The 50,739-nt window shown below is 37.7% G+C and carries 39 protein-coding genes; 18 read left to right on the forward strand and 21 right to left on the reverse strand.

All coding sequences use genetic code 11. From position 1 onward, the window contains the following. The coding region (locus MR062_RS17090; RefSeq protein WP_242206540.1) for a T9SS type A sorting domain-containing protein at positions 1-1,280 on the forward strand (1,280 nt) is incomplete at its 5' end. 283 nt (positions 1,281-1,563) lie between these two features. Here MR062_RS17090 and MR062_RS17095 read toward each other — a convergent pair. Together MR062_RS17095 and MR062_RS17100 are read right to left on the reverse strand one after the other, a co-directional pair. Beyond that, entirely contained in the window at positions 1,564-2,949 is a 1,386-nt protein-coding gene (locus tag MR062_RS17095; protein WP_242206541.1) for a T9SS type A sorting domain-containing protein, read from the reverse strand. Between the two features lie 183 nt (positions 2,950-3,132). Next, the gene (locus tag MR062_RS17100) at positions 3,133-5,568 is read right to left on the reverse strand and encodes an FG-GAP-like repeat-containing protein (protein WP_242206543.1); all 2,436 of its coding nucleotides are present in this window, start codon (positions 5,566-5,568) and stop codon (positions 3,133-3,135) included. A gap of 505 nt (positions 5,569-6,073) precedes the next feature. Here MR062_RS17100 and MR062_RS17105 point away from each other — a divergent pair. Next, a complete protein-coding gene (locus MR062_RS17105; protein ID WP_242206559.1) occupies positions 6,074-8,314 on the forward strand; it encodes a MopE-related protein in 2,241 nt (746 codons plus the stop codon). A 269-nt stretch (positions 8,315-8,583) separates the two neighbouring features. Beyond that, positions 8,584-14,817: a MopE-related protein gene (locus tag MR062_RS17110; protein ID WP_242206561.1), complete on the forward strand. Its 6,234-nt coding sequence runs from the start codon at positions 8,584-8,586 to the stop codon at positions 14,815-14,817. An 81-nt stretch (positions 14,818-14,898) separates the two neighbouring features. On the opposite strand, the gene MR062_RS17115 is transcribed toward MR062_RS17110, so the two are convergent. From MR062_RS17115 to MR062_RS17130, 4 genes are all read right to left on the reverse strand, one after another. Continuing rightward, complete coding sequence (locus tag MR062_RS17115; RefSeq protein WP_242206564.1) at positions 14,899-16,113, reverse strand: T9SS type A sorting domain-containing protein; 1,215 nt, start codon at positions 16,111-16,113, stop codon at positions 14,899-14,901. A gap of 350 nt (positions 16,114-16,463) precedes the next feature. After that, positions 16,464-17,336, reverse strand: a complete 873-nt coding sequence (locus MR062_RS17120) for a nucleoside phosphorylase (RefSeq protein WP_242206565.1) — start codon at positions 17,334-17,336, stop codon at positions 16,464-16,466. Between the two features lie 157 nt (positions 17,337-17,493). Beyond that, on the reverse strand, positions 17,494-17,823 hold the full coding sequence (locus tag MR062_RS17125) for a translation initiation factor (protein WP_242206568.1): 330 nt from the start codon (positions 17,821-17,823) through the stop codon (positions 17,494-17,496). Between the two features lie 6 nt (positions 17,824-17,829). Further along, positions 17,830-18,780, reverse strand: a complete 951-nt coding sequence (locus MR062_RS17130; protein WP_242206573.1) for an isopenicillin N synthase family dioxygenase — start codon at positions 18,778-18,780, stop codon at positions 17,830-17,832. A gap of 303 nt (positions 18,781-19,083) precedes the next feature. Here MR062_RS17130 and MR062_RS17135 point away from each other — a divergent pair, with 303 nt between their 5' ends. Continuing rightward, the gene (locus MR062_RS17135; protein WP_394800551.1) at positions 19,084-21,063 is read left to right on the forward strand and encodes an alpha-ketoacid dehydrogenase subunit alpha/beta; all 1,980 of its coding nucleotides are present in this window, start codon (positions 19,084-19,086) and stop codon (positions 21,061-21,063) included. A 4-nt stretch (positions 21,064-21,067) separates the two neighbouring features. Then, positions 21,068-21,940, forward strand: a complete 873-nt coding sequence (locus tag MR062_RS17140) for a sterol desaturase family protein (RefSeq protein ID WP_242206576.1) — start codon at positions 21,068-21,070, stop codon at positions 21,938-21,940. On the opposite strand, the gene MR062_RS17145 is transcribed toward MR062_RS17140, so the two are convergent. Then, positions 21,937-23,229 carry a dipeptidase gene (locus MR062_RS17145; RefSeq protein WP_242206578.1) on the reverse strand — a complete coding sequence of 431 codons (1,293 nt, stop codon included), beginning with the start codon at positions 23,227-23,229 and terminating at the stop codon, positions 21,937-21,939. The genes MR062_RS17140 and MR062_RS17145 overlap by 4 nt on opposite strands. A 66-nt stretch (positions 23,230-23,295) precedes the next feature. Here MR062_RS17145 and MR062_RS17150 point away from each other — a divergent pair, with 66 nt between their 5' ends. Continuing rightward, positions 23,296-23,703, forward strand: a complete 408-nt coding sequence (locus tag MR062_RS17150; protein WP_242206579.1) for a 3D domain-containing protein — start codon at positions 23,296-23,298, stop codon at positions 23,701-23,703. 11 nt (positions 23,704-23,714) lie between these two features. Here the strand turns inward: MR062_RS17150 and MR062_RS17155 are convergent, their stop codons facing one another. Both MR062_RS17155 and MR062_RS17655 read right to left on the reverse strand, forming a co-directional pair. Beyond that, the gene (locus MR062_RS17155) at positions 23,715-24,272 is read right to left on the reverse strand and encodes an ExbD/TolR family protein (protein WP_242206581.1); all 558 of its coding nucleotides are present in this window, start codon (positions 24,270-24,272) and stop codon (positions 23,715-23,717) included. A gap of 81 nt (positions 24,273-24,353) precedes the next feature. Next, on the reverse strand, positions 24,354-24,485 hold the full coding sequence (locus MR062_RS17655) for a hypothetical protein (RefSeq protein ID WP_262916865.1): 132 nt from the start codon (positions 24,483-24,485) through the stop codon (positions 24,354-24,356). A 928-nt stretch (positions 24,486-25,413) separates the two neighbouring features. Between MR062_RS17655 and MR062_RS17160 the strand changes: the two genes are divergently transcribed. After that, on the forward strand, positions 25,414-26,109 hold the full coding sequence (locus MR062_RS17160) for a hypothetical protein (RefSeq protein ID WP_242206583.1): 696 nt from the start codon (positions 25,414-25,416) through the stop codon (positions 26,107-26,109). 63 nt (positions 26,110-26,172) lie between these two features. Here the strand turns inward: MR062_RS17160 and mgrA are convergent, their stop codons facing one another. Then, positions 26,173-27,162 (reverse strand): L-glyceraldehyde 3-phosphate reductase, encoded by a 990-nt coding sequence (gene mgrA, locus MR062_RS17165; protein WP_242206586.1) that lies wholly within the window; start codon positions 27,160-27,162, stop codon positions 26,173-26,175. Positions 27,163-27,500: 338 nt separating this feature from the next. Here mgrA and MR062_RS17175 point away from each other — a divergent pair, with 338 nt between their 5' ends. Further along, positions 27,501-27,887 carry a nucleoside triphosphate pyrophosphohydrolase family protein gene (locus MR062_RS17175; protein WP_242206590.1) on the forward strand — a complete coding sequence of 129 codons (387 nt, stop codon included), beginning with the start codon at positions 27,501-27,503 and terminating at the stop codon, positions 27,885-27,887. 141 nt (positions 27,888-28,028) lie between these two features. Here the strand turns inward: MR062_RS17175 and MR062_RS17180 are convergent, their stop codons facing one another. Next, positions 28,029-29,096 carry a branched-chain amino acid aminotransferase gene (locus tag MR062_RS17180; protein WP_242206591.1) on the reverse strand — a complete coding sequence of 356 codons (1,068 nt, stop codon included), beginning with the start codon at positions 29,094-29,096 and terminating at the stop codon, positions 28,029-28,031. Between the two features lie 92 nt (positions 29,097-29,188). On the opposite strand from MR062_RS17180, the gene MR062_RS17185 reads away from it, so the two are divergent. The 3 genes from MR062_RS17185 to MR062_RS17195 all read left to right on the forward strand — a co-directional run bounded on the left by MR062_RS17185 (position 29,189) and on the right by MR062_RS17195 (position 32,202). Beyond that, positions 29,189-29,689, forward strand: a complete 501-nt coding sequence (locus MR062_RS17185; protein WP_242206593.1) for a DUF4920 domain-containing protein — start codon at positions 29,189-29,191, stop codon at positions 29,687-29,689. A 135-nt stretch (positions 29,690-29,824) separates the two neighbouring features. Continuing rightward, positions 29,825-30,508 (forward strand): tRNA (5-methylaminomethyl-2-thiouridine)(34)-methyltransferase MnmD, encoded by a 684-nt coding sequence (gene mnmD, locus MR062_RS17190; RefSeq protein WP_242206595.1) that lies wholly within the window; start codon positions 29,825-29,827, stop codon positions 30,506-30,508. Between the two features lie 761 nt (positions 30,509-31,269). Next, positions 31,270-32,202, forward strand: coding sequence for a TIGR01777 family oxidoreductase (locus MR062_RS17195; protein WP_242206597.1), 933 nt, complete (start codon positions 31,270-31,272; stop codon positions 32,200-32,202). A gap of 79 nt (positions 32,203-32,281) precedes the next feature. Here the strand turns inward: MR062_RS17195 and MR062_RS17200 are convergent, their stop codons facing one another. Continuing rightward, the gene (locus tag MR062_RS17200; protein ID WP_242206599.1) at positions 32,282-33,454 is read right to left on the reverse strand and encodes an LETM1-related biofilm-associated protein; all 1,173 of its coding nucleotides are present in this window, start codon (positions 33,452-33,454) and stop codon (positions 32,282-32,284) included. Between the two features lie 147 nt (positions 33,455-33,601). Between MR062_RS17200 and MR062_RS17660 the strand changes: the two genes are divergently transcribed. From MR062_RS17660 to MR062_RS17220, 4 genes are all read left to right on the forward strand, one after another. Further along, positions 33,602-34,258, forward strand: a complete 657-nt coding sequence (locus MR062_RS17660) for a DUF4331 domain-containing protein (protein ID WP_262916866.1) — start codon at positions 33,602-33,604, stop codon at positions 34,256-34,258. Between the two features lie 23 nt (positions 34,259-34,281). Beyond that, positions 34,282-34,842: a DUF4331 domain-containing protein gene (locus MR062_RS17665; protein WP_262916867.1), complete on the forward strand. Its 561-nt coding sequence runs from the start codon at positions 34,282-34,284 to the stop codon at positions 34,840-34,842. A gap of 191 nt (positions 34,843-35,033) precedes the next feature. Further along, on the forward strand, positions 35,034-36,323 hold the full coding sequence (locus MR062_RS17215; protein WP_242206602.1) for a tetratricopeptide repeat protein: 1,290 nt from the start codon (positions 35,034-35,036) through the stop codon (positions 36,321-36,323). Positions 36,324-36,339: 16 nt separating this feature from the next. Beyond that, positions 36,340-38,574 carry a TonB-dependent receptor gene (locus tag MR062_RS17220; RefSeq protein ID WP_242206604.1) on the forward strand — a complete coding sequence of 745 codons (2,235 nt, stop codon included), beginning with the start codon at positions 36,340-36,342 and terminating at the stop codon, positions 38,572-38,574. Positions 38,575-38,736: 162 nt separating this feature from the next. Here MR062_RS17220 and MR062_RS17225 read toward each other — a convergent pair whose 3' ends face one another. From MR062_RS17225 to MR062_RS17235, 3 genes are all read right to left on the reverse strand, one after another. Then, complete coding sequence (locus MR062_RS17225; protein ID WP_242206606.1) at positions 38,737-40,161, reverse strand: amidohydrolase family protein; 1,425 nt, start codon at positions 40,159-40,161, stop codon at positions 38,737-38,739. Between the two features lie 205 nt (positions 40,162-40,366). Further along, entirely contained in the window at positions 40,367-41,164 is a 798-nt protein-coding gene (locus MR062_RS17230; protein ID WP_242206608.1) for an anti-sigma factor, read from the reverse strand. Next, the gene (locus MR062_RS17235; protein ID WP_242206610.1) at positions 41,165-41,695 is read right to left on the reverse strand and encodes an RNA polymerase sigma factor; all 531 of its coding nucleotides are present in this window, start codon (positions 41,693-41,695) and stop codon (positions 41,165-41,167) included. Between the two features lie 264 nt (positions 41,696-41,959). Here MR062_RS17235 and MR062_RS17240 point away from each other — a divergent pair, with 264 nt between their 5' ends. After that, positions 41,960-42,922 carry a D-2-hydroxyacid dehydrogenase gene (locus MR062_RS17240; protein WP_242206612.1) on the forward strand — a complete coding sequence of 321 codons (963 nt, stop codon included), beginning with the start codon at positions 41,960-41,962 and terminating at the stop codon, positions 42,920-42,922. A gap of 148 nt (positions 42,923-43,070) precedes the next feature. Here the strand turns inward: MR062_RS17240 and MR062_RS17245 are convergent, their stop codons facing one another. The 5 genes from MR062_RS17245 to MR062_RS17265 form a co-directional block, all read right to left on the reverse strand. Beyond that, on the reverse strand, positions 43,071-43,763 hold the full coding sequence (locus MR062_RS17245) for a lycopene cyclase domain-containing protein (protein WP_242206614.1): 693 nt from the start codon (positions 43,761-43,763) through the stop codon (positions 43,071-43,073). Then, a complete protein-coding gene (locus MR062_RS17250) occupies positions 43,764-44,216 on the reverse strand; it encodes a sterol desaturase family protein (RefSeq protein ID WP_242206616.1) in 453 nt (150 codons plus the stop codon). A 9-nt stretch (positions 44,217-44,225) separates the two neighbouring features. Beyond that, a complete protein-coding gene (locus MR062_RS17255) occupies positions 44,226-45,065 on the reverse strand; it encodes a phytoene/squalene synthase family protein (protein ID WP_242206618.1) in 840 nt (279 codons plus the stop codon). 127 nt (positions 45,066-45,192) lie between these two features. Next, complete coding sequence (locus tag MR062_RS17260; protein ID WP_242206620.1) at positions 45,193-46,656, reverse strand: phytoene desaturase family protein; 1,464 nt, start codon at positions 46,654-46,656, stop codon at positions 45,193-45,195. Positions 46,657-46,703: 47 nt separating this feature from the next. Further along, entirely contained in the window at positions 46,704-47,603 is a 900-nt protein-coding gene (locus MR062_RS17265; protein ID WP_242206622.1) for a MerR family transcriptional regulator, read from the reverse strand. A 264-nt stretch (positions 47,604-47,867) separates the two neighbouring features. Here MR062_RS17265 and MR062_RS17270 point away from each other — a divergent pair, with 264 nt between their 5' ends. Continuing rightward, complete coding sequence (locus tag MR062_RS17270) at positions 47,868-50,132, forward strand: tetratricopeptide repeat protein (RefSeq protein WP_242206624.1); 2,265 nt, start codon at positions 47,868-47,870, stop codon at positions 50,130-50,132. A gap of 96 nt (positions 50,133-50,228) precedes the next feature. After that, positions 50,229-50,435: a GDCCVxC domain-containing (seleno)protein gene (locus MR062_RS17275; RefSeq protein ID WP_242206626.1), complete on the forward strand. Its 207-nt coding sequence runs from the start codon at positions 50,229-50,231 to the stop codon at positions 50,433-50,435. 149 nt (positions 50,436-50,584) lie between these two features. On the opposite strand, the gene MR062_RS17780 is transcribed toward MR062_RS17275, so the two are convergent. Beyond that, positions 50,585-50,739: GIY-YIG nuclease family protein (locus MR062_RS17780; protein WP_394800552.1), on the reverse strand; the 155-nt coding region annotated here is incomplete at its 5' end.

Here is a 50,739-nt window from a genome sequence, read left to right on the forward strand (position 1 = left end):
CACCATACGAGGTGAACTTCGACGGCGGTGGTTTTGCAGCACAGACCTCACCAGCGGTATACAATAACCTAATGGCCGGTACCTATAACTGGACGGTACGTGATGCCAATAATTGTGAGATGTCAGGATCAGAGACGGTAGGTGAACCATCATTGTTAACCTGTGAAGCTTCAACAGGAGAGCTAATGTGTGAAGGATTACCAATTTCCTTAACAGTAGTGCCTGCAGGAGGAACACCACCTTATAGCATTAAATGGACCAGTACAGGTTCGGCGACCTATGACGATGATACAGCGACAAGTACCATGGCTCATGGTGCGGTAATTGGGGAAGTATTCACTGCTACTGTAACCGATGCCAATGATTGCGAAACAACCTGTATGGTAACAGCTAACTTATATAATTGTGTACCAGAATGTGAAACAGCATTTGGTGTAGATACATATATTGAAAACGATTTGGTTTATGTAAATGATGGCCCAGAAGGCGTAAGCAGTTGTTTCCGTAACGATGGCTTTAAACGTTGGGGTTGGGTGAATAAAATCACCGAATTTGGAGAGCATGAATTCGATTTATATGCAGGAGCAGGACGTTGTGATATAAGTAAGGGAGCCTATGCAGGTACAGTTACATTAAATTATGAAAATAATGGCATGGTAACGGTGACCTATGAAATGGCACAAGGTTATGTGTTGTCTGAAGCCCATGTATATGTTGGTTGTGATCCATATCCAAAAACCAATAATGGGGAATATACAGTAGCTCCGGGACAATATAGCTTTAATGCAGGGGATTTAGGTTATGTACAAACAACCTTTAGCACACCTCCAATTTCGGCTTCTGGTGATTTCTATTTCATTGCACATGCTGTAGTTTGTGCAACAGATATTCCACCGGGACTTTATCTTCCTGCGTCACCAATGGAAGGCGGAGAATTTGCACCACCTAGTGAATCATTTGTATATCCAGATTGTGAAGTCGATACTGGTGGATGGGGCAAAATTGAAGATAAAAAAGTTAGCTTTACAGCTTATCCAGTACCATTCGAAAATGAAGTTAATATAGGTTATAAGTTTGAATATGATACTGATGTGACAATTAATGTGTATGATATAAAAGGCGCATTAATTAGACAAGCTGAAAACACTAGCTATATTAAAGGTACTTACGATAGTACAAAAATAGATTTATCTTATACAGATGATCAAATGTACTTTGTACGAGTGACTACCAAAGAAGGTACATTAGTTAAGAAAATTGTATCTTCAACGGAACAGTAAAGTAATAACCTAACTTAAAATAATTTTATAAAGCAAAAGGGAGCAACTTAATAGTTGCTCCCTTTTTATTATTATTTAGCGCGAATAATGATTAAGAGTCCTTTAATGTCTCTTCGAGTGAAAATCTGGAAGAATTTAGTATCGAGAAGTACTTTTAGTGGGGAATTTATTTGCCTGCCTGTCGGCAAACAGGTTTTCGATACATACCGACAGTAAACGTCGGCACACTCAAACTGACATAAATTCCTTATCCATTATTCTCGTTATGTCGTAATGTAATGGTTTAAAGTTTAACAAACTTTAGTGATGTTTTACTGTTTTCAAAATGGATCACATAAATACCGGTATTTAGAAAAGAAACATCTAAAGCACTGTTGCTACTGTTAATCAATTGAGAGCTTAGAACTTTTTTGCCTATTAAATTATAAACAGAGACTTTATATTCTTTATTTTGAATGTTTTTAAAGTTCAACACATTTGAAGTAGGATTTGGATATATGCTTACGCTGTTTATTTCAAGGTCATTAACACTTAAGGAAGGTGCATAGGTATTGTTTTCAAACCAATTTAAATGGTTCTCAGTTCCAGAAATACTGGCCATATCTAAATCACCATCGTTATCGAAATCATTAACGGTGAAGGCCGTGATATCATTTTGTGTATTGTCTACAACCGTCTCACTAGAAGGGTTGGAGTTTTTGTACCATGTGGTTTCGTCGGTTGTAGCTGTACTTGAATAGCCCACTACCACATCATTTTGTGAATCGTCATCAAAATCGGATACCATGACGGCCGTTGGATAGATGTTAGACGTAGAAAATACGGTTTCGGTAAAGGAGCCATTGGACTCTTTCTTGTACCAGGCCGTGGTTGTATATAAATCGGATTTTATAATGTCCAAATCTCCAGCATTGTCAACATCAGCAAACGAAATATCATTAATATAATAATTCCCATTGGCAATAATGTTAGGGTCAATTGTAAATGTAGGGGAGCTGGTTTGTGACAAATTGTTGTTATAGATCCTGGCAGCATGGAGCTTCCCGTATGCAATAACGATATCCAAGTCACCATCATGGTCGTAATCGGCCAGATCAAAGTCTCGTGGCCCAGATAGGGCTGTATCACTTATCGTGTTAGCACTTCCAAAATTACCGGATCCATCGTTTGAATACCAAGCCACTAGGTCTGAAGCATAGGCTGAGACTACAACATCAATAGTATTGTTGCCATCAATATCGCCTACTTTTACAGAAAAGGCTTCTAACAATCCACTTGCAATCAATTTTTCGCCACTAAAATTACCATTACCGTCGTTTTTAAACCAAACCGCTTTTCCAAAGGAATTAGAAGTGGCAATAACATCATTCTTAGAGTCGTTGTCTACATCTGCAATGGTAATACCAGTTACTTTAGTTAGATTGGAAGCAATAAGTGTTTGGGAAGAGAAAGTCCCATTTTTATTGTTCTTGTACCATTCAACAGTATTACCACTATAGGTTCCAATAACAATATCCGCATATCCATCATTGTTAAGGTCACCAGAATCAATTACCCTGGGGTATGCTCCTGTGTTTGTACTAATGTTTTGCTTGGCTCCAAAAGGCGATTGGCTAAAAATAAAGCAGGTAAATAAAAGGCTGGTTAGACTAAGTATCAATTTCTTCATAACATGCATCATTAAGTTCATTGTAAATTTAATATAAAAAAGTCGTTTTATCTGATTTTTAAGCCTTTAGTCGATGAAAAACATAATATTTTATGATATTCGAAGGAAAAAATATACATTTTTTAATTGTTTCAGACTCAATTAGGCCTATATTGGCAAATTAAAATTAATTTATAGCTTAACTTATTTGATTACAATACGTTGCGTTTTTAATGCCTGTCCACTGTTATCAACTAGTTGTAATACATAGAAGCCTTTGGCAATTCCATCAAGATTGATGCTAGCTGTATTTGAGGTGGATAAATTCAAATGACTTTTATAAACCAATTGACCTGTGAGGCTATAAAGTAAAGCTTCTGCATTTGTATTGAACCTGGTATTCACATTAATATACAAGTATTGGGATACCGGATTAGGATAAATTTTAAATGCTTCATTAGAAGTTCCGTTAATATTTTCTTCCGGAGCTATTGCTACTTTTTGATTTGATCCGCTTTTAGATGAAGGGGTAGATGTAGTACAATAGGTTACAGCACTCAGATCAATAGCCATCTTGGCACTGGTATTTCCGTTTAAGCCATCGTAGAGTTTTACAGTAACGCTTAAAGTCCCATCTGGTAGGTTAATAGAAACGGAATTAACACTGGAACCACTATAAGAGCCATATAAAATTGTACTTCCAGAAGTGTTAACATAGTTTACATCTACTTTTTCGATGTACTTACCACTAGGTTTACCTTTTAGTTTATCTCCAATATTACTTATTTCAAAAGAAATATTTTGACTATTGCTGGGCAAATTCAAAGTAGTGTTGGAAGCCCCAGTTCCAGAATGGGAAAGCGGATTAGTATTAAAACTCAGTATTTGTCCCTCGCATGGGGTTTCACATCCGTCGGGAATGCCATTACCATTAGTATCAATGGTATCATCAAATCCTGGGCATTGATCATTGTCATCACAAACACCATCACCATCACTATCTGGACAAGCTATGGTATTTGAACAAAATGTTATAGTCCCTAAATTAACACTTAACGTTGTATTTGAATTACCATCATAACCATCAAATAAACTAACACTTACAGATGCTACCGATCCAGTAATATTAATGTTGACAGCATTCAAACTAGCACCACTGTATGTCCCTTCAGTTATAGTAGCACCTGAACCATCAACATAAGTAACAGTTATTTTTTCTATATATTTAGTACTTTCTTTTCCTTTAGTTTTTTCGTCAAGCCCACTTATGGAAAAAGAGACATCTTGGCTGTTTAAAGGAAACGTTTTATTAATATTTTTTGATCCTGAACCAGAATGGGTTAAAGTACTGGTCATGAAATTTGTGGTCTGTACGGTGCAGGGTTCGGTAGTGTCTTCACACCCATCAGGAATACCATTACCATTAAGATCAATATTGTCATCAAACCCAGGACATATATCATCAGGGTCACATACACCATCGCCATCAGAATCAGCTAAACATCCAACGGCACCATCAGCTAGGTTTTCAAACCAATTCAAATGGTTTTCACCAGAAGCAATACTGGCCATATCCAAATCACCGTCATTGTCAAAGTCATTAACGGTAAAAGCAGAGATGTCATTTTGTGTATTATCTACAACGGTCTCTCCAGAGGGGGTGGCGTTTTTGTACCATGTGATTTCGTCACTGGTGGATGTACTGGAATAGCCCACCACAACATCATTTTGGGAATCGCCATTAAAATCGGAAACCATAACGGCTGTGGGATAGGTATTCGACGTAGAGAATATGGTTTCGGTAAAGGTGCCATCAGATTCTTTTTTATACCATGCTGTAGATGTATATAAATCGGTCTTTATAACATCCAAATACCCACTGTTATCAACATTACCAAACGAAATATCATTGATATAATAATTTCCGATAGCTATATAATTCGTTTCACCAGTGAAGGTTGGGGAGCTGGTTTGTGACAAATTGTTGTTATAGATTCTGGCGGCATGCAGCTTTCCGTATGCAATAACAATATCCAGATCGCCATCATGGTCGTAATCGGCCAGGTCAAAATCCCGTGGCCCAGATAGGGCTATATTACTTATCGTGTTGGCACTTCCAAAACTACCCGATCCATTGTTTGAATACCAAGCTACAAGGTCTGAGGCATAGGCTGAGACCACAACATCTATGGTATTGTTACCATCAATATCTCCCGCTTTTACAGAAAAAGCTTCCAATAATCCACTAGCAATCAATTTTTCTCCACTAAAATTGCCATTACCGTCGTTTTTAAACCAAACCGCTTTTCCAAAGGAATTAGAAGTGGCAATAACATCATTGAAGGAATCGTTGTCTAAGTCTGCAATGGTAATTCCTGTTACTTTTGTTAGATTGGAAGCAATAAGTGTTTGGGCAGAAAAAGTCCCATTTTTATTGTTCTTGTACCATTCAACAGTATTACCCGTGTAGGTGCCTATAACAATATCCGCATATCCGTCATTGTTAAGGTCTCCAGATTCAATTACCCTAGGGTAAGCTCCTGTGTTTGTGGTAATGTTTTGTTTGGGCCCAAAAGGCGATTGTCCATAGGTTAAACAAGACAATAGAATTCCTGTGGCTACTAGTAATAATTTTTTCATGACTATTTTAGGTTAAGCTTGGGAAGATAAATGTATCAAAAAATACACTTAAACGTATTTTTGAGTCTTTTAATCGACTAAATACAGTTTATTTTATGAAATCTATAAGAATAAACCTATGGTAATTTGATAATTGCTATTAATCAGTCCCCAATAATTTTTCATTAAATACGTTGAAATCAGCTGTTTAGATGTCAACTTAAAAAACATATTTCGCGCAAAAGTAAATTTTATTTTGAGCTTTGGATGTTAAAAACTCAAAACTTATTAACATTTAGAGTGTTGATAATCAATTTTTTATGTTAAAATTGTGTTTTGTAAGTAAACAAATAATTGGGGTGTAATGGTTTTATCACTTTCTCTGATAAAACTTGTGACAAATTAAAAATAGCTTTTCAATTTAGTTTACAGCAGGTTATCAAGTTTTTTTGCCTTATATCTACAATACCAGAGTTTCAGGTAATTATGTAATATATTTAGTAGTAATAACTTAACCCTCATTAAAATGAAAAATATCTACTGTTTTATTTTACTGTTATTCCTTGTAAATAGTTTATCGTCACAAAATTGTAATAGTATTATATTACATGAAACCTATATGGCAGGGAATTCTGGTTATGAGGAGGAAATAACAAATACAATAGTCCCTGGAGAGTACATTACAATTACAGATATATTTACCAATAATTATACATTTACCTCTTATTTGGGGAGCACCCATGACTATATTACCATTAGAAAGACCTCAGACGATACTATTATTGCAGAAGGGACATCGCCTTTAAACTATACTTTTCAAGCAGGGGACATTCCAGATAATAGTATTAAATTAATTATTCATTTGGATAGTACCTGTGACGATACCGATAATGGTAACCATACCATTACGTTATTGAACGAAACGAACTTACCAACCTGTTTTGTACCCGAAAATTTAAAGGTGACTTATTTGTCCAATCAACGATTGGATTTTACATGGGATGCTCCAAGTACAGGATCGGCTCCAGTAGGCTATGAATGGGAAATAGGGTTGCCAAGTTTTGTGCCCGGAACGAATGCAGAGGAAGTAAAAGGGACGACAACTGGGACTAGTGCAAGCTCTGGGGATGTTTTAGATCCAAATACAGATTATGAGGTCGCTATACGTTCGGATTGTGGATCGGGAGATTATAGCATTTGGTATATAACGCCATCTTTAAAAACATTGCCAGAAGATGCCAATCCACCACAGAACGATCTCTGTAGTGGTGCGACCATTCTAATTCAGGAAACGGGCATAGCAGATACTTCTTTGGCAACGGTAGTTAACGGATCGGTATATGGCGGAGCAGAAACCAATTTTTCTGGAGAAAACTGTGATGGCAATACTGTGGATAACGCCAGGGATGATGTGTGGTATAGTTTTATTGCCCAAACCAGTGATATAAATATCGAATTAATACCGGACTTTAATGGGATTTTAACCTTGTTTTCTGGTGATTGTAATACCTTGGTAGATATTGCCTGTAGTGATGCTAATGGGGGATTGGTGCCTAGGGACGAATCTATTTACTATAGCAACCTAACTGTTGGGGATACCTATTACTTTAGGATCTATTACCAAGGGTTTTCTACTCCTAATCCTAATTTTGAATTCAAGTTATGGTCTTCACAATCTATAACCGATGAAGATGGAGATGGCTATGCAACAAACGGAGGGGACTGTGATGATTCAAATGCTAATTTAAACCCAGAGACAGTATGGTATTTGGATGCCGATAGCGACAATTATGCTATATCTACAGTAGTTCAGTGCAATAGTCCGGGTATCGGATATACTACAGATGTTTTACCGGTAACCGATTGTAATGATAACGAACCAGATTCATATCCAGGGAATACAGAAATATGTGATGGTATTGATAACGATTGTGATGGATTGATGGATGATGATGACGATAGCATAACGGGGCTGAACACTTATTATCGTGATAACGATTTGGATGGGTTTGGAGATGCAAGCAATGCTATTCAAGCATGCTCGGCACCTATGGGATATGTAGTAGATGGTACCGATTGCAATGACGACGAATCAGACTCGTACCCAGGGAATACAGAAATATGTGATGGTATTGATAATGATTGTGATGGGTTGGTCGATGATGATGACAATGGTATAACAGGGCAGAACACTTATTATCGTGATAACGATTCCGATAGTTTTGGAGATGCGAATAATGCTGTTCAAGCATGTTCGCAACCAACTGGTTATGTCTCGAATGATACCGATTGTAATGATATGGAGCCTAATAGCTTTCCTGGAGCCACGGAAATTTGTGATGGAATGGATAACGACTGTGATGGAGAAGTGGACGAAGGATTTACCGATTCCGACAATGATGGTGTGGCAGATTGTGTCGACAATTGTCCAAACCATAGCAATCCAGGGCAAGAAGATGCGGATGATAATGGTATAGGGGATGCCTGTGAAGGCTTATCGGTGGAAGATTTATACTTAAAAGATGTGCGGGTTGAACCAAACCCTTTCGATTCCAATATAAGGGTGCATTTGCCACAGAATTATGAAAATATAAAAATTGGGATAGCACTCTTCGATTTAAATGGCAGGGTGATTTACAGCGATTATCAAACCAGTCAAAACGCTACCCTTGCCATTGATTCGCTTTCGCAACTACAAAACGGGATTTATTTACTAAAAATTTACAACCATATAGGGGTTGTTGTGAAGCAGGTGATTAAGCTATAAAAGGTTAGATTTTTAATGATAAATTATAAAATGCATTTCCATACTATTTATATGATTTTCAAAACAATAAAATAATAAGTATCTAGTTTTTTATTTCTTTTTGTCGATGTTTTATGCGCTTTGTCTGTTTTATATGATGTTGTAATAAATAATAAATAAATTTAAGATAGCCTCTCGTCATTTATGGAATTAGCCTAACCTTGTTGAATTTTCAATACTATAGCTCTCCCGAGAAATAGCAATAGTTTTATGAATTCAAAAAGGATGGCATGAATAAAATTGCATTCATTGGTCTTGTATTAGTTTCGCTATGGTCCCATGCTCAAAATTGTGATAGTAATACCAATATAGGTAGCTTTGAAGCTCAGAACACGGGAGATACAGAGCAAATAACCAGTACCATATACGCAGGGGAATATATAACAGTAACCAACATACTTCCAGCAGAGTATACCTTTACCTCCAATTACCTTGGTAGTACTGACTATATAACCATAAGGAATGATGATGGAAGCACGGTTTTGGTAGAAGGAGATTCCCCATTAAACTATACCTTCCAATCAAGCGATATCCCAACGGGTGAAATTCGGGTGATAATACATTTGAGCAATAGTTGTGATAGCGACAGTAATACCCATACGGTTAATTTACTGAAAGTGCCTACCTGTTATAAGCCTGAAAATCCAAAGGTAGATTATTTATCGAATAAACAATTGGACTTTCATTGGGATGCTCCAAGCTCGGGTCCCATACCTTTAGATTATGATTGGGAAATTGGCCTTTCGGGATTTACTCCTGGCACAGGTAACCATATTGTAAATGGTTCAACGGGAGGCGCAACAACTGCGTCATCTGGAGAAAATGCGCTTACGACTAGTACAGCTTATCAAGTTGCGATTCGTTCCAATTGCGGGTCTGGTGATTACAGTGTTTGGTTAGTAACAGGAACCATTACAACCCTATCAAGCGATCCTCCTACTAACGATTATTGCAGTGGGGCTATATCGGTCATCCAAGAAACAGGTAAGGCAGATGCAGCTTCAGCCACTGGAATTGTTGGATCTGTTTTAGGAGGAGCGGGAACCAACCAGGATGCCGAAATCTGTGATACCAATAGTGCCAATGCACGAGACGATGTATGGTATTCATTTTTGGCCCAAGCCACAGAGGTAACAATTACTTTAGAGCCCATGTTCAATGGTCGCTTGAGCCTGTTCTCTGGCGATTGCAATGCATTAACCCTACTGGATTGCAGCGATGCCAATGGCGGGCTTGCACCAACTACAGAAGAAATGACCTATAGTGGTTTTGTAATAGGAACTACCTATTATTTTAGGGTGTACTCACAGGGGTTTTCAGCTTCCAATCCAAATTTTACATTGAAACTGTGGTCAACAGCCGTAACTACAGATGGCGATATGGACGGTTATAGTGACGAAGTAGATTGTGATGATACCGAGTCTATGGTATATCCGGGAGCCCCCGAACTCTGCGATGGGCTGGATAACGACTGTGATGGGGTAGTGCCAAGTGATGAAATCGATAATGATGGGGATAGTTATTCAGAATGTGAAGGAGACTGTGACGACACAGACGACACTGTCTATCCCAATGCGCCCGAACTGTGTGACAATAAGGATAACGATTGTGCCAATGGCGTGGACGATGGCCTGGTGTTCGAGGACTATTATACCGATGCCGACGGCGATGGTTATGGGGACGCTACGGATGCACCGGAGAGTTCATGTAGTGTCGTTTCTGGAAAGGTGACCAATAATTTGGACTGTGATGATGGTAATGCCAATATTAACCCCGGGGCCACGGAAGTAGCGGGCAATGATATAGACGAGGATTGCGACGGCAGTTACCTTCGTTACGTTGATGCCGATGGTGATGGCTATGGCTCCACCACAACGGTCTCTTCCTCTATGGCCACACCCGATACGGGAGAATCCAATGACGGCACGGACTGTGATGACACCAACGTAAACATTAATCCAGGAGCCACGGAAGTAGCGGGGAACGATATAGACGAGGACTGCGACGGCAGTTACTTAAGGTACGTTGATAACGATGGCGATGGCTATGGCTCCACCACGACGGTCTCTTCCTCTACGGCCACACCAGATACGGGAGAATCCAATATCAGTTCGGACTGCGATGACGGAAATGCCAATATTAACCCCGGAGCCAAGGAAGTAGCGGGCAACGATATAGACGAGGATTGCGACGGCAGTTACCTCAGGTACGTTGATGCCGACGGCGATGGCTATGGCTCCACCACAACGGTCTCTTCCTCTACGGCCACGCCAGATACGGGAGAATCCAATGACAGCACAGACTGCGATGACACTAACTTAAACATTAATCCAGGAGCCACGGAAGTAGCGGGCAATGATATAGACGAGGATTGCGACGGCAGTTACTTAAGGTACGTTGATAACGATGGAGATGGCTATGGCTCCACCACAACGGTCTCTTCCTCTACGGACACACCAGATACGGGAGAATCCAATGAAAGCACAGACTGCGATGACACTAACGTAAACATTAATCCAGGAGCCACGGAAGTAGCGGGGAACGATATAGACGAGGACTGCGATGGCAGTTACTTAAGGTACGTTGATAACGATGGAGATGGCTATGGCTCCACCACAACGGTCTCTTCCTCTACGGACACACCAGATACGGGAGAATCCAATGAAAGCACAGACTGCGATGACACTAACGTAAACATTAATCCAGGAGCCACGGAAGTAGCGGGGAACGATATAGACGAGGACTGCGATGGCAGTTACTTAAGGTACGTTGATAACGATGGAGATGGCTATGGCTCCACCACAACGGTCTCTTCCTCTACGGACACACCAGATACGGGAGAATCCAATGACAATACGGACTGTGATGACGGAAATGCCAATATCAATCCAGGGGCCACGGAAGTAGCGGGCAACGATATTGACGAGGACTGCGACGGCAGTTACCTCAGGTACGTTGATGCCGATGGCGATGGCTATGGCTCCACCACAACGGTCTCTTCCTCTACGGCCACACCAGATACGGGAGAATCCAATGACAGCACGGACTGTGATGACACCAACGTAAACATCAACCCAGGAGCCACGGAAGTAGCGGGGAACGATATAGACGAGGACTGCGATGGCAGTTACCTCAGGTACGTTGATACCGACGGCGATGGCTATGGCTCCACCACAACGGTCTCTTCCTCTACGGCCACACCAGATACGGGAGAATCCAATGACAGTTCGGACTGCGATGACGGAAATGCCAATATTAACCCCGGGGCCATGGAAGTAGCGGGCAACGATATAGACGAGGATTGCGACGGCAGTTACCTCAGGTACGTTGATGCCGATGGTGATGGCTATGGCTCCACCACAACGGTCTCTTCCTCTACCGCCACACCAAATACGGGAGAGTCCAATGACAGTACGGACTGTGATGACACTAATGTAAACATCAACCCAGGAGCCACGGAAGTAGCGGGCAATGATATAGACGAGGACTGCGACGGCAGTTACCTCAGGTACGTTGATAACGATGGAGATGGCTATGGCTCCACCACAACGGTCTCTTCCAATACGGCCACACCAGATACGGGAGAATCCAATGACAGCACGGACTGTGATGACACTAACGTAAACATCAACCCAGGAGCCACGGAAGTAGCGGGGAACGATATAGACGAGGACTGCGATGGCAGTTACCTCAGGTACGTTGATAACGATGGAGATGGCTATGGCTCCACCACAACGGTCTCTTCCTCTACGGCCACACCAGATACGGGAGAATCTAATGACAGCACAGACTGTGATGACACCAACGTAAACATCAACCCGGGAGCCACGGAAGTAGCGGGCAATGATATAGACGAGGACTGCGATGGTAGTTACTTAAGGTATGTTGATAACGATGGCGATGGCTATGGCTCAACCACGACGGTCTCTTCCTCTACGGCCACACCCGATACGGGAGAATCCAATATCAGTTCGGACTGCGATGACGGAAACGCCAATATTAACCCCGGGGCCACGGAAGTAGCGGGCAACGATATAGACGAGGACTGCGACGGCAGTTACCTCAGGTACGTTGATGCCGACGGCGATGGCTATGGCAGCACCACAACGGTTTCTTCCTCTGCGGCCACGCCCAGTGCGGGAGAGTCCAATGACAATACGGACTGTGACGATATGGATGCAGATGTGAACCCAGGGCAGGTCGAGATATTGGACAACGGGAAGGACGACGATTGCAACCTGGCCACCTTGGATAGTTCTGCTGATATTGATGATGATGGCGATGGCTTTACGGAGAACGAAGGTGACTGCGACGATACCAAAGCGGCGATCTATCCTAATGCCCCCGAACTCTGCGATGGACTGGATAACGACTGTGATGGGGTAGTGCCAAGTGGTGAGATCGATAATGATGGAGATAATTATTCAGAATGTGAAGGGGACTGTGACGATACGGACGACACCGTCTATCCCAATGCGCCCGAACTATGTGACAACAAGGACAACGACTGTGCCAACGGCGTGGACGATGGCCTGGTGTTCGAGGACTATTATGCCGATGCCGACGGCGATGGTTACGGGGACGCTACGGATGCACCGGAGAGTTCCTGTAGTGCCGTTTCGGGTAAGGTGACCAATAATTTGGACTGTGATGATACTAATGTAAATATCAACCCGGGGGCCACGGAAGTAGCGGGGAACGATATAGACGAGGATTGCGATGGTAATTACCTCAGGTACGTTGATGCCGATGCCGATGGCTATGGCTCCACCACGACGGTCTTTTCCAATATGGCCACGCCTGATACCGGAGAGTCCAATGACAATACGGACTGTGACGATATGGATGCAGATGTGAACCCAGGGCAGGTTGAGATATTGGACAACGGTAAGGACGACGATTGCAACCTGGCCACCTTGGATAGCTCTGCTGATATTGATGATGATGGCGATGGCTTTACGGAAAACGAAGGTGACTGTGATGATACCAAATCGGCGATCTATCCTAATGCCCCCGAACTCTGCGATGGACTGGATAACGACTGTGATGGGGTAGTGCCAAGTGGTGAGATCGATAATGATGGAGATAATTATTCAGAATGTGAAGGGGACTGTGACGACACAGACGATACCGTCTATCCCAATGCGCCCGAACTATGTGACAACAAGGACAACGACTGTGCCAATGGCGTGGACGATGGCCTGGTGTTCGAGGACTATTATACCGATGCCGACGGCGATGGTTACGGGGACGCTACGGATGCACCGGAGAGTTCATGTAGTGCTGTTTCGGGTAAGGTGACCAATAAACTGGATTGCGATGACACCAACGTAAACATCAACCCAGGGGCCATGGAAATAGCGGGCAATGATATAGACGAGGACTGCGACGGCAGTTACTTAAGGTACGTTGATGCCGACGGTGATGGCTATGGCTCAACCACGACGGTCTCTTCCACTACGACCACGCCCGATACGGGAGAGTCCAATGACAATACGGACTGTGACGATATGGATGCTGATGTGAACCCAGGGCAGGTCGAGATATTGGACAACGGGAAGGACGACGATTGCAACCTGGCCACCTTAGACAGTTCAGCGGATATAGACGATGATGGCGATGGCTTTACGGAAAACGAAGGAGACTGCGACGATACCAAATCGGCGATCTATCCTAATGCCCCCGAACTCTGTGATGGACTGGATAACGACTGTGATGGGGTAGTGCCAAGTGGTGAGATCGATAATGATGGAGATAATTATTCAGAATGTGAAGGGGACTGTGACGACACGGACGACACCGTCTATCCCAATGCGCCCGAACTGTGTGATAACAAGGACAACGACTGTACCAACGGCGTGGACGATGGTCTGGTGTTCGAGGACTATTATACCGATGCCGACGGCGATGGTTACGGGGACGCTACGGATATACCGGAGAGTTCCTGTGGGGCGGTTTCCAGTAAGGTGACCAATAATTTGGACTGCGATGATAGTGATATAATGATAAACCCAGATGCCTCGGAACTATGTAATGGAATAGATGATAATTGTGATGGTGAGACCGATGAGGGTTTTGTTGATACCGATGGGGATGGAGTAGCCGATTGTATTGATAATTGTCCCACTGTAAATAATACCAACCAAGCTGATGCCGATAATGATGGTGTCGGTGATGCTTGTGAAGGGTTAAGGGTTGATGATCTAACCCTAAAAGATATTTGGGTGAAACCCAATCCGTTTAATGCCACTATTGAAATTCAGTTACCTTCTAGTTTTAATGATGAATTATTTGCCATTACTTTATTCGATCTTAGGGGAAGGCTTATAGTCGATCAAGAAAAAATATGTGTTAAGGGGAGTATAGCGCTTAATGGTTTGGAAGCTTTTGAACAAGGCGTATACCTACTAAAGATAAGAGCAATGGATAATAAACACTATTTTAAGCGCATGGTTAAATATTAACACTCATGCTTAATAGTATGAAAAAGGCTTCTAATTAATTTTTAGAAGTCTTTTTGTATTAAGTTGGTCGTTAGCATTTGGTTATTTTACGATCAGTTTTTTAGTTGATTCGTTAGTACCATCATGCACTTTTAAAAAGTACATGCCAGTGTTTAAATTGGAGATATCCAATTGGACACTTTGATTGCGTAATGTTTTGGAAACATACTTAATAAGTTTACCTTGAATGTCATAGATATTTACAGCTATGTTATTGTTAGATATTTTGTTGAACTTTAGATTGACAATATCTTTAGCTGGGTTGGGATACATGGCAAAGTCATTAAGAATCTTATCATTTACTCCCAGTGTTGCCGTTTTTGTGGCGCAAATGTAAAAGGTTTCGTTTTGTCCTATTTGCTCTGGAAATACGCGAACATATAATGTTACCCCTTGTTGTGTTAGAAGGTTAATTTTAGAAAACAAGTCAGTACCACTATCTTTATCACATTCAATCTCTGTTAATGCACCACATGTACCCGAATAAATGGAGATGGCAGTATCAAAAACATTAGATCCATTATCTTCAGATGTTTCAATGGTTATGTCATAGGGTTGATCATTGTCTACTTGTATTTCAAACCATACATCACCTCCTTCATTTGATGTATTTTGACAGTTTATTGGATCAGAAGAGGGTGTTGCTTGGTTAAATGTTTTTAAAACAGGGGAAGAGCAATCATTTGTTAAAGGTAATATTTCAGCAGAAGAACAATCATCATTAGTAGCGACTAAAGGATGGTCTACTTCAAATAAACACATGTTAAAATCACCATACTCAGCAGAAGATTCATACCAAAATCTAACATAAATCAATGTGCCAGCTGATTCTGTTACTGTAATTTGAGGAAAAAAATCGCTAGAAGCTTTATCGGGGTTTCCGTCGTTATCACATCCAATGGAAACTAGACTATTACAAGCGTCGGAACTATTGGTTACAGCAAAAATTTCTAGCGCAGGATCATAGTAAGCCGATGAACTAGTGCTTGAAGTAACAATTTTTACAGCTTGACCATTAGCGGGCATTTGAAATTTGTACCAACGATCTTTGATAGAGCTATTGACTGCACAGTCAGGATCAGCAAATACGTTTTCATCATTCTCTGTACCATCATAAGTGTAAATGTTGTTAGAGCAGTTAACGCCTATATTACTCGTTAGATCAATAGCGCTACTACAATCATCGTTAGCTGCTTGTGAAATAGCTTGATAACATGAAAATGTAAACAGTAAAACAATTAAAGTAATTTTTTTCATAAAGATTAAGTTTAAGAGATATTTAAATTTATAGAAAAAATAAATCTAGGCGCAGAATTTTAGTTTAACCGTACAATTAATTGGTTTAAAAGAACTTGGGAAACAGACACTTGTGAAAATGGTTGTTCAAAAATTAATAACTAGGGTTTTAAATTATAGAAAAATGAAAGTAGGGTTAGCTACAAAAGAGGTTCTAGTCTGTAGCTCCTCCCTATCTAAGCGCACTCTAATTGCACTCTAATTGCACTCAAGCCCTATTAAGCCCTGTCCAAGAGTAAATATTTTGGAATATTAAAATAAAAACGAGGTCACCTACAGCTTATTCGGCGACCCGTTTTTCAGTTATTAAATCATGCTTCTGTAAGCTTATCCAAAGTATATAAAATAAGGTTTTCAATAGTTTGCCCGGGGTTTTTACTAAACGAACCATGCGATCTATTGGATATGATGGCATTTAGGGATAGGGCATGGTGTCCCATTAACTTAGCCAAACCATAAATAGCACTGGTTTCCATTTCCAGATTGGTAGCACGAACGTCCTGATAATTAAAAGTCTCGATTTTAGAATTTAATTCATTGTCTTGCAATGCCAGCCTTAGCACTCTGCCTTGAGGGCCATAAAAGCCACTGGCTGTAACCGTCATACCATGGTAAATGTGATGGTTTGAAAAATGCTTTTCCAGTACAGGACTACATGTAATAATTAAGGGTTTGCTCTTAAAACTTGGCCATTTGGTATGTTCAATAAAAGCTTGCTCTATATCTGGGCTAGTGATGTTGTCCAGTTGGTAATTGTGTAGCATTCCGTTTAAATCAAGCCCATGGGTGCTAAGTACAAAGGCATCTAACGGAATATCATTTTGGAGCGTGCCAGAGGTTCCTATCCTAATGAAATTAAGAGAGGTAAGATTACTTTTTGGTGTTCTAGTCTCAAAATCGATATTAGCTAGGGCATCAAGTTCGTTTAGAACAATATCGATATTGTCCGGACCTATTCCAGTAGAGACTACCGATAAGCGTTTACCTTTATAAAACCCCGTATGTGTTTTAAACTCCCTCTTTTGGGTGGTAAATTCAATAGAATCGAAATGTTTACTAACTTTTTCCACACGATCTTGATCACCAACCAAAATGATGGTTTCGGCAATATGTTCTGGCTTTAAATTAAGATGATATATACTACCATCTGGGTTTAGGATAAGTTCGGAGTTTTTAATGGACATGGATTGGGTTTCTAAGTTATTAGGTTATTGGGTTATTAGTTTTTGGAACAGCTTAGCTATGTTTTTTTCATTCTTAATCAAGCTTTTCTACAGCATCTATAATCTAAACTGCTCACTGCTTTTTGAACACTGAATACTGAACACTGAATACTAAAAATCACCCACCAACACGCTTTACCTTAAAGCCTTTGTCTTTTAGTATTTGCATAATCTTATCGCGGTAATCACCTTGAATAATAATTTTGTCATCTTTAAAACTACCACCAACACTCAACTTGGTTTTAATGTCCTTGGCCAACATTTTAAAATCTTCGGTAGCTCCTGTGTAACCTTCAAGAATGGTTATGGGCTTGCCTTTTCGTTTTTCATATTTACAAATAATGGGGTCGTCTTGTAGCCACAAGCCATCATCTTCATGAGTTTCGTTTGGGGTTTCTTCTGAAACGTGATCTGGAAATAAGTTTTTTAGCTGATCTTGTAAATCCATTTCAAACTATTTTTTTATTAAGCCAAGTTCTATTAGGCGTTCATTTAAAAATTCACCTGCAGTAATATCGTCAAAAGCCTTGGGATGATCCGCATCTATACAACTATCCAAAACATTCAGTTTCATATCGCTTATAGGATGCATAAAGAACGGAATGGAGTATCGTGATGTACTCCACAGTTCCCTGGGAGGGTTCACCACGCGGTGTATGGTAGATTTTAATTTGTTATTGGTATGCCTGGATAACATATCACCAACATTAATCATAAGTTCATCGGGTTGTGCTATGGCATCTATCCATTCTCCTTTATGGTTTTGAACCTGAAGTCCACGGCCTTGAGCGCCCATTAACAAGGTAATTAAATTGATGTCGCCATGTGCCGCGGCACGAACCGCTTCCTTAGGTTCTTGGGTTATAGGCGGGTAGTGGATAGGTCTTAAAATGGAGTTGCCATTATAAATGTATGAATCAAAATAGGTTTCTTCTAAGTCTAGATATAAAGCTAAGGCCCGTAAAACATATCTCGCTGTTTTCTCCAACATTTTATAAGCTTCCTTACCTATGGTATTAAACGCAGGTAATTCCTCAACAAACACATTGTCTGGGTATTCTTTTTCCAGAGTAGGGTTGTTTTCAACATACTGTCCGAAATGCCAGAATTCCTTTAGGTCACCTTCTTTTTTACCTTTAGCGCTTTCCTTTCCAAAAGAGACATAGCCCCGTTGGCCTCCAATATCAGGAATCTCATATTTTTGTTTAACTTCTAGGGGAAGATTAAAAAAGTTTTTGACTTCCTGGTATAAGTTATTGACTAATTTATGATCTAAAAAATGGCCTTTTAGGGCTACAAAACCAATCTCTTGGTATGCTTTGCCAATGGCGTCTACAAATTGTTCCTTCCTTTCGGGGTCACCAGAAGTAAAATCGTTTAAATTAACACTAGGGATAGTATTCATAAGAGCTTTGATTATAATGTAGTTTTACAAAAGTACAAAATCGTAGGAATAGTTATTGGGTTATTGGGTAATAGTTATTAGGGGATATGCATTGTGACTGAATACTGCGACTGCTACTGTTGACTTTAGCTTCTGTTTCTGTCACCTGTTATCCAACTTCTATTTTCTCATAAATGCACAAAGTTCCCGAGCTATATTTATTTGACTTATTATTGCGAAAGCTGCTGCAAACAGAATACTAAATTTACACTATATTTGATATATTCGAAAACTAAGCATATGCATACATCGAAGACTTCGGCAATGATCAAATACGATATTAAGAATCTAAATACTGAAGACCTAATTCTTATTTATAAGAATATTTTAAAGCCTAGGTTGGTAGAGGAGAAGATGCTTGTTTTGTTACGTCAGGGAAAAATAAGTAAATGGTTTGCTGGTATAGGACAAGAAGCCATTGCCGTAGGGGTTACAATGGCACTTCATCAAGAAGAATATATACTGCCCATGCATCGCAACCTAGGGGTGTTTACAACAAGAGATATTCCGCTTCATCGATTGTTTTCCCAATGGCAAGGAAAAGCCAATGGTTTTACCAATGGTAGGGACCGTTCTTTTCATTTTGGTACCCAGGATTATAGAATAGTGGGGATGATTTCGCATTTGGGGCCACAATTGGGAGTGGCCAATGGCATTGCTCTGGCTTCAAAAATAAAAGATAAAAAGCAGGCTACAGCTGTATTTACAGGAGAAGGAGGTACTAGCGAAGGCGATTTCCATGAGGCGTTAAATGTGGCTTCGGTATGGCAACTGCCAGTTCTTTTTTGTGTTGAGAATAATGGCTACGGCTTATCAACACCAACAAACGAACAATACCGTTGTGAGCATATCGCCGATAGGGCTGCAGGTTATGGCATGGAATCCCATATTATAGATGGCAATAATATTATTGAAGTTTTTACAAAGGTTTCAGAATTGGCCAAAAGCATACGTAAAAACCCACGTCCCATACTACTGGAATTTAAAACGTTTAGGATGCGTGGACACGAAGAAGCAAGTGGAACAGCGTATGTACCGCAAGAACTTATGGATGCTTGGGCAGCTAAAGATCCGGTATTGAATTTTCAATCCTTTTTGAGGGACGAAGGTATGTTAACAGAAGCAAATGACGTTTTGATAAAAGAAGCGCTACATAGTGAAATTAATGACCATTTAGATATTGCTTTTAGTGAAGCTCCTATTCAACCAGATTTATCAAAGGAATTGGATGATGTTTATAAATCCTTTGAATACAAACCTGTTATAGCGGGTCAGGATTCTAGTGAAGTTCGATTTGTAGATGCTATTTCACAAGGGCTGAAACAGAGTATGGAACAACATCCTGAATTGGTAATTATGGGCCAGGATATTGCAGAGTATGGAGGGGTGTTTAAAATAACCAAAGGGTTTTTAGAGCAATTTGGTAAAGACCGTGTGCGCAATACGCCTATTTGCGAATCGACCATTGTTGAAGCTGGTATGGGCTTGTCTATTGCAGGAATGAAAAGTGTTGTGGAAATGCAATTTTCCGATTTTGTGTCATCGGGCTTTAACCCAGTGGTTAATTATTTGGCTAAGTCACATTACCGTTGGGGGCAACATGCCGATGTGGTGATAAGGATGCCCTGTGGAGGCGGAGTAGCAGCAGGACCGTTCCATTCGCAAACCAATGAGGCCTGGTTTACAAAAACACCTGGATTAAAAGTAGTGTATCCCGCTTTTCCTTACGATGCCAAAGGGCTTTTGGCAAGGGCCATTAACGATCCCAATCCAGTATTGTTTTTTGAACATAAGGGGCTTTACAGGACTATAAGGCAAGAAGTACCAATAGATTATTATACATTGCCTTTTGGAAAGGCATCCGTTTTACGGGAAGGTAATCAGGTGAGTATTATTGCTTATGGGGCTACTGTACATTGGGCATTGGACACATTGGATAGGAACCCAGATATTTCTGCCGATGTGATTGATTTAAGGACTTTACAGCCATTAGATACTGAAGCTATTTTTGAATCGGTTAAGAAAACGGGCAAGGCCATTGTTGTACAGGAAGATACTATGTTTGGAGGTATAGCCAGTGATATTTCTGCAATGCTAATGGAAACGTGTTTTGAGTATCTTGATGCCCCTGTGAAGCGAGTAGCCAGCTTAGAGACCCCAATACCGTTTGCCAGCCAATTGGAGGCACAGTTTTTACCCAAACAACGGTTTGAGGAAGCATTGAAATTATTGTTAGCGTATTGAGGTAATGGAATTTTTAGACCTGTTTTTTAAAGCTATTAAGGGCACGATAGATTGGACTTGGCGTTCTATTGTTTTCGATGTGCCTTGGTATACCAATTACTTTTGGGGCTTAATAGTTATTTCTATAGGTGTCTGGTTGTTGGAAATAGCTTTTCCTTGGCGTAAGGAGCAATCTATTTTTAGAAAGGATTTTTGGTTGGATGCCTTCTATATGTTTTTCAATTTTTTCATCTTTGCTATCGCGATTAGTGGGTTTTATAAGGTTTTGGAAGCGCTCTTCTTGAAGCTTGGCCTTACTATGAAGTCCGTTTCGCTTGTCGATATATCTAATCTGCCACAATGGGGCCAATTGCTTATTTTCTTTGTGTTATCAGATTTTGTGCAGTGGTTCACCCATGTGCTATTGCATCGCTTTAGGGTGCTGTGGCGCTTTCATAAAGTCCATCACTCGGTGAAGGAAATGGGATTTGCGGCACACTTGCGTTACCATTGGATGGAAAATATTCTATATAAGCCATTAAAGGTATTTGCAGTGATGCTATTAGGAGGTTTTGAACCCGAACAAGCATTTATAGTGCATTTTGTAGCCATAGCTATTGGTCATTTAAACCATGCCAACATCAAGTTGACTTATGGGCCGTTAAAATATATTTTTAATAACCCCGTGATGCATTTGTACCATCATGCCTATGCGCTTCCTAAAAATAGAGCATATGGTGTAAATTTTGGGATAAGCCTAAGCCTTTGGGATTATATCTTTAAAACCAATTATATTCCAGAGGATAGTGGTACCATAACTTTAGGCTACGATGGCGACCAAAATATGCCCAAAAGCTTTTTTAAGCAAGTGATTTACGGATTTAGAAAAAGGGATTAGTTTAAGGTTTTGGCAATGGCTTGAACAGCATCTAAAACCCGAAGTAAATTCCCGCCCCAAAGCATTGCAATTTCATCTTCGGAATAACCACGCTTTACCAATTCCAGGGTAACATTAAAGGTTTCTGAAGCATCCTGCCAACCTTCAATACCACCACCGCCATCAAAATCACTACTAATACCAACATGTTCAATACCTATTTTTTTAACCAAATAATCAATATGGTTAACGAGATCCGTTACATCTACAGCAGGAGGAACATGATCCATTTTATTTAGTTTTTTTCTGCGTATGGAAGTCATCACATCATAGTGTTTGTAATAAACTTCTTTTTCGGTATTGGGCAAATTTTTAATAGCGTCCAGATCAATCCATTCAACACCTAATGAATCCATAATTTGTTTACCAATTTTAGTTTCGATTTCAGAACGGGCTTTTATCTTTTCTGAATTTAAATAGGCGGCAAAGGCCACTGTTTGTACCACACCTCCATTTTTCTTGAGCCATTCCAATTGTTCATCGTCCAAATTTCTGCTATGGTCACATAATGCCCTTGCCGATGAATGTGAAGCAATAATAGGCGCTTTGCTCAATTCAATCATTTGTCTCATGGCTTCTTTTGAAGGGTGTGATACATCAATCATCATCCCCAATCGGTTCATCTCCTTGATCACCTCTTTACCCAAATCGCTTAACCCGTTATGTAACCAAACGCCATCTTTTTCACCTGTATTACTATCGGATAATTGGCTATGGCCATTATGTGCCAATGACATATAGCGCGCTCCAAGGTTATAGAAATTCTCTACATTACTTATGTCGTTGCCAATGGGGTATCCATTTTCAACGCCTATCATGGCTACTTTTTTGCCAGATTTAGCAATACGCTTTACATCTTCCGATGAGGTTGCCAGTGCTATTTGATCTGGAGCAATGTCTTCAACCAGTTTATGGATTGCATTAAATTTCGCCATGGCATTTTTATATGCTTTTTGATAACCGTTTTCAGTTAGGGAATCCTGTCCAGTATATACAATAAGCCAGGCAACGTCCAATCCGCCAGCCTTCATTTTAGGCAATGTTATCTGCGAATTTAAATTTTGTGTATAGTTAATGGAATCTGTGAAATTTTTCACCTCAATATCGCAATGTGTATCTATGGTAATTACATGCTCGTGTATTAATTTGGCTTGTTCCATAAGGTTTTGTGGGGCTTTAATGGTTTTAGAGTCATTTTTACAAGATAATACTAGGATTAATAAGGCTGAAAAATAATATTTGAAAGTCATGCGTTAAGTGGTTGGTTTATAATGGTTAAAATACGAAAAATAACTTTTTATAATTATATTTATAATATGGTTAGGTTTTTAATCATATTGACGACTTTTTCCCAGTTTTTTTTAGGCTGTAATAAAATTGAAGACCCTTACGCCAATTACGATTGGCAGACTATTGAAGTTACAGCTACGGCTTATAATTCTTTAAGATATCAAACAGACGGGGATCCCCATATTACTGCTTTTGGGGATAGCTTAGTTCCTGGATTACGCTATGTAGCAGTATCGAGGGATTTGTTAAAGAAAGGCCTTAAGCATAATACGCCAGTTAAAATTGAAGGCTTGGACAGTATTTATATTGTAAAGGACAAAATGCATTACCGTTGGAAAAACCGCATAGATATCTATATGGGGCTTAATGTTAAAAAAGCTAAAGCTTGGGGCAAAAAAAAGGTGACTATTGCTTATGGTATTCCCAAAGAATAATGTTTGGTATTTTACTTTGTCGCTGCTTCAGAAAGTTTAAAGGGGTAAGCTTCTCTTACAGTTTTTAACTCTTCTTTCGATAAATTATCTATTGGCTTTTTGAGCACTGTTTCGCAATAGGTTTTTCTAAGTTCAAAATAGGCTAGGGTCAATTGGTCTTGAACTTTAATGTAATGACTGTAGCTGGTTTGTTTAGCGTTTTGTAGCGAAATAATAGCTTTGTTTGGGTTGTCGGATGCGTCCAAAGATTTTGTGCCATTACAGTAGGTGCAACTTCCATCGCCATTATTATCTAAAAAGGCCTTTGTAATTTCCTTGAGTTCATTAATGGAAATGATCTCGCCTTCTACCATTATGTCATCTTTATTATTAAGGGCTATGCGTAAAACATTACGTTCATTGATTTTATCATTGCATTCTTGTCCATCAGGGCAGGGGCTTGGCAACTTTCTATTGATGCCTTGGTCTTTGGGGATTGTAGCGGTTACCAAGAAGAAGATAAGTAATAAAAAGGCGATGTCGGCCATGGAGCCCGTATTAACTTCGGGCATTTGTCTGGAGTGTCTCATGGGTTTGTTTTTATGATTTATTTAACAAATCTCAAAAACAATACCATAATTGAGTCAACATCAAAGGGTTATGGCTTGTCTTTAATGGGCATAGCGTTTGCAGCCTCTCCAAATGCCATCTTGATGATATTGCGTTAATAATTTTCTGGTGTGCAATAAACACTCATGTACTAATTGGTTCCTGTGCCTGGAAATTTTTATAATTGCTTTCATAACTATTGTTTTTTTTTGATTGATGAAATTTGTGATTAAAAAGACGTTACTTATTTGTAACGTCTTTTGCTGTTCCAATTATAACTTTTAGAATTGGGTAATTTGCTTGTTAACTGATTTGTGTTTAAAGTTCTCATTGTTTTTCGTTTTTTAATTGATTTATACTAGATAGACGACAAGAAATACATTTTGTTACAGTACTATGTATAACAAAGTACATAATTAACATTTTTTAACGTTTTCGGTTTTATACAAGAAAAACTTCCTTCTTGTTTTTTTGGGGTATCTGTTGTTTGATAAAGAAAACCCTTCCAACTTTAAACTCAAATAAGAGTTTAAAGCCACCTTCCCTTTTAACTACCGTGTGTACACAAATATTGAAGAGCTAAAAAACGGGCTCCAAATAAAAACTAGCCACGAATAACACATATTATCACGAATAAATAGGTGCTTATGTTTGCGCAAAGAATCGGTTACGGGCCATCCCACGAATTGATTTCCGCCTTTGGCGGAAATACCAAAGCCTGAAAGGCTTAAAATTAGTGTGATGTCTAGTTTCTATTACACAATGATAGTTCTTTATAAATGACACATTCGTGTATTCGTGGCATTATGAGATGTGTGCACAGGTAGTTTATGAAGGAGGAGTGGCTTCGGATTCTGGTGCAGAGCTAAGCTGATCTAAGCTAAGTTGGAGCTTGGAAACCGAAAACGATGTGGTATTAATAATGAATATGATGTTTTTATCATGCATTGGGCGTTTTGGATTTCTTTAACCTTTTCTAACGGTTTCTAACAGTCTTTTAATTATAAATAATGTTGCTTTAGGAATAGTTTTTGTTAAGAAATAGTCAAAATCATGACTTGTATTAAGGATTTTATAGATAAAGAAATATCTTTGACACGAATTAGCTACTTTATATAAAGGTTGAATAGAACAATTTTGGATAGGATGAAACGGTATGCTTTTACTTTGTTTTTAACGTGTTTTACACTGTCGGTCTTTGCTCAGATTGATAGTGAAAAGAAACTTAAAATTGTCCCTGCAGAAGAAAGTAAAAAAGATTCGGCATCAACACTATTGCTAAGCCCCTCTAAGCCTTTAAGCAATCCAAATAATTTAAATATCCCTAATACTGCGCCTCTATTAGAGTTTCCAAAAAAGGAGTTTTCCATGTTTCCTCAAGAACAATTTGGAAATCCAGGGGAGTTGTACCAGAAGCGTATTAGTGAAAACATAGACGATTTAAAGTTAACCAAGGAAGAGATTGAGCAAAGGAATGGTAGTACCACCGATGTGTATTTAGGGGACATAAGATCTAATGGAGAGTTTGTGAATGTCGTATACCGAGACCATGGGTATGTTGATGGCGATGTTATCCAAGTGCTGATTAATGATGATATTGTTCATGCCAGGGTGTATTTAACAGGCGGTTTTAAAGGCTTTAAACTAAATCTGTTAAAAGGGTTTAATAAAATTGATTTTTTAGCATTAAATCAAGGCGAGTCTGGTCCAAATACTGCAGAATTTAAGGTTATAGATGATAAAGGCAATATTGTTTCACATAAACAGTGGAACCTAGCTACTGGGGTGAAAGCGACTGTTATTGTGGTTAAGGAATAAGCCCAAAGACTTCGATGTAAATAAACATCTAATTTAAACCGTTTAAAATTATTGCTAATTACTTTAGCCCAATATAGCATCAATCTGATTGAGTTCTTCTGTGCTAAACTCCAAATTATCCAAGGCTTTTACATTTTCTTTTAATTGGTTCACAGAACTGGCCCCAATAAGTACAGAGGCCATTTGTGGATGCCTCAATATCCAAGCAATAGCCATTTGCGATAATTTCTGACCGCGGTTTTGGGCAATGGTGTTCAGTTGTTTAACTTTTTCAATATTGCTATTTACGGTTTCTTCGTTTAAGAATATAGAACTGCCACCGGCACGGGAATCTTTTGGAATGCCGTTTAAATATTTATCGGTAAGCATACCTTGGGCCAAGGGTGAAAAGGCAATGCCGCCAACGCCATTTGCTTCCAAGGTGTCTAAAAGATCATCTTCCACCCAACGATCAAGCATGGAATAGCGCACTTGGTTAAGAATAAAAGGCACATTTAATTGCTTTAAAATGCTTGCTGCCTTTTGGGTGTCTTCAGCATTATAATTGGAAATGCCGGCATACAAGGCTTTACCCTGTCTTACAATATCGGCCAATGCGCCCATGGTTTCCTCTAAAGGGGTATTAGGATCAGGTCTATGGTGGTAAAACACATCCACATAATCCAATCCCATACGTTTTAAACTTTGGTCTAAACTGGCAATTAAATATTTTCTTGAGCCCCATTCCCCATAGGGACCATCCCACATTAAATACCCCGCTTTAGATGCAATAAAGAGCTCATCACGATAAGATTTAAAATCGGCTTGGAGAATCTTTCCAAAATTTGTTTCTGCCGATCCTGGAGGTGGACCATAGTTATTGGCTAAATCAAGATGGGTAATACCTAAGTCGAAAGCACAACGCAAAACATCCCGAGCATTATCAAAACTATCATTAAATCCAAAGTTATGCCATAGGCCTAACGAAATTGCAGGGAGCAGTACGCCGCTTTTTCCTGTTCTGTTATAAGTCATGGTTTCATAGCGGTTACTAGCGGCTTGGTATACTTTCATTATATTTTAAGGGTATTATTATGCTTTTAAAAAGAATTTAATGGCAACTATAAATAGAATAAAGGCAATAAAGGCAATAAGAATCCAAATACTGCCTGCATAAAAACGCTTGTGAAGTTTCATGTCTTTTCGATAGGTGAAAACAATTATTATTACAAAAGCAATAAAAAATAAAACTCCAAAAATGATTTGACCTTTACTGAACATATAGTTACTTTTATGCAAATTTAATGAATATATGCAACAGAGATAATATAAATAATCATTAACTACATTACAGCGTGATTATTAAAATTATCGAAAGTGACATACGACCATTTATAAGCAATACTATACAAATGAAGAATAAAATAGAAGCTGTAAAAGCATTTCATACGGCCTTTAAAATAGGACATCGCGAAAGTCCAAAAGCAGATTTAGGTACAGAAAAGAATAAATTGCGTTTTAATTTAATGCGTGAAGAGAATGAAGAATATTTAGAGGCGGCCAATAATAATGACTTAGTTGAGGTTGCCGATGCCTTGGGCGATATGCTGTACATACTATGTGGTACCATTATAGAACACGGTATGCAATATAAAATTGAAGAAGTGTTTGAAGAGATTCAACGTAGTAATATGAGTAAATTGGGTGAAGATGGGCAGCCAATTTATAGGGAAGATGGCAAGGTTTTAAAAGGCCCAAACTATTTTAAGCCCGATATTCGGTCTATTTTAGATAAATAAAAAAGAGGTTGTCTAAAAGGGAAACTAAATGTCACATTGAGCGCAGTCGAAATGTATTAATTACTGATATCCAATAATAGGTTTCGACTGCGCTCAACCTGACAAAAAGTTACGAAGCCCGTTTAGACAACCTCTTTTTTGTTAATCAACCTTATAACGCCATCCAAAGGGATCTTCGGCCTTATTGGTTTGTATATCTGTAATACGCTTTTTTAAATGGTTGGCAAAGGGGGCGTCCAATTCAGGTAAATCATAATCGGTACCGTTGTAACCAAACCCAGAAATAGGAGAAACCACGGCAGCGGTTCCAGCGCCAAACATTTCTTTTAAAGTACCATTTTTGGCCGCTTCAACAACTTCGTGAACCGACAGTTTTCTAACCTCTACATCTATACCTTCAGCTTGGGCCAATTCAATAATACTTTTTCGGGTAATACCGTCTAAAATACGATCGCTCGTAGGTGCAGTAATTAAAGTATCGTTAATACGAACAAAAATATTCATAGCTCCAGCTTCTTCAATAAACTCATGCGTATTATCATCGGTCCAAATTACTTGTTGGTAACCTTTTTCAATAGCCAATTGCGTAGGGTAGAATTGCCCTGCGTAGTTACCACCAGCTTTGGCAAAACCAACACCGCCATTAGCAGAACGCGAGTATTTTTGTTCAATCAATACTTTTACTTTACCAGAAAAATAAGATCCCGATGGTGCCGTGGCTATAATGAATTTATACTCATTGGCAGGCGACGCATGAAACCCATTACCAGAAGCAAATACAAAAGGTCTTATATAAAGCGAGCTTCCTTCATTTTCTGGAATCCAATCGCTGTCTACCTTAAGCAAAGTTTTTAGCCCCTCCATAAAATAGGCTTCAGGCAATTCTGGAATAGCCAATCGTTTGGAAGAAATATTCAATCGGTTAAAATTGTCTAACGGACGGAATAACCAGACCTTACCTTCAGAATCTTTATAAGCTTTCATACCTTCAAAAACCGACTGACCATAATGGAAAATCTTAGCCGAAGGATCCAGCGAAATATTTTGGTAAGGCACAACTTTTGGAGCTTCCCATTTGCCATCTTTATAATCGCATACCAACATGTGGTCCGAAAAGACACTTCCAAACTTCAAATTATCAAAATCTACCTCATTAATCTTGGAGGCTTTTGTTTTTATAACCTCTATAGCGTTAGTTGTAGTATTCATAGTCTAGGTATTTACGAAACAAATTTAAGTAAAAACGTTTTTAAAAAAGAGGTATATTTACACAAATCGTTTAAAATTAAAGTTTTTGTATCATGAGGTTGTTAATACTGGTGTTTATTGGTGTTCTATTGTTAAATTCTTGTAAAAAAAAGGTCGAAAACCAAACAAATCATGACAAAATAGCAACTACTGAATACACTTCTTTTGGAAAAACTATCATACCAGATGATGCTATTGAAGTAAAATCTATGGTTTCCCATTACAATACAATGGCTGTAGGCGATAGTATTAATACTAAAATGAAGGCAACTGTAACCGAAGTATGCCAGGCCAAAGGGTGTTGGATGAAGTTGCAATTGGATAACAATAGTGACGTTATGGTGAAGTTTAAGGATTATGGTTTTTTTGTGCCCAAAGACATTAAAGACAAAACAGTAATTGTTAATGGTTTGGCATATGTAGCCGAGCAATCTGTAGAAGACCAACGCCATTATGCTGAAGATGCAGGAAAAACAGCAACCGAGATAGCAACTATTACAAAACCTAAAAGAACATTTGCTTTTGAAGCAGATGGTGTTCTTATAAAACAATAATTTGAAATGCCCATATACAAAATTTACAATCTACGGAAAATGATAATAGTGGCATTGCATTCCTGTGCTGAGAGAGGTCTAAGTATGGCCAATGAAAACCCGCCTGCCAAGCGGGCGGGCAGTAAATATTAACAGATGAAACGGGAAATTATTATTACGTCCGATGGCTCTACAACCATTCACTTACCTGAATGGAATGAGCAATACCACTCCAAACATGGGGCTATTCAAGAAGCATATCATGTGTTCATCAAGCATGGTTTACATCATTATTACCATTTAAATTTTAATAGGGAAGAAGCTATTTCAATTTTGGAGATAGGTTTTGGTACAGGTTTAAATACCTTAATAACCTTATTGGAAGCCGGAAAGCTAAATACTAAAGTTGACTATACAGGTGTGGAAGCTTATCCTGTTGCAATAGAAGAGGCCTTAAAGCTGAATTATACGGAAATGTTGGAGGATCATGTAGATTTGGATGTTTTTAAAACCCTGCATAGTGTTTCTTGGGAAGCACAACACGACATTACGCCTGCTTTTTCATTAATAAAACAGAATAAGTTTTTTAAGGATATAGATGCAAAAGCACAATTCAACATTATTTATTTTGATGCCTTTGGATCAAGGGTACAGCCCGATTTATGGACAGAAGCTATTTTCCAAATCATGTATGATGCGTTAAAGCCTAGTGGTGTTTTGGTAACCTATTCAGCAAAAGGCAGTGTGCGTAGAGCCATGCAAAGTGTTGGCTTTGCTGTTGAAAAATTACCTGGCCCACCGGGTAAAAGGGAAATGTTACGCGCTTATAAAGAAGCGTGACATTCAGCGTTTTTTGATAAAATTATACTTAAGAGCTAAATGTTACGCGCTTATAAAGAAGCGTGACATTCAGCGGTTTTTAATGAAATTATACTTAAGAGCTAAATGTTACGCGCTTATAAAGAAGCGTGACATTCAGCGTTTTTTGATAAAATTATACTTAAGAGCTAAATGTTACGCGCTTATAAAGAAGCGTGACATTCAGCGTTTTTTAATAAAATTGTACTTAAGAGCTAAATGTTACGCGCTTATAAAGAAGCGTGACATTCAGCGTTTTTTGATAAAATTATACTTAAGAGCTAAATGTTACGCGCTTATAAAGAAGCGTGACATTCAGCGGTTTTTAATGAAATTATACTTAAGAGCTAAATGCTAAGGGCTACCAAGGTCTGATGTTTTAGAATCAAGAGCCAAGACTAGCAGATAGATAGCTTAGCCTTGCTTTCATTGAGCCAAACCCCTAAACTTTTAAACCTTGGACAACACATGATTAAGGATTTTATTTTAGAGCAAAGTTTTAAGTATAAGGAATTAAGACAAAGAAAAATAGGAATTAAACTTTTAAGAAAAATTAATAGGATTGCCTATCATCTAGCAACTAGCGACTCCTAAACCTATAAACTTTAAACTTTTAAACATTAGCCTTCAATTTTAGAACCTTGAACAACCAGCAACAACCAAAGTTTAAACACATATGTTAAACCTAATATAAACTACTGGTGCGCCCATATCGTATTTCGTAACTTTATATAAAAAAGAAAATGCGGGTTTTAATAACGGGAGCAACAGGGTTAATCGGACAGGAGGTGGTAAGGCGTTGTCATGAAAGGGAAATAGATGTTAATTACTTAACAACGAGTATATCAAAAATAGAATCTAGAGCTAATTATAAAGGATATTATTGGAATCCAGACACCCAAGACATAGACAAGAATTGTTTTAAAGACGTTGAGGCCATAATCCATCTGGCGGGCATATCGATTGCCAAGCGATGGACCCCAAGCCATAAAAAGGAAATTATCTCCAGTAGGATTAAGCCAACACAACTACTTATTAATTCCTTAAAAGGAGAATCGCATACTATAAAACAGGTGGTTTCGGCCAGTGCCATAGGGATATATCCAGATTCCCTGGTAAATTATTACGATGAAAACTTTAAATCGTTTAAGGATACTTTTTTAAGTACCGTAGTACAGCAATGGGAGCAGGCAGTAGACGGATTTTCTAAATTGAACATTAAAGTTTCCAAGATAAGGATAGGACTTGTACTTTCAAACAAAGGTGGCGCATTAGAGGAAATGGTAAAGCCCATTAAGTATGGCCTTGGTGCAGCTTTTGGCTCAGGTAAACAGTGGCAATCCTGGATTCATATAGAAGATTTATCAAGAATGTTTATGTATATTTTGGAATACCAACTAGGCGGAGTATATAATGGAGTAGCCCCCAATCCCGTTACCAATAAAGAACTCATAAAAGTCATAGCAAAACAATTAAAAAGACCTATAATTCTGCCCAATATTCCTCGGTTCTTTATGAAGCTATTGCTGGGAGAAATGCATATCCTTTTATTTGAAAGCCAGCGTGTAAGTTCAAAGAAAGTTGAGAACAAAGGGTTTAATTATAATTATAATTATTTAAAACCAGCACTTAACGATTTGTTGGGGAAAAGGATTTTTGCACATGACAAAAATTAAAATGTGTGATAGCTGTCAGCCTAAGCAACCATACTCAATGTGACGTCTCAATTTTTTGTCATTTACAGAAAAATGGATTTTATTCCTTAATCCTGTTTTCGTCAAATGCCGAAGGAAGTAATTTTGGAATAAACTTAATGACCAAGGGTAGCAATAACGCACCACCCGGTAAAATAAAAATAGCCAAACTTGGGATGGATTTGAAGATATCCAATAATTGTTCCTGTACTTTTTTCTGTTCCTCTGGGTTAAGTTCCCTATGGGTAGATTGCGATAGGAGTACTAGTAATTCCTTGCTGTCTTTTAACTCTTTGTAAAGGCGTTTGCTATTTCTGGAAATTAATTTACTAACCATTTTACTGGAGTTGTCATAAAAACTCTGTACTATATTTTTAGAACCCAGTAAGGCAATTTCATTTTTATGGATTGTATAAAACGAATCAACAAAAGCAATGGAAGCCTCGGTTTTTTCCGAGCTTAATTTAAAGTCACTGCCCAAATTAGTAATAAACTTGATCTCGTCGGTATCAATAACACGGTCACTCCAACTGGCCATGCAAGCTAGGTCTAGGATGTAAAATTTTTCTAAACTGGTAGCGGTTAGGCTTACTGCTGTTTTGTATTTTAGAGGTACAGCATTATGATAGCGTAAAGAGGATTCAAACAATTTAATTAAACTTTCGTCGTATTGGTTTTTCTGTATTTTGGCATCAATAGCACCTAAAACAATAGTTTCAATTATACTTTCTAATTGTTTGGCATAGTCTATAGAAATAACCCCTTCCTCCAAAAACTTTTTATAAGCCAGAATGTCGACAAATAACAGTGCATTAATTATAAAATAGTTGAAATTTTTGGTAAGTACATTAGGGTCTATATGGATGCGTTTGTGTATTACTTTTTCAAGTTTGTCATTAGAGGATTTGCTACCCAATAAATCTTGGAAAAAAGAGGTCTTTAGCTCGTTAATAGCTGTATAAAATTGTATCACACTATCAACAAATTCTGTTTCAGAACTGGTATTATTGTGTGTGTATAAAAAGGCAAGGATTAAATTTACCTTGCACAGTTCGTCTTCCGATAGGTCATGCTTTTCAAATACGTTCGCAACTACATTAAGATTGCTTCCAAAGATGAATCCGCAGGCCCTTAAGTCTGTATAGAAGCGTTCCTCTTCTTTATTTAAAAAAGCTTCGTTACTGGAAATGTCTTTCAACAGTTTTTTTATCCAACCTGTCGCTGATGGGTTCATAGATTATAAGTTGAGTGTAAAATTAAGCTTTTTACTGGAAAGGCGATTTAAATTTATTTAACAAAATTTTAACAAAACCGGGTAACTGATTACTTCGTAGGTATGCATGAAAGTAACATTAAAATAATTAACTAAAATTTCAAAATTATGAAAAACTTCAAGCAAACTTTAGGAATCAGTTTACTGTTAGTAGCTGGTTTAGTTTTTGTCGCAGCAGATCACATTGATGCACCTGCAGTACAAGGTGGTACTAGCGACATTACAGATTTTTACGCTTTTCAGGGCGAGAACACCGATAATATGGTATTTGTAGCAAATTTACAGGGACTGTTAAGTCCATCAGCTACCGCATCGGCCACTTTTGATGAAAACGTTATGATAGAATTCAATATAGACAATACTGGGGATAATATTGAAGACTTAGTAATTCAGGCAATTCCCAGAAATGGTAAAATGTATGTTATAGGCCCAGTAGCACCAAGCAGTCCTGGATTAGCCAGTGTAATAAATGCGAATAGTATCAACGATGTTATTTTTGTTGATGTAACCACTTATGGTTCTGAAGCTAAAGTAGCAACCAAGAATGGTACCTCGGTATTTGCAGGGCCAAGAGATGACCCGTTCTTTATGGACTTTGCCCAGTACAGCGAAATTATAGCTGGAAATGCCTCGGGGTTTAATAATCCAGGAAGCGACACCTTTGCCGGAACCAATGTTATGTCTGTGGTGGTTGAGGTGCCTAAAGCAATGATAGGAGGCACAGGTACCATAAACACTTGGGTTGAATCAAAAAGAAAACAATAACAACAATTTTTAAAATGACAATTATGAAAAGTATAAAATTAATATCAGGATGCCTTTTAAGTGCTTTATTACTATTTAGTTGTAGTACAAATAATGTACCAACGAATGGCGACGGAATCTATAATAATCCAAACCTTTCTGGAACTTATATGCAGGAAGATCAAATGGGAAGGCCAGCTGTGAATACCGTATTTGTGTCTTCATCGAGTAAAGATGGATTTAATACCACGGTACCATCAAACCAAAGTGCGGCATTTCAAAGTATGTTCGAAACTAATTTGTTGGCATTAAGTCCTGCTTATGCAAATGGGGGCTTAAATGCCTTAGGTCAAGATGCAGCAGCTTTTACCGGACTGTTGGCTACAGATGTGCTAAATGTGTCTTTAGAAGGAACTACAACATTTTTCGATGGCACTAATATTTTAACGGGTAGAGCTTTAGCCGATGATGTCATCACGGTAGAACTACTATTGATCTTTGGTGGTGAGGATTTTTCTGAAAATCCAACGCTGTCCAATGATAATGTAAACGAAAATGACAAGCCTTTTTTAGCTTCATTTCCATACTTAGCCTCCCCATGGTAAACAGTGAATATAAATCAGGGCGCATTTAAAATTGCGCTCTGGTTTTTCATAAATCAACAAAACCTTAAAATCAACAAAACAACGAAACATCCATGACTAATTATCAAGTTCACGACGGAAGTGATAGTTAGTATGTTAGATGCCCTGAGCTTGTCGAAGGATGACCAATAAATAACAAAAAACATTAACACATGAAATCTATATACTCACTTATAGCATGTATGGCCTTATTACTTAGCAGTTGTGATAAAGAGCCAAAACTCATAACAAACCAGGCAGATTACAATAAATACTTGGAAGTAGTGGAGAACGAGATGCTGCAATTGGCTTACGAAGACCTTGAATTTTGGGAAAAAAAGCTAGAAAAAGATTCAAATCAGTTTCCTTATTTAGTCAAGGCAGCAGCATCTCAAACTCTAATATTTAACGAAACAGGAAATATTGAAGCTTTAATTGATGCTGAAAAAAAACTTATTGAAGCCAATACAAGAACAGGGTTTGCAACAGCAGCCTATTTAAGGGCATTGGCCAGAAACTACATTGCACAACACCGTTTTAAAGAAGCACTTGAGTTATTGAACACAGCAGAGGGCAATGGCGAAAAGCTACTGGCAACACAAAAGATGTGCTTTGATGTGCATCTGGAATTGGGCAATACAAAAGAAGCTAAAGCCTATTTGGATAAAATTGAAAACTATAAAGATTTCGATTTTCTTATTCGCTTATCTAAATGGAGTGATCACGAAGGCGATTTAGACCATGCTATTCTCTATTTAAAAAAGGCTTTGGAAATAGCCGAAGCTTCAAACTATAAAAGCCTCATGCAGTGGAGCTATACTAACTTGGCAGATTATTATGGACATGATGGACAAATTCAAAACGCGTATAACCATTACCTTAAGGCACTAGAACTAAACCCCAATGATGCCTATGCCAAAAAAGGAATAGCTTGGATTGTTTATTCACATGAGCGAAACCCCAAGGAGGCCTTACGAATTCTAAATGCGGTGTCGCAATCCCATAATTCGCCAGATTATCATTTGTTAAAAGCAGAGATTGCAGAATATATGGGGGATTTAAATGCAAAAGAACAGTATTTAAAAGCCTATACCAATGCTGTTAAGCGTAAAGATTATGGGGTGATGTATAATAAATATAACGCACTTGTTTATGCCGAGGATTATAACGTGCCTCAAGAAGCAGCCAAAATAGCTTTGGAAGAAATTAAAAATAGACCCACACCGCAATCCTACGATTTATTGGCTTGGGCCTATTATAACCATGGCAATAAAAGTGAGGCATTAAATATTATGGAAACCCATGTGGTTGGTAAAACTTTTGAACCCGATGTTCTATTTCATTTAGCTAAAATATATAAGGACAATGGAAAGCTAACAGAAGCGAAGGCCCTTAAGAGAGAATTACTGGAAAGTACCTTTGAATTGGGGCCATTAATGGCGAAAAAAATCAAGAATATATAAAAAATCAAAAATTATAATGATTAAAGATTGTTCTAAAATATTTATTTTTTTATTGACTTTAGTCATGGCCAATACTAATTATGGACAACAATTAAAAGGTTTGGTTGTAAATAATGACAATCTACCATTGGAAGGTGCTTTTGTATATAATTTGAGTTCTAAAAGTCATGCCCATAGTTTAGAAAATGGCATGTTTATAATAAATAAAACAAAAGTAGGCGATTCAATAAAAGTTGGACTACTAGGGTACAATAATAATATTGTAATTGTAGAAAGGATAACGGAAACTATGAGGATTGTTCTAGCAGAAAAATCTTTTCAATTAGATGAATTGGTTATTTCAGAGCAGATAAATGCATTAAATACTGTTGCAAAATTGGATTTGGCGGTAAACCCAGTAAATTCTTCGCAGGACATATTAAGAAAAGTTCCAGGATTAATTACAGGCCAGCATGCTGGAGGGGGAAAAGCAGAACAGTTATTTCTTAGAGGTTTTGATGTAGATCATGGTACAGATGTGGCTTTATCGGTTGATGGTATTCCAGTTAATATGGTTTCCCATGCCCATGGTCAAGGTTACAGCGACTTACACTTTTTAATTCCAGAAACCATAAATAATATAAGTTTTGGAAAGGGGCCTTATTATGCAAAAGAAGGCGATTTTAATACGGCAGGTTACATCAATTTTGCTACAAAGGATTACATAAAGGAAAGTTCCATTTCAATAGGTGCTGGACAATTTAATACCATACGTACATTGGGGATCTTTAATTTATTGGAAAACGTAAAGCGGCAAAATGCATATATGGCTTTGGAGTATTTATCTGGAGATGGCCCTTATGAATCACCACAGAATTTTAACAGACTCAATTTATTTGGTAAGTATGTTTTGTACACCCAAAATAATGATAAATTATCATTGACGGCCTCACATTTTACCAGTCGATGGGATGCCTCGGGACAAATACCACAACGCGAAGTTGATGCTGGACGTATATCCCGTTTCGGTGCTATTGATGATACTGAAGGAGGGCTAACCTCTCGAACCAATTTAAACTTAGGGTATACAAAGCAAATTTCAGATTATACCACATTCAAAGCCAATACATTTTATTCCAATTATAATTTTGAGCTATATTCTAATTTCACCTTCTTTTTAGAAGATCCAGTAAACGGTGATCAAATTAAACAAAAGGAAAATAGAAATCTATTTGGCATAAATACAATATTTTCAACAGATTCATTTTTAGGAGGAACACCATTAAATATAAAATATGGTTTAAGTTTAAGGCACGATATTTCTAATAATAATGAGCTATCTAGAACGATAAATAAAACCATAATAAACAATCGGGTAAAATTAGGGGATATAAACCAAACCAATTTGGGGACATTTATTAGTACAGAGTTGGATTTTGGGGCTTTTACGTTATCACCATCTTTACGATTTGATTATTTTAAGTTCATATATAACGACAAATTAGAAAACAAAAGTAAAACGCAATTTGAAACCAAGTCCGTTATTAGTCCGAAGCTTAACTTATTTTTTAATGCCAATACTAATTTACAATGGTTTTTAAAATCTGGAATAGGTTTTCATTCTAATGATGCTAGGGTAGCCGTTACAAATCAAGAAAACAATATTTTACCCCGTGCTTATGGTGTAGATTTTGGGAATATCTGGAAACCTATACCAAAATTGATGATAAACACAGCAGCATGGTACTTATTTTTAGAACAGGAATTTGTTTATGTAGGAGATGCAGGAATTGTAGAGCCTAGCGGGAAGACAGAACGTTTAGGTCTTGATTTAGGCATGCATTACCAACTTACCGATTGGTTGTTCTTCGATACCGATGTTACCATAACCAAAGCAAGAAGTAAAGACAGTCCAAAAGGAGAAAATTATATACCATTAGCACCAGATTTAACTTTGGTTGGCGGTTTGTCTGTAAAAGGAAACAACAGGTTTTCGGGAAGTATTAAATACAGGTATATCGATGATAGGCCAGCCAATGAAGATAATAGTATCGTAGCAGCAGGCTATTTGGTAACCGACTTGAATGCTAATTATAGCTTTAACAATATTACATTGGGGGTAGTTGTTGAAAACCTATTTAATACAGCATGGAATGAAACACAATTTGCTACAGAGTCTAGATTGCAAAATGAATCACAACCCGTTGAGGAAATTCATTTTACACCAGGCACCCCATTTTTTATAAGGGGGACTGTTACCTATAATTTTTAAGCAATTAACAACACAAATTTGAGGGTTTGTTGTAGTGTTTTTTGATTATTTGTTGGTGAAAGTGTCTGCTATATTGTGGGCACTTTTGCTTTTTGTTGAAACGGGTTTTTCAAGTTTCAATTTTATCTTTTGCTATAGCATTCATTGTTATTAGGCATAGTTTTATTTATTATCTCTTATTTTTTTTATAACCTCTTTCCAATTATATTTTCCTTTATTATCATTGTTCCATTTAGCTAATTTTGTAAGCATTGTGTTAATAGTACTTTTATCAAGCCATTTACCATTTACAAATACTCCAGAAATTTTGCTCGTATTGTTAATGTTTTCTAAAGGATTTTTATCTAATAAAACTAAATCAGCAAATTTACCTGTTTCGATTGTTCCTATTTTGTCGTCAATTTCTAGCCATTCAGCAGCTAAACGTGTGGCAGAGGCTAGGGCTTCTTCATTTTTTAAACCAGCTTCTGTTAAAAGCTTCAATTCATTATGAAGTGAAAATCCCCATACGATACCCGATGTTCCTGCATCTGTCCCAGCTAATAGATGGACTCCCTCTTTTTTAAAAGCCTTAACAATTTTAATGTGGAAATCAACAAGTTCATCGAAGTAAGCAATACGTTCAGCATTTGTGCCTTGATTGTATTGATTGGATACTAACCATTTGCTTTGCATTAGAGGGTGCACATATTTGAAACTTTCAAGGTTTTGAACACTATCTAACGAGCGTGCTTGCTTTGCTATGGAAACAAGATTAGATAAATTAGGAATTAACCAAGTATCATTCTTTTTACACATTTTCGCGAATCTTTCAGCTTCTTCATAAGTTAATATGTCGGTTTGTTTAGAAAACTCTTCAGCATGTGCAACCAAACCAAAATGCGGAACAATAGCTTCTTCTGTATTGTTCTTAAATTTATTTGGTATATGTCCAACAACTTTCATTTTTTGCTTTTCTGCTTCATCTATAATCGCTTTAAAAGTTTCTTTGTTCAATTGTGAATATACTTTTATGAACTCATAACCTTCGCCTTTTGCAAGTCTAACGGTTTGCCTTCCATCATAGGGTGTTGTTGCAGTCATGTTTGCATTGTTTCCGTCTATTAATGCGGCTAAAGCAATTTTTGGACCTATAACATCGCCTCTTATTATTTCGTTTCGTTGTCCTATATGTTCTGCTCTTGCGCTTAGTTCAAATACAGTAGTAACTCCATTTGCCACGTAAAGTGTCATAAAATTTTGAGTATCAAAATGTATTGCGGGACCTCTTGTAGGATAAGATATATAAGGTCCATCCGCTAGGTTGTGAACGTGCATATCAATTAACCCGGGAATGAGCCATTTTCCTGTTCCATCAATTGTTATAGCATTGGTTGGAATGAAATCGTTTATTGATTGTATTTTCTTATTATGAATTACAACTGTTGCATTTTCAATGACTTTATTATTCTCTGTCATTGGAATTACATTCACATTCTTTATGACATAGACGTCATTTTCTGGATTATTATTTTCTAAATATGATTTCTGTGCATTTAAATTTACGCTGATAAAAGCAAGCAGTGTGAGAAGTTTTAAGTATTTCATTTATATTTTTGATTGATGAATATTTTAATAATAAGACGGCAAGTATGTGTTTTGTTACAATTTTAGAACTAAATCTCATGTAACTTACTGTGTATCAATAAAATATTTTCAATCTATTCAGAACTCTCAGCTAATTAGTGTATGTGCTCATCGTTATTTAGAATAACCTTTCCATTGTAAAGCTCTAATTGTATTTGTTGCAAAATTAAGATGTGGTCGCCACAACACCTAAAGTATATAGCTGTTCCATGGTTGGGGATTCACTACCACCTTCTGGTTCTAAGGTAATACCAAAGGCTTCACTTTGGTTTAGGTTTTCGATTTCGAAAATCTTATTGTCGTCGGTAATAAAACTATCCAAAGTACCTAAACTTACTGGTGTGAGCGGATTTAAGGTAAGCGACCATACCTGGTATACCTTGCCTGCAGGAGGCTCGGGAAGTCCGGCCGCATCTAAAAAGATACGTTGCTGGTCTTTGTCCCAATAGACTTTGGCATAGGTTTGGGCAAAATTACCTTGGCCTGCCAGAGGGACTTGGGTGATATTATCGTCGCGTAAAACAGAGATTAAGGTTTTGGCATCGTTTAAATTGGTATTGGCCGCTTCAATTTGTTGTTCTAAATACGACTTTTCTATGGTGACGGTTTGAATATCGGATGAAAGCTGTTTGTTTTTGTTAATGGTCCAAAACAGTCCCAAAGTAAGAATTACAGATGCAGCCCAGCCGGTATAGGTTACCCAGTTGTATTTGGGTTTGGTGATAGGAATTACTTTTGGATTAAATCCTAATCGTTCTTTTATGTTTTCTAGTGCGGCTTGATCTTTGTCGCGAGAAGTAGCAGCAGTTAATTGTGTTATGGCTTTTTCAATCTCTAAAACTTCTTGTAGTATTTCAGGATGTTCCTGCATGAGCGCATGCACTTCCATATTTTCTTTTTCTGAAAGCGCTCCTGCTACGTACAGCTCTAAAATTCCGGATTCTATGTAAGCTTTTATATCCATTTATGTTAACACAATGGCCCTTAATTCTTTAATACAATTTCTGTTTCTGGTCTTTATGGTACCAATGGGCATGTTTAGGGCTTCGGAAGCTTCGTTTTGGGTATACCCTTTAAAGTAAAGCAATTCGATAACTTCAACACACTTTTTGGCAAGCTTTTTTATGAACTTACCTATACCTATGGCATCGGTTTTATCATTTAAGCTTTCATGGGTTTCTATAATGTCTACGAAAAAATCGGCATTAAGGTTTTGCTTTGCGTTTTTAAAACTTTTAGATCGTGTTTTATCTATGGCGGCATTTCTGGCAATATTTAAAATCCAGGTAAAAAAGCGCCCTTTTTCAGCAGAATAAGTACCGGCGTTGTGCCAGGCTTTTATAAACACATCTTGCATGACCTCGTTAGCTATTTCGGTATCCCTTACAATATTGTTTATTACACCATGCATGCTGGTGCTGTACATATTGTAAAGCGACTCGAAAGCTTTTTCGTCCTGTTGCTTAAATTGCTCTACTAAAAGGTCAAGCTCCATAGATTTTAAATAAAATAGGATATTGGTTCAATGGCTAATCACATCTATTACAGTGCTTTGTTTTAATTATAAGCTGGTTTTAGTAAAAAGATGTCCTATAGTTAGCAGGAAAAATAAGCTAATAATATGCCAATTCCAAATTTTTGGGTTTAGTAATGATACCAATCGTTATATAGTAAAGGCAAAGTTCTAAAGAATGGGAAATATTTTTGAAAACCCATAGCCTTTTAGTAGCTTGCCTCTTCAATTTAAAAGCACACTATTTTGAAGATCGTAGTTTTGGATGGTTATACCTTAAACCCAGGTGATTTAAGCTGGGAACCCTTATCGCCATTTGGAGAAGTGTCCGTTTATGATAGGACGGTTTATAACAATGTCGCCATTATTGATAACATAGGTACGGCAGAGATAGTTTTCACCAATAAAACACCGTTACCTAAAGAAGTGCTTATTAAGTGTAAACATTTAAAATATATAGGTGTTTTGGCAACGGGTTATAATGTGGTAGATGTTGAAGCTGCGAGCCAATTGGGCATTACGGTAACCAATGTACCTGCTTATAGTACAGTTTCGGTAGCACAATTTACAATGGCCCTATTGTTGGAAATGTGCCATCGTGTGGGAGATCATAATATTGCTGTTAAAAATGGGGATTGGGTGCAGTCGCCAGACTTTTGTTTTTGGAACTTTCCATTAATCGAGTTGCACGGAAAAACCATGGGCATTATTGGATTTGGACGTATAGGGCAAGAAACGGCTAAATTAGCTCAAGCCTTTGGGTTGAAGGTGTTGTTTTATAATAGAACTAAGAAACCGGAATTGGAAACCGAGACCTGTAAAGGGGTAACGCTTGATGCGTTGTTTGCCCAATCGGATATTATAAGTCTGCACTGTCCGCTTTTTGAAAGCACCCAAGGCATTATTAATACAGGAAATATTAATAAGATGAAAGACGGTGTGATGCTTATCAATACTTCCAGGGGCGGTTTGGTGGTTGAAGAAGATTTGGCCAATGCATTACACACTGGAAAAGTGTATTGTGCTGCTGTGGATGTGGTTTCAAAAGAACCCATTACGGCCGATAATCCGCTGCTCAACGCTAAGAACTGTATCATTACACCACATATTGCTTGGGCTCCCATAGAGGCCAGGCAACGTTTAATGCATGTTGCTATAGAAAATTTTCGGGATTTTATGAACGGTAGCCCTGTGAATGTGGTTAATTAGTTTGATTAGATTGTTAATGTTTTGATATGTTATTTTTAGATGTCTAATCAATACATGTGTCACCTTGAGCGCAGTCGAAAGGCTCAACCTAACATTGCTTTAATTTATTAGCATTTGTAAATTAGCTTGTGTTTATTAAACCAATTAATTAGGTTAATTGTTTGTTTTTTTGGGTTTGTTTCATCACCAATAAACATAAAAGAATAAGGGAAAAGGCATAAGCGACATCTTCTACGGGGATGGTAAATAGCCTTATGTGTAGGTTTTCGCTATTGTTGTACCAGACCACTTCATCTTTAATAAAACTTCCTGTTAATATGCCGTTTACTACAAAAAAGGGAATAAGCATGACTAAAAACGTTAGGTAAAATGTTTTTAGTAATGCTAGGTTTTTAATGACCACGATTACCAACAGTATTGAAGCTACGGTAAAGTTTATAAAAGTGTACCATTTGTTATAATTGGATATTGCTAAGATCGCTAGACTGATAATGAGGACAAGGCTTACAGCTTTTGTAACGCTAGTGGGTAGTATCATTTTTGGAAAATAATACAAAAGGGCCTCGTGGGTAAATACGCAAGCATAGGGAATACAGATAAAGAACAGCCATTCTTCAATAGGTAAGTGAAATAGCTTTAGCCCCAAAAGGTAACTGTCATTAAACCCCCAAAATTCGTTAACAGTAAAAATAATGTCCCACGGAATAAATAGGAGCATACTAACAAAAATCCCTTTAAAGAGCGGTTTCCAGAGTTTGTAGAATTTTAGCTTAGGATGGAAACTAAATAGAAAAGGAATGGACAGGGACCCCAAGTTTAACAATAGGTATAAATAATTCATTTATTGCTTTTTGAAGTATTTAAAGGGAACAAACAACATGCCGAAGCACTCTCCATCATCTTTACCTAAGTGTTTATGGTGTATTTTATGGGCGCGCCTAACGCCTTTGGCATACCAGTTATTGGCATTTCTAAAGAGTTTAAAGCGTTGGTGGATAAAAATATCGTGAACCAGAAAATAGGAAAGGCCGTATGCAAAAATACCAAGGCCAATTGGTAATCCAGCCCAAAGTATGTCGTATTTCCAAAGTAAAAAGAACCCTATACTAACAACGGCATAAAAGGCAAAAAAAACATCGTTGCGTTCGAACCAACTGTTATGGTCTTTTTGGTGATGGTCTTTATGTAAGTGCCATAAAAAACCATGCATAATATACTTATGGGTAAACCAAGCCATAAACTCCATAAAGCAGTAAGTACCTAAAAAAACAAGTATCCAGTAAAGTGTTTGCATGGTTTTAATTTACAATAAATTTAATTGGTATTTTACATAGCTACGCATTAAAAGCTCAACCTTCTTATGGTTTGCTACCCTTATACGGGAGTTTTTAATTTGTAGGGCTGGCGTTTTTTTCAATTTTTTTAATAACTGTCGGTAATACCTATAGGCCATAAATACGCCAAATTTAGCTTCTACAGGTAGTTTTTTTATGCCGTTTAACCCTTTTTTAAAATCATGTTCAATGTCTTCGATAATCTCTTTTTTGGAAGCTTCATCTAAATTGTTTAAATCGGTGTTGGGGAAATAAGTTCTGTTCAATCCGTCGAAATCGGCTTTTAAGTCCCGTAAAAAATTCACTTTCTGAAATGCGGAGCCTAGTGACATGGCACTCTCTTTAAGGGCATTATATTTTTCGTTATCACCTTTAACAAAAACTTTTAGGCACATAAGGCCAACCACATCTGCCGAACCATAGATATAGGCTTTGTATTCCTCATCGGTTAAGTAATCGGTTTTGTGTAAATCCAATCGCATACTGGCCATAAAGGCATCAACTAATGGTTTGTCGATATGGTACTTGTGGTAGGTATGCTGAAAGGCATTTAATATGGGGTTTAAACTGATTTTATCTCGTAAGGCACATTCTAAATCATCTGAAAAAGTATTGAACAGTCGCTCTTTGTCATAGTCGTGAAACGAATCTACTATTTCGTCGGCACAACGTACAAAGCCATAGATATTGTAAATGTCATTTCTAATGGACTTACTAAGCATTTTAGTGGCCAATGAAAAGGACGTGCTGTAGGTTTTAGTGACCAGTTTACTACAGTTATAGGATACGGTGTCGAATAAAGATTTCATTTGTTTAAATTTTATTGTTTTCATCGGTCAGATGTAATTACTCACATTTAATGTGTTCGTGAACCTTCGGTTTCGCCAATAATCATCTCGGTGAGTATCAAGAGTTGTTATGGCTCATTTCATAAGCTTAACTATGGTATTTGGTTATTAAATTAGCGGCTAGCTTGCCCGATATTAGGGCAGGGGGAACTCCTGGCCCCGGAACAGTTAGTTGCCCCGTAAAAAATAAGTTCTTTACTTTTTTGCTTTTTAATTTGGGTCTTAAAAAAGCAGTTTGTAATAGGGTATTGGCCATGCCATAAGCATTGCCTTTGTATGAGTTATAATCTTTTATAAAATCGTTAACGCAAAAACTCTCTTTAAATAGGATATGTTGTTTTACTTTTTGCTTGGTTAAATCTTCAAAACGGTTTATGATTTTATTAAAATAATGGTCTCTTAATGCTTCTGTATCCTCTAGTCCGGGTGCCAATGGAATTAAAAAGATACCAGCTTCATTTCCGTTGGGAGCCACACTAGTATCTGTTATGCTGGGGAAACTGGCGTAGAATAATGGATTTTTGGGCCATGAAGGTTCGTCGTATATGGCTTTAGCGTGCGAATCGAAATCGGTGTCAAAAAACAAGGTATGGTGATTAACGTGCTTTAGCTTTTTATCGAAGCCTACATAGAACAATAAGGATGAAGGCGCAAAGGTTTTATTGTTCCAATAGGATTCAGAATATTGCCTATACTCAGGTTCCAAAAGTGTTTCCGAATGATGGTAATCGGCACCACTTAAAACAATATCAGAGGTATAGGTTGTTCCATTACTAACTATGCCTAGAGCCTTGCCATTTTCAACGATAATTTGTTCAACAGGACTATCGGTTTTAATCTTTACACCTAACTCATGCGCTAAGTTTTGTAATGCCAATATCACTTGATACATGCCTTTTTTGGGATGAAATGTGCCAAGACCAAAATCGGCATAATTCATAAAGCTATAAAATGATGGTGTATCTGAAGGTTTGGCTCCTAGGAATAATACGGGAAACTCTAATATTTTAACTAAACGTTCATTTTTAAAGGCTTTCCTAACGTCTTTTTTTATGGTTCCAAAGAATTGGTTTAGTTTATTAATGGTTTGGGGAGTAATGAGCTCAATTGGAGATAAACCAGGCTTATACACTAAATCTTTTATGGCTATATTGTAGTTACTTTTTGCCTTTTCAATAAATCCATATAGTAAGTTTGAACTACCGGGCTCTTCTGTTTCAAAAGTAGCAGCAATTTTTTCTAAAGTGTCTTCAATGGTTATATAATCGTTCTTTCCAAAGTAAACACTATATGCTGGGTTTAGTTTTTCTAATGTATAATAGTTGGATGGTTTTTTGTTAAAGTCTGAAAAGAAACGTTCAAATACATCGGGCATCCAGTACCAGGTGGGGCCTATATCAAATGAGAACCCATCTTTCTTCAACTGTCTTGCACGTCCGCCAATGGTACTGTTTTTTTCAAATACGGTAACACTGTATCCTGCCTGTGCTAAATAGCAAGACGCTGCAAGCGATGCAAATCCTGAACCTATTATATTGACTGTCGATTTCATTTTGTTTAACAAATATATGTATAAGTTAAACAAAAAACAAATCTATATCAAAATTCGTTCACCAAGCTTTCAATGGAATTAAAGATTGAAACTTTTGAAGGCAACATAAAATGGGGGACATCGGCTAATTTAGGACCCAAAATATGTAATTTAGTATTATCCTTTTTAAGCAATAGGTCGTTAAACTCATTTATATATTCAGGTATTGTATCAATCTCAGGCTGTACCGTAAAATAGGATATAAACGTTATATCTTCAAAATATTCATGTAGATCCAGTAAACTTGGCATGGGAACACTTTCACCTAAAAAGATAGTGTGGTAGCCTTTACTGCGCAATTGATAGTTAATAAATAAAAGCCCTATATCATGTATTTCATTATCTGGTAGAAAAAGCACAAAGGTTTTTGAAATGGGCTTGGGCTCCAGAATTTGCAAGCGTTCTATGTTTAATAAAATCTTTTGTTTTATATGAATGGATAAAAAATGTTCATGGGCAGGGGTTATGGTATTGGTTTGCCAAAGGAGTCCAATTTCATCCAATAAGGGGAGAAAAACAGTGTAAAAAATCTCGTTAAAAGTCCTGTTCTCTATCAGGTTATTATAGGTGTTGTAAAGCAATACTTGATCAAAATTTATCATGGCCATTTTAAGTGCATTTATCGCATGGTCTTCTATTTTTGATCGTGAAGCTATCTCCCTTACCTTTATAGGGATTTCCTCTTCTTTTAAATTCGCAATTTTTGATATTTTAAGCCCATTATTGTTTAGGTACGAGATATTTAGGAGCTTTTGTAAGCTTTCTGTACTGTAATTCCTAATATTGGTCTCAGACCTGTTTGGGCTTAATAAGTTATAGCGTTTTTCCCATATTCTAATGGTATGGGCTTTTATTCCTGTTAAGTTTTCAAGATCTTTAATGCTAAAATTAACCTGAATATTGTTCATTGTTTTATGCTTATTTTTAAACAAAAATACAAATATTATTGATTAATTGTTGAACATAGTGCAATTAAAGACATGCGTTGCATTGTGAATTCTAAAGTTAATGTGACTTAAAAACGCATTTTTCCAAAAATTTTAGTCATTAATTCTTTTATGCTGAAGTTTGGTATTTATAACTTCTTTTCTTTGTTTAATGCGCTAAAAGCAAGTATTTTTGGTTACTGAACTTATTGGGCTTCAAAAGCATTTCAAAAATTAATCAATACATTGAAAATATTTAAAGAACGCCATTTTTTTAGGCTTGTTATTGTACTACTATTAGTTAGTATGGCTTCTTGTAACAAGAAAAAGAATAGTTATACTGCTGTTAGTGAATTAGATAAGAAAACGTTTGCTTCAACTCAGTTAATTCCAGACGATCATTTCTTGGGAGATGCCAGTTGTAAAACGTGTCACGCCAAGGAACATGACTATTGGCAAGGTTCCCATCATGACAAGGCCATGCAAGTTGCTACGGACTCAACTGTCTTGGGTAATTTCAATGGTATTGAGTATAAAAGCCAAGGGGTGAAGTCAAGGTTTTATAAAGAAGGGAGCGCTTATTTTGTTAATACCGAAGGCCCCGATGGCAAGTACCACGACTATAAAATTGAATATACTTTTGGGGTTACACCATTGCAGCAATATATCGTTAAATTTCCCAATGGCCGATTTCAATGCCTAAGAACCGCCTGGGATACCAAAAAGCATAAGTGGTTCGATTTATACCCCGATTTTAAAGTGGTGCATTCCGAGTGGTTGCATTGGTCCAGAGGAGGGTTGAATTGGAATAATATGTGTGCCGATTGCCATTCTACCAATGTTAGAAAAAACTACGATGAGGCTACGCATGGCTACGATACCAAGTATGCCCTTATTAATGTTAACTGTGAAGCTTGCCATGGACCTGGAAAAGACCATGTAGAAGCGGCGAGGTCACTTGGAAAAGACTATAAGGGCAACGGAGATTTAAAAATGACATCACAAACTAAGCCTAAGGCGCTGGTAGATGCTTGTGCCAGATGCCATATGCGTAGGGAGCAAATCTCTGAATATTACAATTTTGAAGGGAGTATGCTCGATCATTATTTTCCGCAATTAATTGTGGAGAATGTCTATTATCCAGATGGCCAAATTTTAGATGAGGACTATGTGTATGGTTCTTTTGTACAAAGTAAAATGTACCATAATGATGTCACTTGTACCAACTGTCATGATCCGCATTCATTAAAGCTTAAATTTGAAGGCAATAAGCTTTGCGCCCAATGTCATGTTCCGGAAACTTACGATACGCCCAAACATCATTTTCACCCCACAGGAACCGAAAGTTCAAAATGTATTAATTGCCACATGGCAGGAAGATATTATATGGGTAATGATTTTAGGCGAGACCATAGTTTTAGGATTCCCAGACCAGATCAAAGCCTTAAATATGATACGCCTAATGCCTGCGTTCAATGTCATAAAGACAAGGATAACCAATGGGCCTGGGAGGCTTATGTTAAGCTCTATGGTAAGCCTAAGCACAAGCATTTCTCCGATTTGCTTGCACCGGGATTGCGAGGTGAAGCAGGAGGCTTAAACCATTTATTGGAGTTGGCCAAGGATACTATTTATCCGGAAATCGCAAGGGCATCAGCTGTTAACGTGATGACCAACTATGCAGATCCCCAGGTTATAGATAATTTGTTGCATTTTCTAAAAGATGAATCGCCACTGGTAAGAGGCGCATCATTAGATGTTTTAGGGGAAATCAATGCAGCCGATTATGTTAACTATCTTTTGCCATTGTTGGAAGATGAAAAACGTTCGGTTAGGGTAAAAGCGTTTTTTGCATTGGGAAGCTTGGATGAAGCCTTAATACCTGAACCCTACAAAGCTGTGTACAAAAAGGTTAAAAAGGAGTTTGAAACCAATTTAAAAGTAACTTCAGATTTTGTAGGAGGAAAAGTAAAGCAAGGTAATTATTATTTAAAACAAGGAAAACTACTTGATGCTATAGCATCTTATGAAGCGGCCTTAGAGATTGATAACACCAACAACATAGCAAGGACTAACCTAGCTAACTTATATTATAGAAATGGTGATTTTGCAAATGCCGAGCAGGCGTTTAAAACCATTATAACCCAAGAACCCGAATACGGACAAACGTATTACTCATATGGTTTGCTGTTAGCCGAATTAAATAGGGTAGAAGATGCTATAGTCCAAATGGAATTGGCCATAAAGTATATGCCAGATAATATAAGACCCTATTACAATTTAAGCTTATTGTATGATAAGGCCAATCAATTAAACAAGGCTGAATCTACAGCTTTAAAAGGATTTAAAAAGTCACCACAGGATGAAAGCATGTTGTACATTCTAGCTTATATTTATTCTAAGAACAATGAGGTAGAAAAGGCAAAAAACATAGCTAAACGATTGGTCGATTTATACCCCAATAATTCGAACTACAGGGCGTTTTATAACCAATTGAATGCTGTTCAATAATAATTTTAAGAGTGCATAAGCTAAGGTTGGTGAGAAAGAAACAGGGAAGGTGTCTATATTAATGGATTAAAGCAGAACCAATAAAAACACAAACAAATGGACATTATATTTAAATCTGAAATTACTTGTCCAAATTGCGGATACAAAAGAGTAGAAGCTATGCCGTTGAATGCTTGTCAGTTTTTTTATGAATGTGATAATTGTAAAAAAATAATAAAGCCCAAAAAAGGAGATTGTTGTGTGTTCTGTTCGTATGGCACTGTTCCTTGTCCGTCAATTCAGAAAAATAACAATTGTTGTTAAATATGCTTAAAACTATCTGTTATAATGCAAAGTCAACATGAACTAAGGAAAATGTTAAAGTTTTTTGTTGTAGTGCGCACGAGAAGACTCGAATGCTGATGCTACGATCAGCATCATGACTTTGCCTATGCAAACGTCATAGCTTCCATTTAGTCTTGATATTTTTCTATGAACGCTTTGGTGCGTTCTTTAGATAGATTTTTTAGTTTTCGCTCCAAGATTAGGGCTTGAGACCGATTTGGCTTTTCGGTTTTCCACACCAATTTCCATGGTCTGTATTTAGAAGTCGATTTTTCACTTCCAG

Origin of the sequence: Aestuariivivens insulae (genome assembly GCF_022662195.1) — a bacterium.
GTDB lineage: Bacteria > Bacteroidota > Bacteroidia > Flavobacteriales > Flavobacteriaceae > Aestuariivivens > Aestuariivivens insulae.

Excerpts from the sequence above, each read along its gene's own strand:
- MR062_RS17230 (WP_242206608.1), bottom strand. The coding sequence starts at position 41,164 with ATGGATATAAAAGCTTACATAGAATCCGGAATTTTAGAGCTGTACGTA.
- MR062_RS17180 (WP_242206591.1), bottom strand. The coding sequence starts at position 29,096 with ATGAATACTACAACTAACGCTATAGAGGTTATAAAAACAAAAGCCTCC.
- MR062_RS17275 (WP_242206626.1), top strand. The coding sequence starts at position 50,229 with ATGGACATTATATTTAAATCTGAAATTACTTGTCCAAATTGCGGATAC.
- MR062_RS17225 (WP_242206606.1), bottom strand. The coding sequence starts at position 40,161 with ATGAAATACTTAAAACTTCTCACACTGCTTGCTTTTATCAGCGTAAAT.
- MR062_RS17215 (WP_242206602.1), top strand. The coding sequence starts at position 35,034 with ATGAAATCTATATACTCACTTATAGCATGTATGGCCTTATTACTTAGC.
- MR062_RS17145 (WP_242206578.1), bottom strand. The coding sequence starts at position 23,229 with ATGACTTTCAAATATTATTTTTCAGCCTTATTAATCCTAGTATTATCT.
- MR062_RS17660 (WP_262916866.1), top strand. The coding sequence starts at position 33,602 with ATGAAAAACTTCAAGCAAACTTTAGGAATCAGTTTACTGTTAGTAGCT.
- MR062_RS17200 (WP_242206599.1), bottom strand. The coding sequence starts at position 33,454 with ATGAACCCATCAGCGACAGGTTGGATAAAAAAACTGTTGAAAGACATT.
- MR062_RS17665 (WP_262916867.1), top strand. The coding sequence starts at position 34,282 with ATGAAAAGTATAAAATTAATATCAGGATGCCTTTTAAGTGCTTTATTA.
- MR062_RS17135 (WP_394800551.1), top strand. The coding sequence starts at position 19,084 with ATGATCAAATACGATATTAAGAATCTAAATACTGAAGACCTAATTCTT.
- MR062_RS17155 (WP_242206581.1), bottom strand. The coding sequence starts at position 24,272 with ATGAGACACTCCAGACAAATGCCCGAAGTTAATACGGGCTCCATGGCC.
- MR062_RS17195 (WP_242206597.1), top strand. The coding sequence starts at position 31,270 with ATGCGGGTTTTAATAACGGGAGCAACAGGGTTAATCGGACAGGAGGTG.
- MR062_RS17220 (WP_242206604.1), top strand. The coding sequence starts at position 36,340 with ATGATTAAAGATTGTTCTAAAATATTTATTTTTTTATTGACTTTAGTC.
- MR062_RS17235 (WP_242206610.1), bottom strand. The coding sequence starts at position 41,695 with ATGGAGCTTGACCTTTTAGTAGAGCAATTTAAGCAACAGGACGAAAAA.
- MR062_RS17260 (WP_242206620.1), bottom strand. The coding sequence starts at position 46,656 with ATGAAATCGACAGTCAATATAATAGGTTCAGGATTTGCATCGCTTGCA.
- mgrA (WP_242206586.1), bottom strand. The coding sequence starts at position 27,162 with ATGAAAGTATACCAAGCCGCTAGTAACCGCTATGAAACCATGACTTAT.
- MR062_RS17130 (WP_242206573.1), bottom strand. The coding sequence starts at position 18,780 with ATGAATACTATCCCTAGTGTTAATTTAAACGATTTTACTTCTGGTGAC.
- MR062_RS17120 (WP_242206565.1), bottom strand. The coding sequence starts at position 17,336 with ATGTCCATTAAAAACTCCGAACTTATCCTAAACCCAGATGGTAGTATA.
- mnmD (WP_242206595.1), top strand. The coding sequence starts at position 29,825 with ATGAAACGGGAAATTATTATTACGTCCGATGGCTCTACAACCATTCAC.
- MR062_RS17115 (WP_242206564.1), bottom strand. The coding sequence starts at position 16,113 with ATGAAAAAAATTACTTTAATTGTTTTACTGTTTACATTTTCATGTTAT.
- MR062_RS17255 (WP_242206618.1), bottom strand. The coding sequence starts at position 45,065 with ATGAAATCTTTATTCGACACCGTATCCTATAACTGTAGTAAACTGGTC.
- MR062_RS17095 (WP_242206541.1), bottom strand. The coding sequence starts at position 2,949 with ATGAAGAAATTGATACTTAGTCTAACCAGCCTTTTATTTACCTGCTTT.
- MR062_RS17250 (WP_242206616.1), bottom strand. The coding sequence starts at position 44,216 with ATGCAAACACTTTACTGGATACTTGTTTTTTTAGGTACTTACTGCTTT.
- MR062_RS17185 (WP_242206593.1), top strand. The coding sequence starts at position 29,189 with ATGAGGTTGTTAATACTGGTGTTTATTGGTGTTCTATTGTTAAATTCT.
- MR062_RS17125 (WP_242206568.1), bottom strand. The coding sequence starts at position 17,823 with ATGGATTTACAAGATCAGCTAAAAAACTTATTTCCAGATCACGTTTCA.
- MR062_RS17655 (WP_262916865.1), bottom strand. The coding sequence starts at position 24,485 with ATGAAAGCAATTATAAAAATTTCCAGGCACAGGAACCAATTAGTACAT.
- MR062_RS17140 (WP_242206576.1), top strand. The coding sequence starts at position 21,068 with ATGGAATTTTTAGACCTGTTTTTTAAAGCTATTAAGGGCACGATAGAT.
- MR062_RS17105 (WP_242206559.1), top strand. The coding sequence starts at position 6,074 with ATGAAAAATATCTACTGTTTTATTTTACTGTTATTCCTTGTAAATAGT.
- MR062_RS17150 (WP_242206579.1), top strand. The coding sequence starts at position 23,296 with ATGGTTAGGTTTTTAATCATATTGACGACTTTTTCCCAGTTTTTTTTA.
- MR062_RS17100 (WP_242206543.1), bottom strand. The coding sequence starts at position 5,568 with ATGAAAAAATTATTACTAGTAGCCACAGGAATTCTATTGTCTTGTTTA.
- MR062_RS17175 (WP_242206590.1), top strand. The coding sequence starts at position 27,501 with ATGAAGAATAAAATAGAAGCTGTAAAAGCATTTCATACGGCCTTTAAA.
- MR062_RS17265 (WP_242206622.1), bottom strand. The coding sequence starts at position 47,603 with ATGAACAATATTCAGGTTAATTTTAGCATTAAAGATCTTGAAAACTTA.
- MR062_RS17110 (WP_242206561.1), top strand. The coding sequence starts at position 8,584 with ATGAATAAAATTGCATTCATTGGTCTTGTATTAGTTTCGCTATGGTCC.
- MR062_RS17245 (WP_242206614.1), bottom strand. The coding sequence starts at position 43,763 with ATGAATTATTTATACCTATTGTTAAACTTGGGGTCCCTGTCCATTCCT.